This window comes from Aeromonas sp. QDB34, assembly GCF_027705405.1.
Classification (GTDB): domain Bacteria; phylum Pseudomonadota; class Gammaproteobacteria; order Enterobacterales; family Aeromonadaceae; genus Aeromonas; species Aeromonas hydrophila.
In genome coordinates this window covers 395160-451478 of sequence record NZ_JAPDBT010000001.1, presented here as the reverse complement: position 1 = coordinate 451478, position 56319 = coordinate 395160, and the positions used below count along the sequence as shown (strand labels likewise).

Genomic DNA, 56319 nt, shown 5'->3' with positions numbered 1-56319 from the left:
CGAACTGCTCTGGAAGCAACCGAGCGTCGATGGTTACCTGCAGTTGGTCGGTATCATGCAGAAGTTTGTGGATCAGGCGATCTCTGCCAACACCAACTATGATCCTGCCCGTTTCGAAGGCAACAAGGTACCGATGAAGCAGCTGCTGAAGGACTTGCTGACCGCCTACAAATACGGCCTCAAGACCCTCTACTATCACAACACCCGTGATGGTGCGGACGATGCCCAGACCGATCTGCAAGATGACGGTTGTGCCGGCGGCGCCTGCAAGATCTGATGAACCGGGCGGGAGCATGAAGCTCCCGCCCTCCTGTTTCCCCTTATTCAAGACATTCAAATCACCATGGCCTATTCAACGTTCTGCCAGACCCAAAACGACCAGCTCAAGGAGCCGATGTTTTTCGGCCAATCGGTCAACGTGGCCCGTTATGACCAGCAAAAACACGAAGTGTTCGAACGGCTGATCGAAAAGCAGCTCTCCTTCTTCTGGCGCCCGGAAGAGGTGGACGTCTCCCACGACCGCATCGACTTCCAGGCCCTGCCGCCCCATGAGCAGCACATCTTCATCTCCAACCTGAAGTACCAGACCCTGCTGGATTCCATCCAGGGTCGCAGCCCCAACGTGGCGCTGCTGCCGCTGGTCTCCATTCCGGAGCTGGAAACCTGGATCGAGACCTGGGCCTTCTCGGAGACCATCCACTCTCGCTCCTACACCCACATCATTCGCAACATCGTCAACACCCCCGCCCAGGTGTTCGACGACATCGTCACCAACGAACAGATCCTGAAGCGCGCCGGCTCCATCAGCCACTTCTACGACGATCTGATCGAGGCGACCGCGCTCTACAACCTGCACGGTGAAGGCACCCACCGGGTGGCCGGTCGTGACGTGACCATCACCTTGCGCGAGCTGAAAAAGAAACTCTATCTGTGCCTGATGAGCGTCAACGCGCTGGAAGCGATCCGCTTCTACGTCAGCTTCGCCTGCTCCTTTGCCTTCGCCGAGCGCGAGCTGATGGAGGGCAACGCCAAGATCATCAAGATGATCGCCCGCGACGAAGCGCTGCACCTGACCGGGACCCAGCACATGCTGAACCTGATGCGCAGCGGTCAGGACGACCCCGAGATGGCCGAGATTGCTGCCGAGTGCGAGCAGGCCTGCTTCGAGCTGTTCAAGGAAGCCGCCATCCAGGAGAAGGAGTGGGCCGAGTACCTGTTCCAGGACGGCTCCATGATCGGCCTGAACAAGGACATCCTCTGCCAGTACGTGGAGTACATCACCAACCTGCGCATGAATGCGGTGGGTCTGCAGCCAGCCTTTGCCGGCGCCAAGCAAAACCCGATCCCCTGGATCAACACCTGGCTGTCGTCCGACAACGTGCAGGTCGCCCCGCAGGAAGTGGAAGTGAGTTCCTACCTGGTGGGTCAGATCGACAGCGAAGTGAATGCCGAAGACCTGGGTGATTTCGAGCTGTGAGTGACGCCACCGGCACGCTGACCCCTGCCCCGCACGCGGCCCCCGCCCAGAGCGACGCAGGCGCGCCACGGGTGCATACCCAGGATGGCGTGCTGCACGCCCATCCCGGCGAGAGCGTGCTGGAGACCCTGGAGCGCCACGGTCATCACGTGGAGTTCCAGTGCCGCAGCGGCTATTGCGGCGCCTGCCGCACGCCGCTGCTGGCAGGCAAGGTGCACTATGCTGCCGTGCCGCTCGCCTTTGTCTCGCAGGGTGAGTGCCTGCCCTGCTGCTGCAAACCGGTGGGCGCCATCCGGCTGGACATCAAGAAGCGCTGAGACCCCTTCAGGTTCGCGTCAGCAAACAAAAAGCCGCCGGATTGCTCCGGCGGCTTTTTTACATCCATCTCTCTGCCTGGTGGGCGGGCGGCTGATGCGCCACCCGCCCCTACAGGGCCTTACAGCCAGGGCGCGGCGGTCGGCCCATGGTGCAGACCCAGCTTCCAGACCCGGCCGAAGTGCTTGTAATGCCCCGCCGCGACACCGGCCTTCTCGCCCATGCCGTGGTACAGATCGAGGTGACCCTTCTTCACCGCACCGCCCACATCCAGCGCGATCAACAGCCGCAGCTGGTGCTTGCCGGTCCAGTTGCCCTCTTTGTCCAGCAGCGGTACTTCCGCTAGGATTGGCGTGCCCATCGGCAGCAGGGTCTTGTCGGCAGCCACCGCCGCCATCGGCAGCAGCGGAATGCCGGCGGCCCCGATCACGTCGTTGGTGGGGCGACGTTCGAAGAAGACATAGGAGGGGTTCTGCTCCACCAGCTCCTTGACGCTCTCCTCCGGCTGACGGTTGGCCCACTCCTTGATGGCCTTCATGGACATCTGCTCCTTGGGCACTTCGCCACGATCGATCAGTACCCGGCCGATGCTGACATAACCGTGACCGTTCTTGCCGCTGTAACCCAGATATTGCAGCCGATCGTCGTCGCCATAGTGAACGAAGCCCGAGCCCTGCACGTCCATCAGGAAGTTGTCGATGAGGGATTTGCTGTAGCCCAGCTCCAGCCCGCGGTTGGCCAGGGCCCCCTGGTGGATCTGGGCCCGGCTCGGGCAGCGCCCGCCGCATTTTGGCATGGCATAGATGGGGTACTTGTACTTGGCATCCGGGCGGTGACGCACCTCCAGCACCGGTGAGTAGTAACCGGTGAACAGCACGTTGCCCATCCGATCCGAGCCGCCCAGCTGGGCCAGGCTGATGCCGTAACGGGTGATCTGAGCGGGATCGCCGCCATTGGCCACCCAGCGGGAGAGTTGATGGTAAAGCTCGCCGTAGCGACGGGTCATCTTGCCGGAGCGCTCCAGCACCAGCCGGCTCTGGGGGCCGAACTTGCTGTAATCGGCGCGCTGTCGGCTGTTGACCCGCTCCACTCGCACCAGATCGTCAGGCAGGGGACCGTCCAGATACTGCTTGCCCAGATTTTCCGGCACCTCGCAGTTGAGAAAACATCTGGCATCGGGTTTGTTTTTGGGCACCTGGGCTTGCTCAGAGTTGCCCGCACAACCGGCCAACCCCAGCACTGCGGCGGTCAGCCAGTAAGCGTGTTTATTCATATGTCCTCATATAACACCAAGGGTTATGTTCGGCGGGGAAGATGCCAAATTTGCAGGGGGAAAGCAAACGCCTTCAGGCCTGGGACGGCGGATTTCTCCAAAGGGGATCTTCTGGGTTATAACAAGGTAACAGGGTGTGAGAGGCCATGGATGGAACAGCTCGAAATCTTCCCGCTGCAGAGCCCCTGCATCGGGGTCTGCGAAGTAAACAACAAGGGCTACTGCAAGGGGTGCCTGCGCAGCCGCGAGGAGCGCTTCAACTGGCTCACCATGAGCCATGCCCAGCAGCAAGAGGTGATGCGCCTGTGCCGTGGTCGCAAGGCCCGGGTGGAAGCCGCCCGCCGCAAGGCGCTGGAGGGAGCCCAACCCGAGCAGCCGGAGCAACCGGGCTGGGATTTTTAAACCCAGCCCTTCTTCTATCCCTCTTTACCCCTCCCTTTGCGCCACCCGCACCAGCTCGCTGAACGCCACGAACAGGTGATAGAAGGTGCTGGCCGGGGCATGGCCGGCCAACGGCGCCCCCGTCACATCCACCTGATCTAGCCACTGACCCGGCAGGGCCGGCATCAGGTAATAGTCAAAGATCCGCCCCACAACCTCACCAATCCGGTGCGCAATCTCAGCCTCCCCTCGCCGCTCGTAGGCTGCCAGCAGCGCCTTGAGCTGCTCGGTCTGGCACCAGAGCCGGCTGGTCGCCCGATGGGGCCGCCCGTCATCGGTGAGCTCATCCAGCACCAGCCCGGTCGGCCCGTGGCCGTGAGCGGTGGCAAAGCGGGTCAGGATGGCGATCCCCTCGTCTATCTCGCGCTCACTCGGCCCACATTCCCACCCTTGCGCCAATGCCCGGTAACGGGCCAGCAGCCAGCACCACTCGTAGTGATGGCCCGGGTCGATCAGGTGCGAATCGGGATGGGTCGGGAGAAGCCGCTCATCGAAGAACTCCCGCAGCAAGGCGGGCTCCAGAAAACGCTGGCGAAACAGCTGATAGAGCCGATGGGCGCGCCCCTGCCAGCGCGGCTCATCAAAGCTCTCCGCCGCCACCAGCAGCGCTTCGAACAGATGCATATGGGGATTTTGACTGCGCAGCGCGCTTGGCGGAAAGCAGGAGTGAAACCCGCCATACACAGGATCGGCAAAGAGCAGTTCGATGGCCTGATAGCGCGACTCGGCCTGCTGCTGCCAACGCGGCTCGCCGCTCAAACGGTAGAGCCAGCACTCGGCCAGCAGGGCAAAGGCGTATTCGTAGCAGCACACCGCACCGTCGGCGGGCGAGCCATCTGCATTGAGGGAAAATAGCTGGTTGCCGGCGCCATCAGCAAAGCGCCTCATGCCAAACTTGGCGCAGCGCTCTGCCAGCTCGCCCCCCTCATACCAGCCGAGCAGGGCGGCGTGGCTGAACACATAGATCTGGCGGCTCTGCACCCGAAAGCGAATGGGCTGCCAGAGCGGCGCGCCTGCGCCATCCAGCCCTTCGGCAAACAGCCCCCGCTGCCAATCAAATCCGCTTGCTCCCCAGTGAGGTAGCGCCTCCTCCACCAGCCAGCATCGGCAGCGCTGCGCGGCCTCTCTTATCTCGTCATGCATCTCAGCACCTCTCCAGCCAACCCATCACCCAAGCCCATAAAAAGGGAGAGCCCTGCTCTCCCCTGTCTGTGCTCACCTCAACCCTTGAACGGCCTAGAACAGCCCGACGGCGACCCCGACAAAGGCCACGACCAGCAGCCCCAGCATGGCCTTGACCGGCGAGACATTGCGTCTGGCCATCAGATACCAGGTACCAAGCACCACCAGCAGCGGCATCAGTTTGGGAAAGATGCCGTCCAGCATGGCCTGCAGCTGGATGTTGACCCCATCGGAGGTGACAAAATCGAGCCCGGTGGAGAGATTGACGTAACTGGCCGCCACCCCGCCCATCACGAAGACCCCGAGCAGGGAGAGCGCCTCGCGCAGCTTGACCGACTCAGAGCTCACCAGCGCCTCCACCGAGCCGGTCCCCATCCGGTAGCCCTTCATGAACAGCATGTAGGAGCCGGTGATGACGATGGCGTTGAAGCTGATGATGTAAAAGAGCGGCCCCAGCACGCTGCCGCCGGCGGCCAGCGCCATGCCGATGCTGAGCAGAATGGGCACCAGCATGCCCGGGATCATGGAATCCCCGATCCCGGCGATGGGCCCCATCAACCCCACTTTCAGGGTGTTGATGGTCTCGCCATCGATCCGCTCGCCGTTGGCCCGCTTCTCCTCCAGCCCCACCGCCAACCCGTTGATGATGGCGCCAAGCTGAGGCTCGGTGTTGTAGAAGGAGGCGTGGCGTTTCATCGCCTCCGTCCGCTCCGCCTTGCCGGGATAGAGTTTTTTCAGCGCCGGCATCATGCCAAGGCAGAAGCCGAAGGATTCGAGCCGCTCGAAGCTCATGGAGGAGAGGTTGTACATCATCCAGGCGCGCCAGCAGGCACGCAGATCCTTGGGAGTGAGGGCCACCGGCGCCTTGTTCACCGGCTGGCCCGCTTGCAGCTGTGCGTCCATCAGAATTCATCCTCATCGTCGGTTTGGGTGGCAGCACGGGCAGCCGGTGCAGGGCGCGGCTCCGGCTTGTAGTTGTAGTGGATGAGTGCGAGCAGGGCGCCGATCATCACCAGCCCCACCATGTTGAGCTTGAGAAAGACGATGCCGACAAAGCCCACCAGGAAGTAGATCAGCATGCTGCTCTGCTTGATGATCTGCTTGAGCAGGATGGCGATGCCGACCGCCGGCAGTATGCCGCCTACCACCGTCATGGTGCGGATCACCAGCTCCGGCAGGCTGTTCATGAAACCTTCGATGTACTGGTTGCCAAAATAGACGGCGATGAAGGTGGGCACGAAGCGCAGCACGAAGTTGCTGGCCTGCGGGAAGATGGCGCTGTTGAGGTAGACCCCCTGCTCGTCCCCCTGCTCCAGCGCCACGTCGGCCCTGTGGTTCCAGTAGGAGTTGAGCACCATCATGAAGTTGAAGAGAATGGTGCCGGCGATGCCGATGGTGGCGGCAATGGCCACCGCCACCGACGGCTCCTTGCCCGACAGGATGCCCAGCGCAATCGCCGGAAAGGCGACGAAGTTGAGATCCGCCGGCATGGAACCACCCGGCGTCACCATGGCGATATAGACCGCCTGCACCGCCACCCCGATGAGGATCCCGGTCTGGATATCACCGAGGATGGCCCCCACCAGCATGCCCGAGACCAGCGGACGGGTGATGGTGTACCAGCCCCCGGTCAATCCCAGCAGCCAGGGGCTGCTGAGGGCACCGAGATAACAGAGTATCCCGATGAGTGTTGCTTCCAGAAACATGATGTCTGCTCCCTATTTCAGCTTTTTCTGGGCATCCGCCCAGCTGTAGTGGCTGGCATCCGGCACCAGCCGAAAGTCAATGTCGTGGCCAAGGCCGGCGAGGTAGTCAAAGGCGGCGATCTCCTGCGCCGTGACCGACTGGTTGGGGCCTATGGTGGTGGTCTGCTCGCGGGCACTCATGGGCCCGACGTTGATCTTGCCGTTGTGGTTCTCAAGGGAGATACCGGCGGCGCAGAGCCGCTGCAGGGTGACCGGCGACTTGCCGATCACGAAGTAGCGCTTGTCGCTCGCGATCACCTTGGGCAGCTTGGCAATCGCCGTCGCCACGTCGAACAGCCACACCCGGGTGTCCGGCACGGCACCGATCATCACCTGGGAGAGCAGCGGATCGGCCGCCACCTCGTCATCGATCGCGACGATGCCGTCGCAAGGCAGCTCCCTGGCCCAGCGCGTCACCAGCTGACCGTGGATCACCCGATCGTCAATGCGTACAAATGAAATGGCCATTTCGCTCTCCTAGAAGTTGTCGTCTTGCTGGTGCGCAACCGCCGGGGCCGCGATCACCATGGATTCCAGTGCCTGAACCAGCAACTGGCGGGCCGCCTCGTGCACATCCACGGCATCCAGCAGCTCGGCGCTCATCAGCAGCATGGGGAAGTTGACCCCGGTCACCACCGCCAGCGGCTGTGGCCATTCGGGGTCAAACGCGAAGCGGCACGCCACGTTGTAGGGGGTGCCGCACTCCATGTCGCACAGCACCAGCACCCCGTCAGTCCCCGCGCCATGGCGGCGCAGGGCCTGTTCAAACTCGGTGCGAAAGGCCTCGATCCCCCCCTCTTCGGTGAGGGAGACGGTCGCCACCGCGGGCAGCTCGCCGTAAACCATGCTGGCGCTGGCCAGCAGGGCCGGCGCCAGTGAACCATGGGTTGCGATAAGGATCCTCAGCATCTTGGTTACCCCCTCACATAGGCCTTGATGGTGGCGATGGTCGCCCCTTCACTCTCGCCGCTCGGGCGGATGCGATAACGCCCTACCGAGGCCGGGACGATGAAGGTCTCGGCGTAGTGCACCACAAACGGCGCGAACGCATGGTCGGGGCTCTCCACCGTCGCCTCCCGCCCCTCGATCAGATTGAGTACCTGCACGGTACCGCCGGTGTCGTGCTCCACCGGCACACTGAACCAGTGGCGACGGGTCTCGATGAATTCCCGCTCATGCAGTCCGGTGCGCTCCTCGCGCCAGCCCGGCCCCTCGGCAATGAGCTCGATGCGATTGACCAGGTGCTCGCGGGTCCAGTCGGTATCGCGCTCCCACTGGATCACCTTGCTGCCATGCACCAGATGGATGGGGCGCGGGATGCCGTCGAGCCCGACCCGGCCCCAGTCCCACAGCTTGAAGGTAAAGATGTAGGGGGTGGCGCTGATCTCGAGCACCATGGCCCCCTCTCCCGAGCAGTGGACGGTCCCGGCCGGGATCAGGAAGTGATCGTGTTTACGGGCCGGAAAACGGTTGATGAAGCGCTCGTCATCGAAGGGCTTCTCGCCGCGCTGGGCGGCGGCCAGATCCGCCAGCATCGCCTGCGGGTCGATGCCGGTGCGGGTGCCGAGGTAGACGCAAGAGTCCGGCTTGGCATCAAGCAGGTAGTAGCTCTCGTCCTGGGTGTAGTGCATGCCGAACTCCTGCTGGATGTATTCGGTCAGCGGATGCACCTGCAAACTGAGCGGCTGCCCCCCCACCGTGTCGAGAAAATCGAACCGGATCGGGAACTCGGCACCAAAGCGGGCATGTACCCGCTCCCCAAGCAAGGCGCAGGGCTCGCACAGCACCAGGTTTTGCGACGGGATCTCCACCCGCACCTCGCCAATGCGCAGGTAGAGGCTGTTCTCTTCCGGTACGCAATCAAAGCACCAGGCATAGTTGGGCTGGGCCGGGTCCAGATCGCACACCTGCTTCATCCACTGCCCGCCCCAGACCCCGGGGTCGAAGAAGGGCACCACCCGAAACGGCTGGCGCGCCGCCTGATGCAACCCCGCCAGCAGCGCCTGACCCGTCACCAGGGTCGGCTTGCCTCGAGTGTTGGTGTCGAGCAGGAAATCGATGATGGGCAGCTGGGCCAGTTTATGGCGGTCAAACACCCGCCACTCGATGAAGAAGGCGCGCTTGTAGCGGCGCAGTATGTCCTCCTCCTCGTTGCCGGCCCCCCAGTTACCCAGCTCCTTGCGCCGCAGTCGCTGCTGGATCTCCCAGCGGGCAAGATCGGCATAGACCCGCACATCCCCTCTCGCCACCAGCGAGGCGCCACTGCCCATCACCACCACCAGGCCACGGGTTATCTCTGCGACCTGCCGCTGCAGACTAGCCAGCGCGGCCGGGTCAAAAAACTCCACCATCTTGTGGGGGGCCAGCACGCCAAACACCCGGTCCTCGGTGATGAAGCGCTCCAGCATCGCCAGCACTTTTGATTCGGGCAGACGGGCCTGCTCCACCTCGATGAGCGTGTGGGGCCCGAACCTTGTCAGCAGCTGGCTACGCAGCTCGTCCTGATCCACGCCGTGATAGCAGTCGATCACCAGAACCACTTTCGCCCTGTTCTGCCCGTTCACTTTGGCCACCAGCTCATGGGCAATCGCGTCCCATCCCGCGCAGGCGGCGCCCTCATGGCCGGCGACCACCACTTCCGGGAATTTGTCGTAGTTGGAGACGTAACTCGAATGAATCATTGGCTTGCTCTCTCGTTGACACCTACGAAAGAGATAAATCGATTAACCTGTTAACCACAACCTGATAAACAAGATTAACCTCATAAAATGGTGTATTTGATCGCCAGAATGGGCGAGATATGTGATCATGACGGCAATTTCATCATGGCAAGTTAACAAACAAAGGTTAATCGATATACCTTTGAGGCCTACTTCCTGACAGGATCCATCCCATGAGCAATGTGACCGTTGCCGACATCGCCCGCCATCTGGGGGTGTCGACTGCCACCGTCTCCATGACCCTGCGCAACAAGGGGCGCATCTCCGAGCACACCCGCCAGCGGGTACTCAGGGCCATCGACGAGCTCGGCTATGTCTACAACCAGACCGCCGCCAACCTGCGCAACAAGAGCAGCAACCAGGTCGGTCTGTTGCTGCACGACATCACCAACCCCTTCTATGCGGAGATGACGGCGGGCCTCAGCCGGGAGATGGAGCATCACGATCTGATGCTGTTTCTGGCCAACAGCGAGGAATCGGCCACCCGGCAGCAGCAGTTCACCGACTCGCTGCAGCGCAACAACGCCGCCGGCATGGTGATCTGCGCCACCCAGACCACTCCCCGCAGCTTCTTCGAGAGCCTGCAACGCCGCCGCATGCCCACCATTCTGATCGTGCGGCCGGTGCCGGACGTGGCGATCGACTTCGTCGGCACCGACAACTTTCTGGGCTGCCAGCTGGCGACCGAACACCTGCTGAAGCTGGGCCACCGCCACATCGCCTTTGTCGGGGGCAACCCCGCCTCCATCAGTCGCTCCCAGCGCCTCGGCGGCTACATGAGCAAGTTGCTCGAACACGGCATCTCCCCAAGGCCGGAGTGGATCATCGGCTGCGGCGCCAGCCGGGTGGAAGGCACCCGCGCCATCACGGCGCTGCTGGAACAGCATCCCGAGGTGACGGCGGCGGTCTGCTATCAGGACGTGGTGGCGCTCGGCGCCATTCTGGCGCTGCGCAAGCTGGGGCGGGTCATCGGTCAGGACTTTGCACTGGTGGGCTTTGACGATCTGCCGGAAACCGCGCTGGTGGACCCGCCCCTCACCACCGTCTCGGTGGCGTCGCGGGAGATCGGCCGAAAAGCCGGCGAACTGCTGCTCGAGCGGATGGCCGGCAACGACGAACCGGCCAAGAGCATCATTCTGCCCCCCACCCTGGTGGTGCGCCAATCTTGCGGCAGCCCCTAGCGGGCCGCCGCATACGCTGTTTCAAGTGGCTTGTCCAGAGAAGTGACAATGCGGGGCGTGCCATCCTCCCCGGCCAGCACCCGCAGGCCAAAACCGCGCGATCCCAGCGCTTCGTAATCGTGGCCGGCGACGGCGGGCCAGACCGCCAGCGCCGAGAGCTGCGTCTCGCCGGTGTTGATGAGTCGATGGGCCACATGGCCAGGGATATGGTGAACGCTGCCGGCAAAGACCTGCTCCAGCCGGCAGACACCGGCCATATCCTGCAGCAGCAACAACCCCTGCCCGCACAACCCGAAGTAATATTCCGCCTGCTCGGCGCGCGCATGGAGATGACCGCGGGTCATGAAGAACTCCTGGCCAACCCGGCCCGCCGCCAGATAAGTGACCCCCATGTTGAGATCCCCCTCGCCGCCATGGCCGGGCAACATGGCGACCCGATAGAGCCGGGTATCAGGCGAAAGCGCCGCCTCGGCGTGCGGGTCAACAAAGAGGCCCTGCAGGTCGGCCAGGGTGGTGCTCTTTTCCACCAGTTCGGCGCCGCCGAGCTTGCCGGTCGCAAAATCGAGAATGGGGGGGGTCATGGGGATCATCATCTGCTCCTGGGGATCGGGTTATCGGCAGGCGCAGTGGCGCCCTTCGGGGTCCCACGCTAGAGGGTTAATCCATTAACCACAAGCCAGGTTGCCCTACCCTCGTCACTTTTTTGGACAATAAATGTGGGCAATAAAAAAGCGGCCCAAAGGCCGCTCTCTTGTATGGCGTGTTGCTGGTTAGCGGCTTATGCCGTGGCCAGTTTGGCCTGCTCTTCACCGCGCTTGAGCATGGCGTAGGAGACACCGGTCAGCAGCGAGCCTGCCGCAATCGCCACGATATACATCATGACGTTGCTGATGGCGTGCGGGATGAACAGCACGAACAGACCGCCGTGGGGCGCCATCAGCTCGCAACCGAACAGCATGGAGAGCGCACCGGTCAGGGCGCCGCCGACCATGCAGGCCGGGATGACCCGCATCGGATCCTTGGCGGCAAACGGGATGGCCCCCTCGGAGATGAAGCACAGACCCAGCACGAAGGAGGCTTTGCCTGCTTCCTGCTCCGCCTTGATGAACTTGGTGCGGGCCAGGAAGGTGGCGATCCCCATCCCCAGTGCCGGCACCATACCGGCGGCCATTACCGCTGCCATGGGGGCGTAGGTTTTGGAGGCCAGCAGGCCGACCCCGAAGGCGTAGGCTGCCTTGTTGACCGGGCCGCCCATGTCGAAGCACATCATGGCGCCGATGATGACACCCAGCAGCACGGCGTTGGCGGAGCCCATGTTGTTGAGGAAGGTGGTCATGGCATTTATGATGCCGGCCACCGGGCCACCCACGACGTAGATCATCACCAGGCCGGTAAACAGGCTGGCAAACAGCGGAATGATCAGGATCGGCTTGAGCGCTTCCAGGGTCACCGGCAGGCGCACCTTGTCGCTCAGGTACTTGGCACTGTAACCGGCCAGGAAACCGGCGACTATGCCACCGAGGAAACCGGCACCCAGCGAGCTTGCCAGCATGCCGCCGATCATGCCGGGGGCGAGGCCCGGACGGTCAGCGATGGAGTAGGCAATGTAACCGGCCAGTACTGGGATCATCAGGGCAAAGGCGGAGCCGCCACCGATCTTCATCAGGGCCGCGGCCAGGGTGCCTTCCACCTTGAACGCCTCGATCCCGAACACGAACGAGAGCGCGATGATAAGGCCGCCCGCCACCACCATGGGCAGCATGAAGGAGACCCCGGTCAGCAGGTGCTTGTAGGGGCCTGCCTTCTCTTCTTTCTTGGGTTGGCTGGCGCCGCTGTGGCGATAGGTTTTCGCCTCGGTCCAGGCCTTGTCGAGCTCGGCACGGGTTTTCTTGAGCGCCGCGCCCGTGCTGGTGCGATAGACCGGCTTGCCGTCGAAACGGGCCATGTCCACCTCGATGTCGGTGGCGAGGAACACCAGATCGGCGGATGCAATCTCCTCGGCAGTCAGGGCGTTCTGGGCACCGACCGAGCCTTGAGTCTCGACGCGGATCTGATGACCCAGCTGTTTGGCCATGGTCTCCAGCGCTTCTGCCGACATGAAGGTGTGGGCCACCCCGGTCGGGCAGGCGGTCACCGCCACGATGCGCTTGCCAGCGACGGCCGGTTTGGCGGCAGCATTGGCAACGGCGGAGGCGGCTTGATGGCGATAGACGCTGGCGCCGCTGGCGGCGGCTTCCAGCAAGGCGGCCGGATCCTGCAGGGCGAGATCCATGCTGCCCTGATAGACCCGCTTGCCGTCATAGGCGGCGAGATCCACCGGGGCGCTAGCAACGACCAGCACCAGGTCGGCGGCGGCAATCTGCTCCTTGCCCGGTACCTGGCGAGGCTGCACGCTGGAGCCGACGTCGAGGGTGAGCTCCCAGCCAGCCAGTTTGGCCTGCTGTTCTATCCGTTTTGCAGCGAGAAAGCTGGTGGCAATGCCCGCCGGGCAAGCCGTAACCAAGATTGCTTTCATTGGGCATCTCCTGAGTTTTCCATTGAGGGGGTATGACATTGAACCGGTGCCAGCGCATCCAGACGCTGTACGCGCACCTGTTCAAGCAAGGGGTTGAGCACACTGATATCGCTAAAACCGACCGCCACCTGGCTGACCGCCAGTGCCGAGACGGCGGTGCCCAGCCGCAGGGTCTGCTCCGGCGTCCAGCCAAGGCTGAGACCATGGGCGAGACCGGCCACCAGGGAATCGCCGGCACCCACCGTGCTGACCACCTGCATGCGCGGCGGAATCGCCTGCCAGACAGCATCCGGTGCAAACCAGATGAGGCCATCAGCACCGTTGGAGATCACCACGTTGGGGATCCCGCTTGCCTGTAGCGCGCGGGCACATTCGGCCTGCTCGCTCAAAGTCTTGATGGGGCGGCCCGCCCACTGGCTCAGCTCTTCCAGATTGGGTTTGACCAGGGTCGGCGCCGCCTTGATCCCTTCGCTTAACGCCGCGCCGCTGCAATCGAAGATCACCTGCTTGCCCTTGGCCTTGAGCAGGCGGATCAGATGGGCGCAGTAATCGGGGGCCACCCCTTTGGGCAGGCTGCCCGCCAGCACGAACCAGTCGGCACGCGCTGCCAGTTCGTCGATGGCCTGCTCCAGCGTGCTCACTTCCCCTTGATGGATGGTGAGCCCCGGCAGGTTGAGATCGGTGACCCGACCGGATTGCTCGGAGATCTTGACGTTGATGCGGGTGCTGCCCGCGACGCGCACGAAGTGATCGGCCAGAGCACGCTCGGTAAACAGGGAGACGAAGCTCTGCTGGTTATCGGCGCCAAGCCAGCCGGTGACGCCCACCTCGCGGCCCAAGTCCTTGAGCACCATGGCAACGTTGATCCCCTTGCCCGCCGCACGCAGGTTGGCCTCGCTCACCAGGTTCACCTCGCCCAGGCTCATCGCCTCGAGACGGGTGGTGAGATCAAGCGCCGGATTGAGGGTGATGGTCACTATGTCCATCAATGCGCCCCCTCGCCCAGACCGGCCGCAATGGCGGCGCCTATGCCCTTGAGCGCCGCTTCGGCATCCGGGCCTTCGACGCGAAACGCCAGACGGTGCCCGCACTTGACGCCAAGGCCAATCACCTTCATCAGGCTCTTGGCGGAGACCGCCTCGCCGCTGCCATCCAGATTCGCCACGCGAATATCGGATTCATACTCTTTGGCCACCTTGACCAGAATGGCGCCCGGACGGGCATGCAACCCATGAGGGTTGATGATGGTGAAGGTGTCGGACAGACCGCTGGCCGGCCCCGCTTGCAACATGGCCAGCCCCTCACCGCCTGCCAGCGTAGCCAGCTGACCGGCAGCCGCCAGTTTGGCCAGGTTGTCGAGCTGCGCCAGATGGCCGCTATCGGCGGCGCACAGCAGCAGCAGGGCGCTGACCGGTTGTTCCCCTGCGTTAAGTGCAGTGCTAGGCGTAGCCAGCACCCAGCCGGTCTGGGCTGCTTGTGCCCGCGCCAGCCAGATGCCCTCGCCCAGGTAGGCGGGTTCACTTGCCAACAGGGCGCTCACCATGGCGGCATCGCCCCAGCCGGCGGATTTGGCGCGGGCAGCGGCGCCCAGCAGCAGCTGGTCGCGATCGTCGGCCGGGAAGTCGGCCAGGGCCAGGAACTGCACCTCTTTGGCCGCCGTCGCACCGGTCAGGATATTGATGATGGTGTCGGCATCGGTGGCCACTTTCAATTGTGCTGCCGCCTGCTCATCACCCAGCACGTGGGTGAGCTGGCGCAAAATGCCCAGATGCTCGTCGGACTTGGCGGCGATGCCGATGGCGACGTAGGCGATCTGCCCCTCGTCCCACTCGATCCCCTGCGGGAACTGGGCCACCATGACGCCGGTGTTCTTCACCAGATGCCGGGTGTCGGTGGTGCCGTGGGGAATGGCGATGCCGCTGCCAAGATAGGTGGCGTGCTGCGCTTCACGGGCCAGCATGCCGTCTACATATCCCGCTTCCACCAGACCGGCTTCGGTCAGTTTGCCTGCCAACAGGGCAATGGCTTCGGCCTTGGTCGCCACCGACTGCCCCAGCAGGATCTGCTGTCGCGCCAACTTCAACATAGAGATTCTCCATCAGGTGCCGGGCGGCCTGGCCGTACCGGCTCATCAAACATAACCATTCGTACCACTCGCCTGCTGACAATAGACCGGATTGCATCCCTTCGCGGATCATACCCGATTTTTATGCTCGGACATCGATTGTCTGCTGACAAGCTGAATCGTTTCACTTACACTCAGACTGAATCGTTTCAGCGAATTGATCAAGTACCCACAAAGAGTGCTTTTCAATGATATGATCCCGCGCACACTTTTCGGTGCCCTCACCAGGCAGTGCCCGTGGGCCTTGCAACTCAAACAGAGCCAACATGATGAAACTGGATGAAATCGCCGCCCTCGCCGGTGTCTCGCGCACCACGGCCAGCTATGTGATCAATGGCAAGGCCGACCAATACCGCATCAGCCAGGCCACCCGCGACAAGGTGATGGCGGTGGTCACCGCCCACAACTACCAGCCGGACAGCCGCGCCGCCTCCCTGCGCGGTGGCCAGACCAAGACCCTGGGGTTCATCCTGCCCGACCTGGAGAACGCCAGTTACGCCAAGCTCGCCAAACGGCTGGAACAAGGGGCACGGGTACAGGGTTATCAGCTGCTGATCGTCTGCTCGGAAGATGACCCCGCCACCGAGAAGGAGCTGGCCGAGATGCTGGCCAGCCGCCACGTGGATGCATTGCTGGTGGCCAGTTGCCTGCCGCCCGAAGATCCCTTCTACCTCGGCCTGCAGACGCGCGGCATCCAGGTGCTCGCCATCGACCGGGCCATGGCGGCCGACAAGTTCGTCACCGTGGCCAGCGAAAACCAGAAGGCGAGCTGCGATCTCACCGCCTCCCTGCTCTCGCCGGCAATCAAGCACATCGCCCTGATCACCGCGCTGCCGGCGCTCACGATCAGCCGTGAACGCAAGGCAGGCTTCGAGCAGGCCGTCGCCAGCCACAGCACGGCTTGCCATCTGTGTGAAGGGGCCCACTTCTCCCGCGCCGAAGGCTACCGCCTGATCAAGACGCTGCATCAACAGCTCGGCCAGCTGCCCCAGGCACTGGTAGCCACCTCCTACATCCTGATGGAGGGGGTGCTCGACTATCTGCTGGAACAGGAGACCGACATGAGCCGGCTGGCCATGGCCACCTTCGGCGACGATCGCCTGCTCGATTTTCTCCCCTTCGGCATCAACTCCCTGCCCCAGCAGCACGATGCCCTCGCCAGCCAGGCGCTCGAGCTGGCCCTCAAGGCGATTGGCGGTGAATACCAGTGCGGGTTGCACTATGTGAGCCGTACCCTCAAACGCCGCCGCTAATACTCGCTGCATCGCGCGCCGCTGTGACCCGGTTTGCAGCGGCGCGTTTTTTCACCAGCCAAAGCGCACTACTGTCATCTTTTATTTCCACTTATTCTGTCCACCCAGTACAAAATCCGCCTTTACACGCTTGTATCCAACATTTTAATTCGCTAAGTTGGCAACCATCTTTTACAACCAGCGGATTTTTCGTAACGATGGGTTCACTCCGATATTGCTAGCCTCCGGTCTCGACCCCGGAGGCGCCTTGCCAACACCTCATATGCCTGCTGCGCACGGCGCAGTTTCTCGATTCGGATGGACACCATGAATACCAAAACCCTGGGATGTACCCTGTTGATTGCCGGCACCACCATAGGCGCCGGCATGCTGGCCCTGCCGCTGGCCTCCTCCTCCCTTGGCGGGCCCGCCACCCTGCTGCTGATGATCGGTCTCTGGGGCCTGATGGCCTTTACCGCCATGCTGCAGGTGGAAGCCAGCCTCAACACCGGCAAGTGGTACCTGCACCAGCTGGCGGATCACCTTCTCGGCCCCTGGGGCAAGCGCATTGCCTCCTTCTGCATCCTTATGCTGTTCTACTCGCTGGCCTCCGCCTACATCAGCGGCGGCAGCAGCCTGCTGGCCCAGGCACTGGCCGATGCCGGCCTGCCCCTCAGCCAGGAGCAGGCGGCCTGGGCCTTTACCCTGCTGTTTGGCGGCATGGTCTGTATCGGCACCAAACAGGTGGATTACCTCAACCGACTGATGTTCACCGTCAAGCTGGTGATCATGGTGGGCGTGCTGGCGCTGCTGCTGCCGCGTGCCGAGGGGCAACACCTGCTCTCCATGCCGCTCGATCAGGGCTTGTTGCTGGCAGGCCTGCCGGTCATCTTCACCTCGTTCGGTTTTCACGGCTCCATCCCGAGCGTGATGCTCTACCTGGGAGACTGCCCCAAGCAGCTGCGCCGGGTCTTCGTGTGGGGCTCCGCCCTGCCGCTCATCCTCTACGTGCTGTGGCAAATCGCCATCCTGGGGCTGCTCGGTCAGCAATCCCTGATCCAGACCGGCGGGGCGCTGGACAGCCTGCTGGCCAACGTCGGCAATCTGGTGAGCTGGCCCGCTTTCAACCAGGCGATGCACCTGTTCGCCGATCTGGCGCTGGCCACCTCCTTCCTCGGGGTGACGCTGGGACTGTTCGACTTCATGGCCAAGGTGACCCGTCGCAAGGACAACTGGCAGGGCCGCAGCCAGACCGGCCTCATCACCTTCGTGCCGCCGTTGCTGTTTGCCCTCTACTTCCCGCAAGGTTTCATCATGGCGCTCGGCTACGCCGCCATCGCGCTGGCGGTGCTGGCGGTGCTGCTGCCGGTGGCCCTGGTGTGGCAGAGCCGCAAGCAGGCCGAGGCGCACCACTACCGCGCCCCGGGCGGCGTGCTGGCCCTGGGCCTTGCCGGCGCCATGGGGGTGCTGATCGTCGGGGTGCAAATAAGCGTCAGCATGGGACTGCTGCCCGCGCTCTAAGCCAGAATCGGTATTGCATGCCCCGATAGCGAAAGCACAAAAGCCCCGCCAACCCAGTTGGCGGGGCTTTTTCTATGCCATCGGTATATGCCATCGATATAAAGGGGTCCGCCGGTGCGGTGCTCATCTCCTTGATGCATCAAACGTTCATATATGCACTATGTATCGACGCTCTGTATATGTGTGAACAGTTCTTGTACACTGATAACAGATCGTCTTTTTGGCAACAGAACACACGCTCAATCCAGCAAGGAGCCTGACATGGTCGCAACCGCACACGTGCAACGGCAAGATGGCGCCGCTGATCCCAGCAAGGCGCTGCCGGTGGTGTTTCGCATCCTGGACAAATGGCAGTGCAACACAGATGAACAGTTGCGACTGCTCGGCATCTCTTCGCGTTCAACCTTGAACAAGTACAAGGAGTCCCACGGCGGGATCAGACTGAGTGCGGATCTGCAGGAGCGAATGAGCTACCTGCTCAACATTCACAAGAGCCTGCGGGTGCTGTTCAGCGCGGACGAGAGCATCTATGGCTGGGTACGCAAGTCCAACAGCCACCCCTTCTTCGCCGGCCGCAGCGCCATGGAGGTGATGCAGGGTGGCCGCGTGGCCGATCTCTATGAGGTCGCTACCCGCCTGCACGCCTGGCGCGGAGGCATGGCCTGATGCAGACTCCCCCGCAGCGTGCATTCAAGGACGAGTCAGCCTACCGGATCATCCCGAGCCGCTACCCCACCATCTGCCTCTATGAGGATGTGGCCAACGCCGACGAACTGGAGGCGGTCTGGGCCATCGAGGCACTGACCAACGACAGGCTGAAGGAAAAGGCCGGCGAGCTGACGCGGGTGCCGAAAGCGGACTGGCTGGTGGGCTTGGCTGGTGGCAGCCATGTGATGGCCGCCTTCACCCACCTCAATCCGGAGGGGGCCCGCTTCACCACCGGCGATTTCGGCGGTTATTACTGCGCCCCCAGCCTCGACACCGCCATCAAGGAGACGGTCTACCACCAGGAGCGCGTCTTCGGTTACACCCGTGAACCTGCCCAGAAGGTGCAGATGCGGGTGATCCATGCCGAATTCAGCGCCAGCCTGGTCGACATTACCGGCGAAGCCTTTCTCGCCACACAGCTCTACCATGCGACCGACTACGGGTATTCCCAGGCCTTCGCTCGCGAGCAGAAAGCCCTGGATGTGGACGGCATCTGTTATCGCTCGGTGCGCCACAACGGCCACGACTGCTACCTGCTCTATCGCCCGCGCCTGGTCAGCCGCGTTCATCAGCCCCGCCATCTGGAGTACCACTGGAACGGCAGTGCCATCGCCAACGTGCTGCAAATCACCCTCTATGGCGAGTGACCGGCACTGCCGCCTCACTCGGCCGATTCCCGGATATAGAAAAGCCCGCCAGATTGGCGGGGCTTTTTACATCAACCGAGCGGGGAGCAGGCTCCCAGGCCGCTTACTGGTTGTGGGTAGCGCGACGGGGACGACGAGCCTGAGCCGGTTTGCCGGCGCCGCCTTCCGGACGCTGACCGCCCTGGGGCTTGGGCTTGCCACCGTTGCCGGAGCGGTTACCGCCGCCATTGCCACCGTTGGCAGAGCGACCGGCACCCTGACGCTGGCCTTGACCTTGCGGGCGCGGCGCACGGCGCTGCTCGCTCGGATCGCGCGGCTCTTTGCGCAGCGGCGCACCGATGCCACGGGCGATGTTGTCGAGGGTCTCGCGGGAGGCTTCAAAACCGGCCACCTGCTCGCACGGAATGTTCTGCTTGGTCAGCCGCTCGATAGCCTTGATAAGCTTGCCTTCATCGGCCGCAACCAGGGAGATGGCATGACCGGCAGCGCCAGCACGGCCGGTACGGCCGATACGGTGCACGTAATCTTCCGCCACGTTCGGCAGCTCGAAGTTGACTACCTGCGGCAGTTTGTCGATGTCCAGACCACGGGCGGCGATGTCGGTCGCCACCAGCACCTTGACGCTGCCATCCTTGAAACCGGCCAGGGCGCGGGTACGGGCACCCTGGCTCTTGTTACCGTGGATGGCGGCGGCGCTGACACCGTTCTTGTCGAGGGTCTCGGCAACGCGGTTGGCCATGTGCTTGGTACGGGTGAACACCAGCACCTGCTGCCAGTTGTTGCTGGTGACCAGGTGGCTCAGCAGGGCAATCTTGTTGGCCTTGTCACAGGGGTGTACCAGCTGCTCAATGCGCTCGGCGGTGCTATTGCGCGGGGTCACTTCGATCACCGCCGGGTTGTCCAGCAGGCCGGTGGCCAGCTCGCGGATCTCGTCGGCGAAGGTGGCGGAGAACAGCAGGTTCTGACGCTTCTTCGGCAGCAGGGCCAGGATGCGGCGGATGTCGCGGATAAAGCCCATGTCGAGCATGCGATCCGCTTCGTCCAGCACCAGGATTTCCACTTCGTCAAACTTGACGGCGTTCTGGTTGTAGAGATCCATCAGGCGGCCCGGGCAGGCCACCAGCACGTCCAGACCACGGCGGGTGGCCATCATCTGCGGGTTGATGCTGACGCCGCCAAATACCACGTGGCTGCGGATCGGCAGGTGTTTGCCGTAGTTGCGCACGCTCTCGCCCACCTGGGCGGCCAGCTCGCGGGTCGGGGTCAGCACCAGGGCACGAATGCGGTTCGGGGAAACCTTGCGCTTGCTTTCAGTCAGACGCTGCAGCATCGGCAGGGTAAAACCTGCGGTCTTGCCGGTCCCGGTCTGGGCGGCGGCCATCAGATCACGGCCAGCCAGTACCGCCGGGATCGCTTGTTGCTGAATGGGAGACGGGGTGTCGTAGCCTTGCTCGGCAACGGCACGCAACAAGGGTTCGGCCAGACCGAGGGAAGTAAAACTCATAGTTACCTGCTAGGGATAGGGGCGCCGACAATCCGGGATGGGGCTCCTCTGCTGAGCCGATGCCATCTCGCCAGACACGGGCCTGTTGAGAACACAACGATTTCCCCGGGGAGCAGAGCAAAGGGGAAAGAATAGGGGCGCAGTCTAACGGAGTTATTGAGGAGAAACGAGAAAAATGTGACGTTCCTCCCAGCATGTTTGCCAAAAGCAGGTCACCGTCCCGCCCGGAAAAGCCGCTCAAGAACTCATTCGAATCAGGCTATGCTTGATGCCAGATAACGGCGATACCGCCGTATCCGTCCTGTACAAGGAGGTTCAGGTTCATGCGTGTTCATCTTCTGTCGGCCGCCCCAGGCTGGCTCTTGCTCTCCCTGCTGGCGATTGGGCTCTCTCTGCCGCTGCAGGCCAAGCCCAGGCTGTCGGTGGCCTGGAGCCACTGGCCCCCGTTCAGTTACATCAATCCCCAGGGGACGCTGGATGGGCTGGACGTCACCCTGACCCGCCAGATCCTGAGCCAGGCGGGGCTGGAATCCCACTTTCGCAACCTGCCCTGGGCCAGGGCCATCCATCTGCTCGAGCAGCAACAGCTGGACGTGGCCATGGGGGCGCTCGATACGCCGGAGCGGCGCGCCTTTGCACGCTTCTCGGTGCCCTATCGGCGCAGTACCTTCGTGCTGCTGAGCAACAACCCCATCCCGGGCCAGCGTGATCCCTGGCTAGCGGTGTCAGACCTGCCGCAGCTTTGCCAGCAAAGCCAGCTGCGCCTTGGCAAGCTGCGCGGCACTCGCCCCATCCAGCTGATGGAAGCGTGCCCCGCCCTCAAGCAGGCGAGCGAATACAACGCCGATGACCGGCTGGTCGATCTGCTGCTGGCTCGCCGGCTGGACGGCGTCATCATGGAGTGGCAATACGCCCGCTACCGGCTGCAACAGCTGGGGGCCGACGGCTTTATCCGCTGCCAGCTGCTGCTCCATCACCAACCGGTCAGCCTGCTGTTTGCCAACTCAGCCGTCACCGATGCGCAGCTCGCCCGAGTCAATGAGGTGATTGCCGGCCTGCCTCCACCCGGCCGTGACGTGGCGCCGCCCCCCTGCCGTCTCGACAACCCGGCGGCTGAGCAGGTGGCCCCCGGCCAGTGATCAAGCGCGATGAATACCCATGAAAAAGGCGACCCTGAGGTCGCCTTTTGACTGTGACTGTGGCTGCACCACGCGATCAGCCGAGCGGTGGGCAGGCCGATCAGCGCAGTTGCGGGGTATGGGTCAGCACGCCCTGATTCTGGGCACGGTGGCGCAGCAGGTGATCCATCAGCACCAGTGCCAGCATCGCTTCGGCGATGGGCACGGCGCGGATGCCGACGCAAGGATCATGGCGCCCCTTGGTGATCATCTCGGTGGCCTCACCCTCGGTGGTGATGGTCTTGCCCGGTACCGTGATGCTGGAGGTGGGCTTGAGCGCCATACTCACCACGATATCCTGACCCGATGAGATGCCGCCCAGAATGCCGCCCGCATGGTTGCTGGCAAAGCCAGCCGGGGTCATCTCGTCGCGGTGCTCGGAGCCTTTTTGCTCCACCACCGCGAACCCGTCACCGATCTCCACCCCTTTCACCGCATTGATGCCCATCATGGCGTGGGCGATGTCGGCGTCGAGACGATCGAACACCGGCTCACCGAGGCCCACCGGCACATTGCTGGCGATGACCTGCACCTTGGCACCGATGCTGTTGCCCTCTTTCTTCAGGTCGCGCATGTATTGATCGAGCGCTTCCAACTTGCCCGCATCGGGGAAGAAGAAGGGATTCTGCTCGATCTGCGCCGCGTCGAAGGCTTCTGCCTTGATGGGGCCGAGCTGGGAGAGGAAACCGGTGATCTCGATGCCGTGCACCTGTTTCAGGTACTTCTTGGCAATGGCCCCCGCCGCCACCCGCATGGCGGTTTCACGGGCGGAGGAGCGACCGCCGCCGCGATAGTCCCGCTGGCCGTACTTTTGGTGATAGGTGTAATCGGCGTGGCCCGGACGGAACAAGTCCTTGATGTCGGAGTAGTCCTTGGAGCGCTGATCGGTGTTCTCGATCAAGAGCCCGATGGAGGTGCCGGTGGTCTTGCCCTCGAACACTCCGGAGAGGATCTTCACCTCGTCCGGCTCGCGGCGCGGCGTGGTGTAGCGGGAGGTGCCGGGCTTGCGCCGGTCCAGATCCCCCTGCAGATCCGTTTCGCTGATCTCCAGTCCCGGCGGGCAGCCGTCGACCACGGCGCCCAGCGCCAGGCCGTGACTCTCGCCGAAGGTCGTCACACGAAAGAGTTGGCCGAAACTGTTCCCTGCCATGAGTGCTCCTGCTTAGCTCTTGTAAATCGCGAAATAGTCCTGGTATTGCACCAGATCGGCACGGCTCATCACGAACACGCCGTGACCGCCGTTCTCGAACTCGACCCAGGTAAAGGGCACGTCCGGGAACTGGGCTTCCAGATGGATCATGCTGTTGCCCACCTCGACCACCAGCACGCCATCCTCTTTGAGGAAGTCGGCGGCATTGGCCAGCAGGCGTTTGGTGAGCTTGAGACCGTCGGAGCCGGAGGCCAGCGCCAGCTCGGGTTCGTGACGAAACTCGTCCGGCAGATCCGACATGTCTTCGGAATCCACGTAGGGCGGGTTGGAGACGATGAGATCGTACTTGTCGCCGACCGGCAGATCGCGGAACAGATCGGATCGGATCGGAATGACCTGCTGCTCCAGCCCGTGATCGTTGATGTTGCGCTCGGCCACGTTGAGGGCATCGACGCTGATGTCGATGGCATCCACTTCGGCTTGTGGGAACTCGTGAGCCATGATGATGGCGATGCAGCCGGAGCCGGTGCACAAGTCCATGATCCGGGTCGGTTCATGCTTGAGGAAGGGAGCGAAGCGGTTGGCCACCATCTCGGCGATGGGGGAACGGGGAATGAGCACCCGCTCGTCCACGTAGAACTCCCAACCGGCATACCAGGCCTTGTTGGTCAGGTAGGCGGCCGGTACCCGCTCCTGCACGCGGCGGATGATGAGCTCGGCGATGCGGTGCCGTTCGCTGGTGGTCAGACGGGAGTGGCGCATGCCCGGATCCACGTCCGGCGGCAGATGTAGCGCGGGCAGTACCAGCTGCACGGCTTCATCCCAGGCGTTGTCGGTACCATGTCCGTAGAAGATCCCGGCGTCGTTGAAACGACTCATGGCCCAGCGCAACATGTCCTGGATGGTGTGCATCTCGGCAACCACCTCATCGATAAATATCTTGTCCAAATCCACCTCCAAGTCGAGTAATATCCGGCCCGAGAATTCTATACAGCGAGCAAGACGAGTACCTGATGAAAAAAACGCCCTCACCGACAGACGAGGAAACCCAGCTGTTCCGCGATGCGATAAAAGGTACCCGGAAAATCAAGCAAGATACCATAAGGGCCGACCTGCGCCCGGTCAAGCAGAAACGCGAACTGCGTGAGAGCCGCGAAAAGCTTGGGGTTGACCACTATTTCAGCGATGAGTACCAGCCCCATCTCGAGGCCGATGGACCGACCCGTTACGTGCGCGAAGATGTGTCAAAATTCGAGCTGAAAAAGCTCAAGCGCGGCAGCTATCCGCCGGAGATCTACCTCGACCTGCACGGCATGAACCAGCAGCAGGCCAAACAGGAGCTGGCAGCCCTGCTGACCCTCTGCCAAAAAGAGAACATCCACGTCGCCTCCGTGATGCACGGCATCGGCAAACATATCCTCAAGCAGCGCATTCCGAGCTGGCTGGCCCAGCACCCCAATGTACAGGCGTTCCATCAGGCCCCCCGCGAGTGGGGCGGCGACAGCGCCATCCTGGTGCTGCTGGATATCGAGGAGTAACGCTCCCGCCTGCTGGCATGCTCTGACGCACGTGCAGAGCCGCATAAAAAAACCACCGCGACCTGGCGGTGGTTTTTTTATGGACGCAGGCGCCTCCCCTAGCCCGCCGCTTCCACATAACGCTTGAAGTTGTCGAGGATCCCCTGCCAGCCCGCCTGCTGCTGGGCCGGGGTGTGGCTCGTCTCGGCATCGAAGGTTTCCTGCACCCAGGTGCCGCCCGGTTCGCTCGCAAACTGCACATCCACCTCGCGCCCGTCATCCATCACGAACGAGAGGCGGGTCGGCGCCTCCACCCGGGTAAAGGTGCCGGTGAAATCAAAACCGGCGCTGCCATCCTTGGCGGCCATGTGATGACAGAAACGTCCGCCCACCACCAAGTCGACCCGGCTGCCGGTGGTGTGCCAGTCGCTGGAGGCCGCATTCCATCTGGCGATGCAGTCCGGATCGTTCCAGGCCCACCAGACGGCCTCTATCTCCTGCTCGATATGTGCCTCGATGCTGATCTTCATGACGCGCTCCGTGCTAGTTTGCTGTGGGATGACTGGCCATGCCGGCCAGCTCGCTTGCGGATGCCAGCAAGTAAAGCCCAATCAATGGCGTCGAGCCAGTCCATCTGGCGGGGCGCATTACCGCCAACCCAGTGGCAAGGCGTTCCTTCTGCCTGCGGGACAAGGATCAAAAACGGCCGCACTATACTGAATATCAATACGTTATTCGCCTTGGAGGTTGCATGTTCACACAGGGTTCCCATGCCGACATCAAGTCGTCTCTCGATGCCATCGGTGCCGCCGTTGCGGTGTTTTCCCTCGACGACGACGATCGCTTTACCCTGGTCTCCGCCAACGACACCTTTGCCCAGGCCTTCGAGCTGGACGTACTCGGCAGCATCGGCAAGCGCCTGAACGAAATGTTTCCCCGCTACATCACCGGCAGCATAGAGCAGCCGATGCACGAGTGCGTGAGCCAGCAGACGGGGCTCGAGAGCGAGCTGCCAATCGATACTCTGTCGCGCACCAGTTGGTGGCGCTTTGTCATCTCCCCCATCATTCCCGAGCAATCCCGCATCACCCGCATCATGGTCACCGCCATCGACATCACCGTCAAAAAGCAGCTGGAGGAGGCGCTCAAGATGAGCCGCAAGCGCTTCGAGGCGGTGGTCAACTCTGCCTACGACGGCATCATCAGCGTCAACAGCGAGTCGCGCATCGAACTTATCAACACCGCCGCCTGCGAGATGTTCGGGGTGGACGAAAGCTACCTCGGCAAACGGCTGGAGACCCTGCTGCCCCAGCGCTTTCGGGCCAACCACGACGGCTACTTCAAGGCCTTCAGCAACTCCCCCATCAACTCGCGCCCCATGCATGCCCGCGCCTCCGTGATGGGGCTGCGCCGCGACGGCAGCGAATTTCCGCTGGAGGTGACCATCGCCAAGATCAACCTGGGTCAGACCACCGAGATGACCGCCATCCTGCGGGATATCTCGGAGCGGGCCCGGCTGGTGGAGGAGCTCAAGGTGGCGGCCACCACGGATCCCCTCACCGGGATCGCCAACCGGCGCCGCTTCGACGAGCTGGTCAAGCTGGAGATGCAGCGCTGCCAGCGCTTCGGCCACACCATGAGCCTGCTGTTGATCGACATCGATCACTTCAAGCAGATCAACGACACCTATGGCCACCAGCAAGGGGATCAGGCCATTCTCAGCCTGGTCAGACGGGTCGCCAAACAGCTGCGGGAGGTGGACATGCTGGGCCGCTGGGGTGGCGAGGAGTTCATCGTGCTGCTGCCGGAAACCTCGCTGGAGCTGGCCTGGGCCAGTGCGGAGCGGATCCGCCTCGCCGTCGAGTCGCAGCTGCATCAGCTGGGCGCAGGCACCGAGGTGCCGCTCACCATCAGCATCGGCATCAGTGCCAGCCTGGGCCCGCAGGATACGGTAGAACGCATGGTGCGCCGGGCCGATACCGCCCTCTATCTGGCCAAGAAACAGGGACGCAACTGCTCAAGGAAGGCACTGCCAGACGCCCCCTGACAGGCAATACACACCAGGCCTGAGCAACGCTCAGCAGGCCTGGTGCTTCTGGCTCAATTCAAGGCCGCGACGCCATGTTCATTGCCCGGCCGGGCAAAGAGACCCAGTGGCCCGCCAGCATCGCCACATGCAAGCGACACCTCCAGCACGGCCCCGTTGGCCAGCTGCCACTCGAAGAAGTCGTCAAATCCCGCCACGGTCAGCGCCCGGATCACCTTGGCCACCACGCCGTGTGCCACCAGCAGCACCCGTTCCTGGCAGCCGCTCTGCACCAGTTCCGCCAGTCCCAGCCCGACCCGGGCAATGACTTCGTCCAGCGACTCGCCCCCAGGTGGCGCCTCGGCCCAGCGCCGGGTGATGTTGCGTGCCCACAGCGCAGGGTAACGCTCCCTCGCCTCTTGTTGGGTCAGTCCCTCGAACACCCCGACATGGCGCTCACGAAAAGCGGGGACGAGCGTCACCGGCAACCCCAGCTCGTCCGCCACCAGGTCCGCGCTTTGCCGTGCCCGCAGCAAAGGGGAGCTCAGCAGCCGCTGAAACGGAGCCTGCGCCAAGGCCAGCGCCCTTGCCTGCGATCTGATCTGGGCCACCCCAGTGTCGCTCAGACCGATATCCAGCGCCCCCTGATAGCGTTCCTCGGCATTGGCCGGGGTTTGCCCGTGGCGTATCACCACCAGTTGCATTGTCTGTTCCTTTGATTACGGCCGATGCTCGCGCGGCCTCGCCCCGTTCTCACGGCTTGGGCGCAAACTGCTCGAACACCTGCTGACCGGTCAGGGTCGGTGTCTCGTTTTTCAGCTCGTAGAAATCGGGCTTTTCATCGATGAAGATCTGGCTCGCCAGCTGGAAGGATTCGCTCTGAAACAGGCCGGCCGGCACTATGTACTCATCCGTCGGCAACAGGTGATAGAAAAGGTGGGTACCGCAGGTGGGGCAAAATCCTCGCTCCGCCCACTCCGAGGAGCGATAGGCCACCGGGGTGAGCCCGCGAAAGCGCACCTCTTTGCCACAGTGCACCGCAAACAGGGGGCCGCCCGACCAGCGCCGACAGGTGCTGCAGTGACACAGCCCCACCTCCTGGTGATCGCCGGCCAAGACCTCAATCCCGCCGCACAGACAATGTCCCTTCATCACTCCTCCTTGCGCCTTGTTGTCGCTTGCCGTCGCTGACGTGACCGCGCCATTGCAGCCACTGCCGGATCAGATGAGTACCATGTTGTATCCTCGTCGGCCACCGCCCCCATCACAAAACCGGCTGCTAGATGACTCACGAGGCCGGCAGCCAGCGCTCCTGCAATGCAATCCGATTACCTTCCGGGTCCTGAAACTCGGCCACCTTGATGCCCTCCCCAACCTGAGTTACCGGGTAGAGCAGCCGGGCCCCGGCCGCCTGGGCCGTCGCCATCACCCGCTCAATCTCGCTGACCGCGAGATAGATCCGCGTGCCGTCGATACTGGGCACATAGCTCTCCCCTTTGGCCAAGGCGCCGGAGCACCCCTCCACCCCTTCTGTCAGCGGGAACAGCGCCATCTCGTTGCCATCAATCTGGGTCAACTCGAACTCGATGCCAAACACACGGTGGTAAAACGCCGTGGCACGCGCCATATCCGTCACCGGGATTTCAAAATGCATGGCAATATTGAACATGAAGTTTCCTCCGATTTTCACTCATCGGCACAGTGATACCCCATTGCGGGGTAATGGCCAATGATTTTTAACCGTTGGATATGCCTGCTTCGATAAAGATGAATATCCTGGCGATGGGTACCTGACGAAAAAAAGAGGCAGCGTAATAACGGAACACAGTCTCCAATACAGGCCTTAACAAATACTATTCAATGGCACACGCTCCAGATTAAAACAGGGCCAGAGCGATATTTTTGACTGACTACGCCCCACCTCACCCATTGTTGCTGGATATTTTTATCACCGAGCACGCTTATACCCTGATAGAGATCCAGCACCGCACTCTATCCTGCAAAATTAGACACTGATTTTATTTCACAAGGCAGGATATCGAAAAGGGGGACAATATGTCCCCCGACTTGGCAAGAGAGGTATTATCCATTGCCGAGTTTATTGATTAAGCCGCTTTACGCTATTTCGCCGGCACCAGCACCCAGGGATCACCCTTGCCCGGTTCATTGCCCTGGGTCCACCACTTGGCCTGATAGATGGCACCCTTGTAGCTCACCTTGTTGCCCGCCGTATAGACCTTGCTGGCGCTCCAGGCGGCCACATCCCCCACGGGAGGATCGGTCGGGTCAACCGGCGCAGGATCCAGTTTGGCCACTACCCGCACCTTGGGCCAGTTGGCGTGTGAGCCGTAGAAGTTGGTCACGCACTTCTCGTAATCCCCCGGCACCAGTGCCGAGTAGGCGGTCTGGAACCCTACCAGCTCACATTCGAACGAGTAGCCGCCGGGCCGATCCGGATAGTATTTCCAGTTGCCGTCCCAGTTGGTGTAGAGCACGTCGGTGGCGCCGTTGAGGTTGAGGCTGCCATAGGGGGTCTGCTGCCAGCAGGTGTTCTTCTCGTCGGCCTTGACGGGGATCTGATAGTGCTCGGCGAGCCCTTCCCAGTAGCGGATGCGGTTGACCGGCTGGCCCTTGTTCTTGTTCTGCTCGCCGCACTCGATGCCGCCATTGATGACGTTGATGGTGGTACCAAAGCCGTAGCCGATGCCGGCGGCGATCTCGCGCTGGGAGGGCACCCAGGTGCGATCAATCACGTGCAGCATGGCGGGTTTGGGCGCCTGCGGGGTCAGGAAGAACCAGATGGCGGAGGCGAGGTTGAGCCAGGAGTCCGCCACCAACCCGGGGTTGCTCAGCAACACGGACGCATCGCCGTCAAACATCGCCTCGGAGAAGGCGCCGTAGTTGAAGTGATAGGAGAGCTGCTTGGCGCCGCGGCCGAAATAACCCTGGCCTGTGCTGCAGGGCCACTTCTTGTTCTGCCAGTCGTTCTGGCCGCAGCCGGTGGTGTAGCCGGTCTGCCCCTCCGACCAGCCCATCTCGCGCACGTGCACCAGCGCCTGCTGCCACTCCTCCAGCGCCAGCGGGTTGTCGGAGACATTCTCCTTGGCGATGTGACCGCCGGTCTCCTGAGCGAAATGGGCAAAGGCGGTGATGATGGATTTTTTGCAGATGGCATCGGCATCACGACCATCGGTATATTCGCCGCAAAAAGCCGGGAATTTACCGACCGCCCGTAAGAAGCGCTCATAGGTATATTCCGGTGCCGCCATCTGGGTTAAATAATCCCAATCCGATTCGGTGAATACCCGCTCGACCCGTTTGACGTTATCCGGATTGCTGGCCGCCCTTGGCTTGATGGCATCGACAATGGTATTGGAACGTGTCGCCAACGCCTTTGCCCAAATCCCGTACATGGGATTGGCCGTCTTGGTTTTTTCCACCGCTGTCAGATCCGGGGCGGCAATGACATATCCACCGGCATTTTGCGGATCGGGTTGAATATTCATGGCATAACTTGGCAATGCGCAGGCAGCCGCAACCAGCCAGGCACAATGTGTAGGCTTGAACATAACAGACAGTCCTTATGTCAGAATAACGTCGTGATAAGAGTCGCCTCGAGAATAATCCTCCCGGCCACTAAATTCACGATGAAAATTAAGAATATTGCCGGAACTGTGAGCCAATTCACTCTGCCGGTTGGCGAGCATAAAATGCATTGTGCAGCGACGTGATGACGAGCCTTTCGGTTATATGAAAATAAACCGAAAAAAAATGAGAAAAGAGCGGTCACGCCGCTCTTTCAACGACACGCTCCCATCAATGGGAAGCATCAAAGGGTAAACAGCACAATGCTGCATCAGGCCCCGCCGCGACGAGGCCAGCCGCTTATCCGTGCCGTGCTCGCACCGCGCGGATCAGGATATTGCGGGGGGTCATGGGCTTGTCGCAAAACTCCCCCACTTCCACCCGGTAGCCCTGCTCTTGCAGGAAGAGGGCGCGATCCAGCACCAGCCAGAGTTCCAGCGGACGACGAAACAGGTGACGCACCAGCTCCATGCGGGCGACATCGCCATAGCGCGCCTCCCCTTTTGCCAGAAACCCGGCGTAGTCGAGGCCGGCCGGCAACACCAGTCCCTTTCGTTCGGCGGCCCAGCCACAGAAATCCTCGAAGGTGCCGGTCAGCAGGCTCTTTTGCATGTTGGGCACCGGCAGATACTCATCCACCCCGCGCACCTGGCGCTGCAGGCAGTCAAAGGCCAGCCGCCAGGCCACCTCCTGCTCACGCAGGCGGGCGATGCGGGCGCCGCCGGTGACCGTCTCCTGCAGCGGCAACTTCAGATCGCTCTTGGCAAGCTGCAGCACACTGGCCTTGGCCGGGCCGGAGAGCGGCCGGTAGTGGCTGGTGCGGATCAGGTGATAACAACAGGGGGAGAGGGTCACCCCCTCGGCACCGCGCGCCGCCACCTGTTCAATCAGATGGGTGTGCAGCTCGCCGCAGGCGTGCAGCGCCATGGCGTGATGAGCCGGGGCGATCAGCTGGGCGGTCTCATCGGCGAAGGCATCGGCACAGACAAATGCCATCCGGGCACAGTCGCGAGCGGCCAGCTGGCGCCCCTCCTCGCACAGTGGAGCCTGCAGCTCCAGGCTCAGCACCTCGGCTTGACGGTGCAGGGAGACCAGCCGCCCCAGGTGCCCCTTGCCCGCACACCACTCCAGATAGGGGCCGCGGTGCGCGGGCAGACAGGCAGTGAAGGCTTCAATCTGGGCCTGCTTGCGCCCCGGCATGTACATCGCCATGGTCCGCTCGCACGGGATGGGCTCAGCCGTCAGGGTCGGCAGCGCGCTCAGGGCATGCAGCGCTGACCCCTGCGGGATCCAGGGGGCCAGCAGCTCGCACAGGGCAGGCATGTCGCCATCGAGCCGCTCAATCTCGGCCAGCGACAGGGCATTGAGCCGATCAGCCAGTGCCGGCGCCGCCTTGGCAAAGGCAAGGTCCAGGTGGTGGTAGGGTTGATATTGCCACCAGTGCCGGGCTTCGCTCAGCAGTCGATCCAGTTGTTGAAAACGTTGAGCCAGCACGCGCGCCCCTGTTCTGCCGTCAAAATGGAGGCTCATTCTAGCGATCCCGCGTCAAAAAGCACTCTCATCTATGCTGCGCCGTTATGGCAACCCCGCAGTCCTCCTGCGCCAACAGGTCCCTTTGATGCCTCCGCTGGCCGGCAGCAGGCCTGCGACCGGGCTTAGCCTGACAAAGAGCGGGGTTTTGTGGTATATTCCGCCCCTTCATTATCTTGGCCTGCCCATCGCGGGCCATTTTACCAACGTGAATGGAACCAAAACATGACCATCAATGCCATCCTGCAAGCGCGCGCGGGCGCCAAGTGTGAACTGTGCGGTGCCGAACAGGCGCTGACTGCCTTCGCGGTCCCCCACTCTCCGGCCAGCGATGATGATCACAGCGTTGCCCTGTGCGACACCTGCCGTGGCCAGCTGGAGCAGCCGGCAACCACAGTGGTCAACCACTGGCGTTGCCTGGGCGACAGCATGTGGAGCCAGGTACCTGCGGTACAGGTCATGGCGTGGCGCCAGCTGAAGAACCTCTCCGCTCAAGGCGAGGTCTGGGCCCAGGACATGCTGGACATGATGTACATGGAAGACGAGACCAAGGCCTGGGCCGAAGCGGGCATGGCCAGCGACGATGACGACAGCGTGCCCACCGTTGACTCCAACGGCGCCGTATTGGTCGAAGGTGACTCGGTGACCCTGATCAAGGATCTGGACGTCAAGGGCGCAGGCTTCACCGCCAAGCGCGGCACCCTGGTGAAGGGCATTCGCCTCACCAACAACCCGCTGCACATCGAAGGCAAGGTCAACGGCGTGCAGATCGTACTGGTCGCCGCCTACCTGAAAAAGGCCTGATCACCCTCAGCCCTGCTAGCAAGAGCGCCCCACGGGGCGCTTTTTTGTGCCTGCCGATAACACTACCTCCCCCCTGTTCTGGCTTAGGACCATCGCGACACAAGGCCCTACGCCGGCATGCTGCCTGCCGTTATTTTGAGCGAAAAGTTGGTGTCATCAGCGACCCTGTGGCACTCTGGCGTTTCATGGACTGACCTACCCCCCGACACCGCGAGTGTCATCACTGCAAAAGGAGCACGCCAGATGGCCAAAGTCAGCAAGAAAGAGATCAAGCAGAAGATTGCCGCCCGCCTTGAGAAAATTGCCAAGCACGAGAGCAAGATCAAGAAGCTGAAGAAAGCCCTGAAATAAGGGCCGGCAGAACAAAAAGACCGCCTGATGGCGGTTTTTTTGTGGCGATATCAGTCGCAAGTCACGTTCAAAGGCCATGCTTGCCATCCCCTGGCCAGTACCAATACCTCCTGCTCCAGCCACCGACCCTGCCTGATCAGATGCATGAGCGCCTCTGCCGGCGGATTGCCCTGCCCGACGGTCACCGAGGCTACGCACTAACCTTCTCGCCAAGAACCGTCGGCGCGTCACTGGCAAACTCGGGGCAAACGGCGCAAGCTGGTTGTCCATGCATGCCTCCCCGCTGCCGGGCGGGAGCAGGCCGGCGATACCTTCACAGGGGCTTTTCATGACGCAACCAACAGCACCGCAACCCGCCTCCTCCTGGCAGCTTGCCGACATTCGCGAGCTGACCCGGCTGTTCATTCAGGCCCTGCCTGCGACGATACAGCTCACCGAGGCCGTCCATCAGGCGGTATTGAGCGGCATGGACTTCAAGGGGCGGGAGGAAGGAAAGACGGCGGGGATCACCGGGCTGGTCTACAAGGGGGTATATGTCGCCGCCAGCACACTGGGCAGCGGCATCCATGCCCTGCTTGCCCGTCTGCCGCCAACCCCGCCTTTGCAGCAAATACCCGACACACCCAGCCGCGCCGCCCTGCTCGCCACTCTCAATGGCGTGATGGGGGACAAGCTGGTCGAGAGTCACAATGCCCTGGCCACCCCCATGACCTTGCGTTATCTCGGCAAGCCCTTGAGCTGGCCGGCCCTGCCGACGCAACTGCCCCCTCGCGGGCGGGTGCTGCTGATGGTACACGGGCTGTGCATGAACGATCTGCAGTGGCAGACCCGGCATCAGGATGCGCCGGTCAATCACGGGGAGACGCTGGCCAAGGCGCTGGGTTACCTGCCCATCTATGTGCGCTACAACTCGGGCCTCTCCATCGTGCAGAACGGTCACGCACTGGCCCGTCAGCTGGAACAACTGGCGACCCACTGGCCCGGCGGCCTTGGCGAGATCAGCGTGCTGGCCTACAGCATGGGCGGGCTGGTGATCCGCAGCGCCTGTCACAGCGCCGACCTGGCCGCCCAGACCTGGCCGGCCCACCTTAAAAATCTGCTGTTTCTCGGCACGCCCCATCATGGCGCACCGCTCGAATCCGCCGGCCACTGGCTGGAGCAACTGCTGCCCGCGACGGCCTACAGTGAGCCGTTCGTCAAGCTGGCACAGCTGCGCAGCGTCGGCATCAAGGATCTGCGCCACGGCCATGTGATGGACTCATCACCTGCCCGGAATCCCCCTTCTTCCCCCTTGGCCGATCCTCGCGCCCCCTTGCCCCTGCCAAGCGGAGTGCGCTGTTTTGCCATTGCGGCCACCACGGCGGCCAAACGCAGCGTGCTGGCAGATCGGTTGATTGGTGATGGTCTGGTGCCCCTGCGCAGTGCCCTTGGCCTGCATGACGAGGCACGCCACCAGCTGGCTTTTCTCCCCGCCCATACCATGATTGCCTATCGTACCAGCCACATGGCGCTGCTCGGTAGCCCGCTGGTGGCTCGTCAACTGCTGCACTGGCTACAGAGCGATCACCAGGAGCAGAGCCCGGCTGGGGAACATAACCCGCAATAGGCCAAAGCGGCCGGTTTGCCCCGATATAAAGTAAAAAACCGCCAGCCGGCGGTTTTTTTTCATTGTCTGGCAGTCACATCAGGCGGGCGCGGCCAAATACCCGGATTGAGCTGCCGGGTTCGGGGGAAATTTCGGCATGCAGGTGCGACGCCATCCCCATATCCTCCCCTTGAAAGAGATCGATGATGCCGCCGTGGGGCCAGTGCAGATCCCGCAGGTAACCGGCAAAGGCCGCGGTGGCGGCGCCGGTAGCGGGATCTTCATACACGCCACCATAGGCAAAGGGGTTGCGGGTATGAAACAGCTGCTCGCGGGCGGCATACGCCAGCAAGATGGTCACCAGCCCCGCTTGCTGCATCAGGGTCCGTCCCTCGGCCATCTGGTAGTGCATGGCCGCCAGGGCGGCGCGACTGTTGAGCGCCAGCACCAGATGATCGGCGCCGCCATGAATGAGGGCCGGCGGAATGCGAGGATCCAGGTCTGCCTGGGTATAACCAAACAGCGCCAGCGCGGCGCTCACCAATTCGGCCGGGGCTGGTTTGCTTCGGGTGGGGGGCGATTGCAGCGCCGCCTGCCACTCCCCTTCCCCATCCAGCCAGCTCGAGACCGAGATAGTGGCCTGATTGAGTTGCAGCTGATACTCGCCGGCGCCAACCCGGCGGGCCAGCGCCACCCCGAGGGCAATGGTGGCGTGCCCACAAAACGGCACCTCGGCGGCGGGAGAGAAATAGCGAACCCGCCACTGCCGCGGGCCGGCCTGCTCATCCATCAGCGTTGCGGGCGTGGGCAAGGGCGCGGCGAACGCTGTCTCCGAAAAGCCCACTTCGGCGGCGATGCGCTGCATCTCTTCGACACCGGGCAGCTGCTGCCCCAGCCAGACCCCGGCCGGATTGCCCCCCCTGGCACCGGTGGAGAAGGCGGCAATGCGCACCAACTCGGGTTTCCATTCACGCTCTGTCATCGCTCGCTCCTGACTGTCGCCGACATAATTGGCCTGCGCTTGCCGCGGGCCGCTTTCCATAAGATAGCGAGCCCGCTGCGGCCGGTAAATTAAATGGTGCGCGGGTGCCGCTTGGGCGCCGCAGATCCGGGCGACAGCAGCTACGTTTGATGCGTGTCTGTATAAGGTCCTGTTGTGGAGCACCCTATGTATTCTTACACCCTCACCTTCAAGGAGGAGGTCGACAAACTGACCGCCCCCGAACATGAAATCAGCCTGCACACTCCCGCCCAGGCTGGTGATTTCATCATCCTCTCCGATGGCAGCCGTCATCAGGTGATGTTTGTCACCCACCGCGCCCACTACAGCAGCCTCTATCTCGACAAGGGGGTTCGAGTGCCGCAGGGCTAGCGAAAGCCATCAGCCGTTGCAGATAACTGTCGCAGACAACAAAAGCGCGGCCCTTGGCCGCGCGTTGAACGTTCCGGGCAGATCAAGGGATATCAGAGCACCTTGATCACCGGCTGGTGCATGATGGCAACCTCGTTCTGATAGACCACCAACTCGCCCGGCGGCATGCCCCGCTCACCCAAAACGGTCACGGCGCACTCGTAGCGGTAAGGGCCGCTGGTGAATAGATAGGTGTGGTTGCCTCCCGTCCCCTCAACCCTGACGGTGCCATTGCTGAGCACCAGGTCCGGCTTGTCGCTGAGCGCCTTGCCCTTGGCCCAGGAGGCATAGCGATAACGGCTGTCCCCCAGCTCGTCGATGCGAATGGTAAATTTCTCGGTCTGCCACATCAGCGCGGGGCGCTGGTACTCCCGCAGACCGGGATAAAGATCGCTTTTCTGTTTGGCGACAAGCTCGGCCTTGCGTTTTGCAGCCTGCGCCGTCTGATGATTGATGCCAATCACCTTGCCATCAAAATCCAGCCACACCTCGCCACTGCCCAGCATGATGCCGCGCCAGCCCATGGCCTGCCAATCCTGCCCGACCCGGGAGCTGGCAATGCTGTTTAAAAGGGCGTCATCAAACACCTCGTCGAAGCGGGCCACCATCTCGGACGGATTCTTGATGACCGGGATGGGATACTCCTGCTTGAAGGGATACTTCATCTGACGGGCAAGGTCCTGTGGATCCCGCGCCTTGGCGGCATCGATCACCTTCTGTACCAGAGGGCGATACTCGGCGCCGAGCTGCGGCTCCTCGGCATAAGCTGGCGCCATGATCAGCAGCCAGCCCAGCAGCGACACCAGCACAAGCGACGCCCTGCTGCGCGCACGCCTTGACGACCGAGCGACGTTCCAGGAAACCTGCCACTGCATCTTGCTCATGCCACCTCCTCAATCAGCTTGGCCATCATATATTCATCGACATATGCACCATCGACCCTCATCGTATTGCGTTTGACCCCTTCCACCTCGAATCCGCAGGCGCGGTATAGCGCACAAGCCTGGGCATTGTGACACATGACGCTCAACTCCATACGGGTAAAGCCGTGCGCCCTGGCCCACGCCTCCAGCGCAGACATCATCTTTTTGCCAAAGCCCTGTCCAGTTGCAGAGAGTTGAATACCGATAACGCAATACAGTACATGTTTGTTGCGATTTGCCGGTTGACCGATGCCGACAATAAAACCAGCAATCTCGTCATGCTCCGACAGTACCAACATGACTCTGTTGTTTGCATCGACAAACGAGGCCAATATTTGAGCTTGCTCGATCTCTGTCGTGGTGCGCTCACCCGGCTCATAGAGCATAAAGGTTGTTTCATTGTCGAGTCTGTTCATCAAGGCCAGTAGGTTATCTGCATCCGATACCCGGACTTGTCTCACTTCCATCTATTTTCCCCTCCATGGGACTTTGTTTTTCCCGTTCAAATACGGCTACTGATCACGCTGGATCCGGCAACCAATATTCATAGAAATCTGTCTCGGCATGCTTGGGGTTTGGCCCCCGATATTGCCACCCGCAGCGCAGATAGAAACGCAACGCCCGCAGGTTGAGACGGCTGACCGACAACACCACTCGCCGGCAGCCAGCATGCCGCAAGGTGCGACCGATATATTGCAGCAGCAGATCGGCCATGCCTTGACCACGCGCCTGTGGCGTCAAATAGATCAGGTATATGTAGCCGGTTTCCGGTTCGGCTGAGACAGTGCAAAACTCCAGCTGCCCCACTATTTCGCCCCCCTGCCAGACATGCAGATAATGCCACTCCTGGCTGGTCAGCCTCGTCGCCATTCGCTCCCGATAGCCCGCCAGAAACTCGTCAAATCCGTCGTCTCGATGGAAGCTGCAAACATAGGCATCCCGGCGAGCCGCCACACAAACCCCATAGTCACGCGCTAGGTTTATTTTTTTGAATTCGAGGTGCATGCGCCATCCTGTTTCATTGGGCAGACAGGCTATGGGTCCAGACAGATATAAACAGTGAGCAATGGCATCAGTCGAATGACTCTTCAGCCTCTCTGATAGTGGAGGAGATCAGCTGTTCGAAGATTTCCATTTGTCCGGCAGGAATAAGCTGAGATTGCATCAATCTACGTTTTTCCGGACCAAAACACCGTTCGGCCACCCAGCCAATCAAATAAACCAGTGAGAGGCAGCCACCTGCCGTTGCAATATTTCCTTGCACGACCAGAGGAGCGTCCTGAACATCACCCCCCATCTCCAGCAACTGGGCTTTGGCTGCAGGGTTGGTTGTTAATTTCTTTCCCTGCAGCAAGCCCAGCTCATGCAATATGAATGAACCAGCACAAATTGAGCCAATCAGTTGTCGCTGCGGATCCAGCCGCAATGCGGACATGAACTCATCGTCTTGCAGCGCGGCAGGGATACCACGCTGCCCGCTGGTGATCAGCACCACATCCTGATCCTGTGCTTCCGCCACATATCCATCCGTCTTTACGTTGATACCCAGTGCAGAGCCATGCTCAGGCTTGGTTCCCAGTATTTTCACCGACCAGCTCTCTTTGCATCTCCCAAGCAGGTCATACATCAAGAAAAAATCCACATCGGTGAAATCATCAAATAAAACAATACCAACCTTGTACATGGCTACCCCACCCTCCTGTGCAGATAATCAAATGGATATGTAATGCGCCGCATGAAATATCACGTCATGTCGCCTTGAGGTGCTTTTTCACCTTCTTCAACGCCATCTTGCGCTTTAGCGGCGAGAGATAATCGATAAACACCTTGCCCTGCAGGTGATCGATCTCATGCTGCATCACGATGGCCAGAAAATCGCTACTCTTTACCGTGATAGGCACACCATGGCGATCCAGTGCCGACACCACCACCGAGCTGTAACGCTCAACATCGGCATAATAATCCGGCACGGACAGACACCCCTCTTGCCCAAACGCCGGTTCGGTGCCGCTTGTCACTTGCGGATTGATCAACACCAGCGGCTGATCCCGTTTTTCTGACAGGTCGATGATGACGATGGCCTCCTTGCGCCCCACTTGCGTGGCCGCCAGACCAATACCATTGTCGGTGGCATAGAGGGTCTCCAGCATGTCATCGATCAGGCCTTGCACGGCCGCAATATCCTCAACCGGTTCGGCTTTGGTGCCCAATCGCGGGTCGGGAACCGTTAAAATTTCTAGCATTGCCATGAGGGCTCTCCGTCAACCATTAGTACCTACAACTCTTCTCTCGTCACCGGCCGGGACAAGGAGACGAACGCCGGCTCTTCCGCCGCCACCTGATAACCGAGGCGCCGATAAAACTCTATCGCCCTCTGATTGGCGCTAAAGCTCGACAGGGTCACCCGGTGTCTCCCCTCAGATGCCGCTTCGCGATGCAGCCGGTCCATGACGGCCGAGCCAAGCTGTCGGCCCTGATAACGGGGGAAGATAATCAACAGATGAATGTGCAGCGCACCGTCGTATGGCTTGCAGCAGAGCAGGCCGACTCGCTCCCCCTCTGCCAGGATCCACGAAAACCAGTGCGGCTTATATTCGTTGGTCAACCGCTCGCGCTGAACGCCGTCATCCCAACCAAAGACCGCCTCAACATAGGGAAAAATCCCCTCCTTGACGGCCGCAAAGCGCTGTTCAAACTCACTTGTCGCTATCCCCGCCAGTTCGATCTCCATTCCCTCTCCTCGGCTTAACCACCTTGGCGGCCTGATGACCGCCTCTCGTCAGAGCGCCCACCCGCCATGGCAGTCATGTCGCTTGGCCCCAACATTGATTTTCATTTGGGTATCTTACCGGACAATCTGGAGATGAAAAGACGGCAGGCATAAACAGGCGGGACAAGAGCAATAAGCCCCCGTTCAACCTCTCGGTAGAGGATGCAGAGACGCAGACCAGGGGGGCCATGATGGGATGGGATGGGATAGCGCCTGGGGCGACATCGAAGCATGAGTGTCGGTGCATGAACAGAAATCGGGCCAACCTTGGGCCCGATGGGTTTAAGGGAGGCTCACCTCCTCCATAAAAATCAGCCGCAGCGGCTCTGCCAGCAGCGCCTCAGTCTCTGCGGCAAAAGCCTGGAAATAGTCCGTCTGGCAGTGACTGTCCAGCGCGGCCTGATTGACGAACGCCTCGCGCATGTAGAAGGTGCCCGGCTCGTCCTGCAATTCAAACAGCACGTAATCCAGGTTGCCCGGCTCACGCCGCGTCGGCGCAATGAGCTTGAGCAGCTCACGGCGCAGCGCCTCTCTCATGCCGGCGCGGGCTTTCAGCACGGCGATGGACACCCGTTTCTGTTCACTCATCTTGGTCTGCTCCATGTTCTCGAGGGTAAACAAAGGGGTCCCAATCCGGGCGCCACCTTTGCGTCGAGCAGCAGTGTAAGAGGAGCGGCCAGACGGAATATAGCCGGGCAGGATGGACACTCTGTTCAAGCCACTGAAGGAATCAGCGCCTAGAGCGCCTCTATCTTCACCTTGATAAGCCCGGCGCGGGGATTGCCGATGGCGCTGAAGGCCGCTTTGGAGAGATCGATGATGCGCCCGCGCGGGAAGTTGCCCCTGTCGTTGACCCTGACCACCACGCTCTTGCCGTTGGCGAGGTTGGTGACCCGCACCATGGCGCCGAAGGGCAGCTCCATGTGGGCGGCGGTGTTGGCGTGGCGCTGATAAGGCTCACCGCTGGCGGTGCGCTTGTTGTGGTAGCGGTCGGCGTAGTAGGAAGCGAGCCCTGTCTCGCTATAGCCGCGCCAGCTGCCGCCGTGGCTCTCGTCATAACGACTGCTGCAGGCCGCCAGCAGCATGGTGAGCGACAGCAGCAGCCCCTTTCGCAAAAATTGCCCCTTTTCAACCATGTGCCTTGTCCTTGCTCCCCTGCGGGGTTGTCGATGCTAATGAAGCGGTAGCGGGCATGAGCGAACCGGCGTGGTGCCGGCCAGCCACGGCCGCGCCGCTACTTTGCCACAGTTTCCAAACAAAACGGGAGGCCAAGCCTCCCGTTTTCATACCTCGTCCGTCAGCCTCTGTCAGGCGATGAGTTTGTCATCGGCGAAGCCGAAGCCGCGCAGACCCACCACATGCACGTGTTCGTGCTTGCCTTGCACCTTGCGGATGAGCTTGTAGGTGGTGCCCTTCTCGGGGCTGATGTTCTCGGGCGCGGCGATAAGCAGCTGCATATCCTGCCGCTCGCACAGCTCGAACAGGGTGGCGATGGATTTGCCATCCAGACGGGCCGCTTCGTCGAGGAACAACAGGCGGCACGGGGCGATGTCCTTGCCGCGCAGACGGCGGGACTCCTCTTCCCAGCTGATCAGCACCATCAGCAGGATGGCCTGACCGGTACCGATCGCCTCGCCGGTGGAGAGCGCACCGCTCTCGGCACGCAGCCAGCCATCGGCCCCGCGCTGCACCTCGATCTCCAGCTCCAGATAGTTGCGATAGTCGAGCAGCACGTCGCCCATCACCTGATAGCTGCGATCCCCCTGCTCCACTTGCGGGTTGAGACGCTGGAACAGCTTGGCCATCGCCTCCGAGAAGCTGAGCTCCTTGTCGGCGAACAGATCGTTGTGCATGGCGGTTTGATCGGCCAGCGCCGTCAGCAGACGGGTATGGGCCTCGCGGATATTGACGTTGAGGCGCACCCCCCGCACCAGACCGAAGGCGATGTTCTGCAAGCCCTGGTTCAGCACCCGGATACGGTTCTGCTCGCGGCGGATGATGTTGGTGATCTTGGCCGCCACCTCGTGGGAAGAGAGCGACAGATGGGTTTCCCGCTGCTTGAGCTCGTCAGCGAGACGGGCCAGCTCGATCTCCATCTCCTCGATCGCCTCTACCGGATCATCGGAGCGGATGATGTCGTTACGGATGCGATCTTTCAGGTAACGGTAGACCTGCACGTAGAAGGCGACCTTCTGCTCGGTGCTGCGGTTGCCCTCCGACAGTCGCAGCGCATCGCGCAGGGCCTCGTCGTGGGCCACCGCCACCCGCAGGGCGCCGAGGGCCTTGTCCGACATGGAGCGCAGCTCGTCGCTGTCAAGGTAGGCCAGCTCGCGCTTATTTAAACGCTTCTCGACGTCGGTCTCCCGCGCCAACCGCACTACCCGCGACCAGCTCGCCTTGTGGCCCACCAGGGATTTACGGGCGCTGTAGTAATCCTTCCCTTCCAGCTTGAGACGGCCGCCAAGGGATTCGATCTCGCGCTTGGTCACCTGCAACTGGGCCTCGGCACTGGTGCGACGGGAACGGGTGCGGATCAGCAGCTCTTCGATCTCTTTCTTGTGGGCGCGCGCCTTCTCTTCCATATCGTCAGAGAGGGTCAGCCCCATGGCTGCCAGCTCCTGCTCGAACTCGGTCAGGGTCTGGCGCTTGGCCTCGACACTGGAGTTAAGCGCAGTGCGCAGCTGCAATGCCTCGGTATGGCGCTGGGCAATCTGCTTGTGCTGCTCGCCAGCGGTACGGGCCGCCAGCTCGGCCGCCTTGAGCTTCTCTTTGAGTCGCTCGCTCATCTCGGAGGCCTTGCCCAGCAAGTCTTGCGCATCCTGATAGGCAAAGTGCGGCAGACGGGCCACCAGCTGATCGAGGGCGTAGCAACGGCGCTTCTGCTCGGCCAGCAAGTCGCTCACCTCATCGTAAGCCGCCTGCAGCGTGGCAAGATCCTGCGGATCCTGACGCAGCACCTGCACCATGGTTTCCAGTTTTTCCAGCGCCTTGCCGTGCTTGGCGATAAAGGCTTCGGCCTGTTTCAGGGCTTCAACGTCAGCGTGAGCCGCCTCAAGGCGGGCTGCCAGATCAGTCTCGGCAAACAGGTGGGCAAAGGGCAGCATCCCCTGCACCAGCTGGATATGGCGAGTCAGCTGGGCGGCGGCCGCTTTGGCCTCGGCCAGCTGCTTGTTGCACTCGGCGATGGTTTCTTGCAGCTTACGCTGCTCGTGCTGTTTGGCCTGCACTTCGGCTTCCGGATCGGGGCGGAAGGCGATATCCAGATGCTGGCCGATAAAGTCGCGGAAGTGGCCGTAGAGACGGTGGAACTTCTGCTGCTCGAAGGCGGCCTTGGCGTAACCCTCGATGAGGCCCTCGCGCTCAAGGTCGAGCTGCTCGATGCGTTTTTCCCGGGCGGCGCGACCAAACAGCGGCAACTCGGGGTAGCGGGAGAAGCGCACCTGACGCTTGCTGGTGCGCACCAGCACGGCGTCCCCCAGCTCGTCCGCTTCCACCAGATCCTCGTCAAAGGAGTCGGGATTGCCCTGAATGAGGTAGATATCTTCCGGGCAATCTTCCAGCTTTTTCAGCCGCTCGATGGCACCCTCAAGGTCGAGCACCACCAGGGCGCTGCGAGCCGGGCCGTAGAGCGCGGAGTAGTAAGGGGCATCGTCGATGGAGATGTCGTCATAGACATCGGAGAGCAGCACGCCCCCCACCTGCTCGGCGATGCGGGCCAGGCGCGGATCCGCCTCGCCAGCCCCCAGCTGCAGGTTGCGAATTTGCAGCTCCAGCGCCTGTTTCTGCGCCGCGATGCGGTTGCTCTCCTGTTCGAACTCGCGCTCCTTGTCGAGCACTGTCTGCATACCGGCCGAAAGCTCTTCGGCAGTGGCGAGCGGCAGACCGCTCTGCTCGCGCAGCTGCTCGAGCTTTTCAAAGGATTTCAGCCAGCGCGGCGCCAGCTTGGTCAGCTCCGCAATATCGCGACCCAGCTGGGTGCCCTGATGCTCGAGGCTGGCGCGGCGCTGGTTCACCTCCGCCTGCTGCTCGGAGAGCTCCTCCTGACGGGTGCGCTGGGCTTCGAGGAAGATCTCCAGCTCGTCCTGGCTCGCAATCAGCTGGCCGGAGGCCTGCTGCAGCTCGTCACGCAAGCGCAGCAGCGCCTGCTGACTTTCGCTCTCTTTCTCGAGGCGAGCCAGCGCGGCGCGCAACCCCTGCCCCTGGGCGATGCGGGCCTTGTCTTCGATATGACGCTTGAGCAGCGCCTGCGCGGTAGGCCAGGCGGCCTCGCGCACTGTCTCGGGGGCGATGCTCAAAAGCAGCGCCAGCGCCGCTTCATGCTCGGCCACCGCCGCCTTGGCCAGCGCCAGCTGTTGCTCGGCCCCCAGCACCCGGCTGGTAAGGCTCTGCTCGGCGCTGCGGAACTGATGCAGGGTGTCGCTCGCCTGTTCGGCGGTCAGCCCCGGCAGCTCGCACTGTTCGCGGGCAGCATCGAGGGCCTGCACCGCCTGACGGTACTGGATGGCGCGGGTCTGCTGGATATCGAGCGCCTGCTGGTAGTCGGCTAGCTGGGTCTTGAGGCTGTCTACCTCTGCCTGCGCCAGCTCCTTGCGCTCTTCCACCTCCAGCAACTGGCCGTGGATCTCCTCCACGATCGCCTGCTGCTGCTCCAGCTTGTCCATCAGCTCCGCCAGATCGGCGCGGTACATCTCGATCTTCTTCTGCAAGCTGACGGCGGCCATCACCTTGGCCAGATGCTCGGCGGCAGATTCCAGCTCGTCGGTCAGCAGTTTTTCGCGATTGGTGAGCTGCTCCACCTCGTCGGCCAGATAGATGGCGCGCTGCTTCTCCTCGGCCAGCAGGCGACGCTTGCCTGCCAGCTCCTGGCGGGCCTTGAGGGCCAGCTCGGAGAGACGGTTCTTCTCGGCGGCGTTGCGCACATAGTCGGCCGCCACATAGTGGGTGGTCTCGGTAATGAGGTTCTTGAACAGATCCCGCTGACCTTGCGTCTCCTTGATCGCCTCCAGGGTACGGCGGTTCTCGTAGATGGCCGCCTCCATGTCCTGGAACGCCTTGCGCACCCCGGAGTTCTCCGGCAGCAGGTATTCGCGCAGTGACCGGCTGATGGACGAAGAGATGCCGCCGTAGAGAGAGGCTTCGATCAGGCGATAGAACTTGCCGCGATCTTTTTGATCACGCAGCTTCTTCGGGGTGATGCCGAACTCGAACATGAAGTTGTGATAGTCGGTCACCGTATTGAACTTGGCGACTTTCAGCGCCCCCAGCTCGGCGGCGGCTCCTTTCAGATCGGCGAAGGCACGTACCCGGCCCTTGCCGTCATCGAGCTTCTCCAGCAGCAGATCGGTGGGTTGCAACTGCTCCGGCACATCCACCAGCGCGAACGGGGTGATGTTGACCTTGTTGTCACGGTTGGCCACCTGCTCCAGGTGAACGCCGACCCAGATCCGCTGCTCGCGGCTGTTCATCACTTCCAGCAGCGAATAGCAGTGGCCGCGCTGCAGCTTGCCGTAGAGCCCCTTGTCGCGGGACGCACTGCTGGAGCCCGCTTCCGTGGTATTACGGAAGTGAAGCAGCGACTGGTCGGGAATGAGCGCCGCGATAAAGGCCGCCATGGTAGTGGACTTGCCCGCACCGTTGCCGCCGGACAGGGTAGTGACCAGCTGGTCGAGATCGAAGGTGCGGGCGAAGAAGCCGTTCCAGTTGACCATGGTCAGGGATTTGAATTTGCCTCTCACGACTTTGCCTCCATCTGGGCCTTGGATTTAACGCTGCAGGTCATCTTCCACCTCCAGTTCAAGCTGCTCTTCATCGAGATCCGCCTCGATATCCTCAAACAGCGAGTCGCTGCTCGGCATCTCGTCGTCGTGGAAGATGGCTTCCCCTTCCTGGATCATCCGCAGCTGGACGGCGCGCGGATCTTCGTCAGAACGCACGTCCGCAGCAAAGCGGAACACCGATTCGTTGACCCGGAATTTGTCGCTGTTGCCAAGGGCGGTGATCATGCCCAAGCGACGCAGACGGCGCATGGAGGTACGGATCTTCTCCAAGAGCTTCTTCTTGTCCAGATCGGTGCCGCCAGAGCGGCTGTTGACCATCCGCAGCAGCTGCTTCTCGTCAGCCAGGCTCAGCACCTCTTCTTGCAGTTCGCCCATGGCGAACACCCCTTCCGAGGCGAGCCGATCCGGGCTCAGGTAGAGGTAACAGAGTACCTTGCCCACCAGCATGTCGAGCTCGGAGAGGACGGTGGTGCCGATGTCGGCGCTCGGGCGCGGGCGCAGATAGAAGAAGCCTTCCGGCGCCTTGATCAGTTCAACCTGATAGCGGCCGTAGAAGATCTCCAGCTCCTGGTGGTACTCCACCAGCGCCGAGTGCTGTTCGAACTCGTCGGCACTGATGTGGCGGCCGGAGCGCAAGGCGGTGTCAATGCGCGGAAACAAGGGGTTGGCAATCGCCTCTGCGAGCCGCAGCGGCAAGGGAAATTCAGTATTGATCAATGACATAGGCCTGAACCTTGGATCCAGCTTGGTTAATGGGTTTCCATGCGGGCTGACGATGCAGCTGGTGCTCGCCGCTGGCATGGCCCAGGCGCACGGCCTGGTCGATCAGAAGACGCGCCACGTCGAAGTGAGCATGGGCCGGGTAGTCCAGCAGGTATTCGCGCAGCACGTCGGCGAGATCCAGCTGCTGACCCTGCTCCGGGTAGCGAGCCAGGTAGCGCTCGATGCGCTCGGCCAGCTCCTGGTTGATGTCCACCATCTCCATGTACTCCATCTCGAGCGGCACCTCGCCGGTTACCTCCTCGTCATGGATGGCGATGGTCTCGTCGCGCAGCTCCAGCAGGCGCGGCTCTTCGGCCACCCGCAGCAACCAGTTGTGTTGCTCGAAATTGCGGATGGAGTCGCGCAGCCGCTGGCTGAAGGCGCGGTTCTTGTCCATGTCGATGGCGTTGCGGATGAACTTGTGGACGTGCCTGTCATAGCGGGCCCACAACTCGATGCACTGCTGGCCCCAGCTGGTGATGACATCCAGCCGCCCCTGCAGGGCGTGGGTCAGCTCCTCGACGTGGAACAGATCGTCGCGCCCCTGCGCCGCTTCCTGAATGTTGAGCAGCCCCGCCTGCAAGCGGTGGCCGGCAGCGTCCAGGGTATCCTGCAGCTCGCGCAGGGTCTGGCCGGTCTCGTGCAGCAGTTTTTCACAGCTGTGGATGGCATCGACCCAGTTCTGGGTCAGCAGGGCCGCGATCTCGTTTTTGACCTGATTCTGCTGCTCGTCCATGGCGCGCTGGGTCAGATCGATGCGCCCCAGCGTCTCTTCCAGCGAGAAGGTGAGCCGTGGCAGCACCTCGGCATCCCATTGCTCGCGGGTGTTGGTCTCGAGCGCCGCCTTGCGGGCGGTGTCGAGCTCGGCCGCCAGGTGTTCGAGCAGGATGGAGAGTTTGATGGAGTCAACCTGGCGCTGATCCATGAAGAAATCGACGATGCTCATGCCAAGGCGCGACAGGCGATAGAGGCTCTCCCCCGCCACCATGTCGGTGTTGAAGCGCGACAGCAGCTGCTGGCGAATGAGATCGTTGATGGCGTTGTTGGCGCGACCGGTGAGGGTCTCGTCCATCTGGCCGAAGGCGTTGCTGACGTAGCCAAAGGCATCGTGCAGCGCCGCTTCCGACAGATCCGATTCATCTTCGGACAGCGTCTTGATTGCAATCAGAAAGGCCAGCCGATCGGTGGGCAGGTTCAACGCCAACCCCTCCTGCCTGACCCATCCCACCATTTCGGGCAGGGTACGGGATGTACTCATCATGATGTTGTCATCTCGTTGTTGTATTGGGCGCAAAGCCTTGCGCGCGGCTACATCCGGTAGCATCAAAAAAAGGGACCTCAGCCGATGGGTTTTTGCGCCATCACGTGGATATAGCGCCCCAGGGAGATAAACGGCTCTTGCCGGCAATATTGCAGCTCCATGGCCAGCAGATCATCGAACTTTTCCCGCTGATCCTGCTTGTGGCGCATGTAGTCGTGGATCACCCGCACCCCGGTCTTGCCGATGATCTTGAGCCCGCCCCGGCCAATCCAGTCGTAGACCTGCTCCGGCAGCTGGGGATTGGTGGGGGTCAGCGCAGTCTGGCGCTTCTTGTTGAGCCCCTGGCGCACGTAGTCAAAATTGCCCACCACCAGGCTCTGGAACAGCAGACCGTGACGGTTGTAAAAAAGCAGCGACAGTATGCCCCCGGCATTGACGAAAGGGAACAGACCGAGCAAGGTCTGGCGCGGCTCGGCGAGCCACTCCAGCACCGCGTGACAGAGCACCAGATCGAAGGTGCCGGTCACGTGTGCTTTAAGATCCTGAATGGGGCAATGGATGAGACGAATTCTGTCTTCCAGCCCCTTCTCGGCGATCTGGCTGCGGGCCAGTGCCAGCATTTCCGCCGACAGATCGCACAGCTCCACCTGATGGCCCATGGCCGCCAGCTTCTGGGCGAAATAGCCAAAGCCGCCCCCCGCATCCAGGATGCGCAGCGGCCGGTTGCCAAGGCGGGCCAGGCAGGCTTCGATGTCGCTCCAGACCACTGTGGTGCGGATGCGCCCCTTGGTGGAGTCATAAATGTTGCGAGCGAACTTGTCGGCGCGCCCGTCAAAACTCTGATCTTGCTTCAAGACGAACTCAACTCTGTGGCCACGGGAAACGGGCCTGACGAAAAAGAGGATATTCTGTCACATCCCGAATTTGCTGAAAACTCAAGGCGCAGCTCCCTCCCCCAGGTGATGAAAAAAACATCGTTTAGCGCCCGCTTTGCCCCCGTTTCGCGCTTTTCGGGGTTGTGCGGGCAGGCATTACACAACCTGTGTGCCTTGATGGCGTCATGCCGCCTTGGGAAGAGGCGCCTATACAAGGGCGCCAAAATCCTTAATAATTTTTTAATGCATTGTTATATAAGGAATAACAAGTGGACGCCCTGTTTGACCTCAAAAAGTGGCTAGGCCAGCTGCTGATGCCGCTCCCCTTCTCCCTCAGCCTGCTGCTGCTGGCGCTCTTGCTGCTCTGGTTCACCCGTTTCCAAAAGAGCGGCAAGCTGCTGGCCACCCTCTCGCTGCTGCTGGTCACCCTGATGGGGATGCGACCGGTGAGCTACGAGCTGGCCCGCGGGCTGGAGCAGACCTTTCCCCCCTTCGAGACAAGCCAGCATCCCGACATCGAGGCCATCGTGGTGCTCGGCAACGGCCATGTCAGCGACCCGGCGGTGCCCGAGCGATCCTGGCAGAACAATATTGCGCTGGCCCGCACCCTCGAGGGGGTACGGCTGGCCCAGGCGTATCCGCAGGCTGAGCTGATTTTTTCAGGCTATGTATCGGGGGATCCCCTGTCGAACGCCGAGGTCAACGCCCGCATGGCGGTGAGCCTCGGCATTCCCCGCGCGCGGATGACGTTGTTTGAAAACAACAAAGACACCCACGACGAGGCGGTCAGCATCAGCGCCCACCTCCAGGGCAAGCGGGTGGCGCTGGTAAGCTCGGCAACCCATCTGCCGCGAGCCATGGCGCTCTATCAGGGTCAGGGACTGAACGCCGTGCCCGCCCCCACCGACTACACCGCCAAGCAGAGTCAGGTGGCGCAGCCCCTCTACAGCTACCTGCCAAAAGGGCGCTATCTGATGTATTCCGAGGCTGCCATTCACGAATGGATTGGGGTATGGTGGGCCCGTTTGCGAGGGCAGGTTAACGATTGAGCAATCGAGCCTTTCATTCCTGATTTGGATCAGGAAAGCGAAAAAAAATTACGTCATTTGCCGCCGGGTCAGCTATCTTGGGCTCGGTTCAATTCATATAATGTCGCGCAATCAAATGCCTAGGAGATATACAAGATGAGACAGCACCTGGTAATGGGTAACTGGAAACTGAACGGCACCAAAGCTTCCGTTGAAGCTCTGATCAAAGGACTGACCCCGGCTGCTGCCGCTCATCCTTCTGTGCAAGTCGCCGTCTGCCCGCCGGTTATCTTTTTGGGTCTGGTTGAGCAACTGACCGCCGGCAGCAAGATTGCCTACGGTGCCCAGAACGCCGACGTTCACGAGTCCGGCGCCTTCACCGGCGAGAACGCTCCGTCCATGCTCAAAGCCTTCGGTTGCACCTACTCCCTGGTCGGCCACAGCGAGCGTCGTACCCTGCACGCAGAGACCGATGAAGTGGTTGCTGCCAAGTACGAAGCCATCCAGAAAGGCGGCCTGATCCCCGTGCTGTGCATCGGTGAGACTCTGGCTCAGTTCGAAGCCGGCACCACCAACTCCGTGGTCGAAACCCAGCTCAAAGCCGTGATCGATCGTTGCGGTATCGCCTCCTTCAACAACGCCGTCGTGGCTTACGAGCCGGTATGGGCCATCGGTACCGGCAAGACTGCCACCCCGGAAATCGCTCAGGCCGTTCACGCTCACATCCGTCAGTACCTGGCCGGCTTCGACGCCGCCGTGGCTGCCAAGGTACAGATCCTGTACGGTGGTTCCGTCACCGGTGCCACCGCTGCCGACCTGTTCGGTCAGCCGGACATCGACGGTGGCCTGGTGGGTGGTGCGTCCCTGAAAGTGGACGACTTCTCCCAGATCATCGCTGGCGCGGCCAAGTAATCGGCTGCCATGGAGGGGGCGCTTGCCCCCTCCTGCATATCGCTTTTCCTATGGCCGCCGCCGCATCCCATAGGAAAGCCGATATAGTAAAAGTGGCTTGTCTCATTCAACCATTTCGTATTCGACAACTCAGATCCAGAGGCACTCATGACCAAACAAATCAAACGTATTGGTGTTTTGACCAGTGGTGGTGACGCACCGGGTATGAACGCAGCCATCCGCGCCGTGGTGCGCGCCGGTCTGCATCATGGCCTGGAAGTCTACGGCATCTATGATGGCTACCTCGGTCTGCACCAGGACCGTATCGTCAAGCTGGAGCGTCACAGCGTCTCCGACGTGGTCAACCGTGGTGGTACCTTCCTCGGCTCCGCCCGTTTCCCCGCCTTCAAAGATCCGAAAGTGCGCGCCGAAGCGATCGAAAATCTGAAAAAGCACGGCATCGACGCCCTGGTGGTGATCGGTGGTGACGGTTCCTACATGGGTGCCAAGAAGCTGACCGAAGAGGGTTTCCCCTGCATCGGCCTGCCGGGCACCATCGACAACGACATCGCCGGTACCGACTTCACCATCGGCTTTGATACCGCGCTGAACGTGGTGGTAGACGCCATCGACCGTCTGCGCGATACCTGCAGCTCCCACCACCGCATCTCCGTGGTCGAGATCATGGGCCGTCACTGCGGTGATCTGGCCATGTCCGCCGCCGTTGCCGGCGGTGCCGAGTACGTGATCGTGCCGGAAGTGGCGTTCGACAAGGACAAGCTGCTGCAACAGATCAAGGAAGGCGAAGCCAAGGGCAAGAAGCACGCCATCATCACCATCTGTGAGCACGTCACCGACGTGAACGCCCTGGCCAAGGACATCGAAGCCCTGACCGGCCGCGAAACCCGCGCCACCATCCTGGGCCACATCCAGCGTGGCGGTACCCCCACCGCGCGTGACCGCATCATGTCCAGCCGGATGGGCGCCTACGCCGTTGAGCAGCTGCTGGCCGGCCACGGTGGCCGCTGCGTCGGCATCCAGCGCAACGAGATGGTGCACCACGACATCATCGACTGCATCGAGAACCTCAAGCGCCCGTTCGATCAGGAGCTCTACGATCTCTCCACCACCCTGTTCTAAGCTCCGCTTTCAGGTTGCTGTGACAAAAGCCCTCCACTGGAGGGCTTTTTCATTGGACCTTTCTCGCCACGCCCGGTGCCATGACACCACCTCGTTGCAACTATCCCTGCGCCCCTCGCAGCGCTTCCTCTGTTTATCGCCTGCCTATCACACCCTTCTTCGGCTAGGGCTCCTTGACCCGTTAACCGATTCAACCAGCATTGCTTCGATTCAGGACCACAGCAACGCGGTACACGGCCCTCTGCAGTCCGGCTTCTGCCGAGAACAGCACCACCTCTCTGCACACTCTTCTTGCTCTGTCTTCTTGCTCTGTCCCTTGGCGTTGCCGACCGCAGATGTTCCATCGGGCAGCCAACATGCCAGGAAAAGATCCGAACAGAGACGAAAAGTGGGCCGACAGAGCACCATCAGCAGAGGGAATTTTGCAATAAAGACGGGAAGAGACATGTCAGAAGGTGGCGTCACGACAGGGAAAAACCGTTCGACTGCGACAAAAACATGTTGGAGACGGAAAATGGCGCTGACAGCAGCCCAAACCATGGCGAGGTCATCACTCCCCCCTAAAAACCGTCATTTTTTGCCGACATAATTTTAAAAAAACAAAAAAGCCTCATATAAAACCCCTCTCCAGCATCACAATGAAATTACCTAATGCATTGTTTTAATTGAAATAACTTAATAAGTCACGTCTCTGCACCGCAGGATATGACCATCAAGACGATAAAATGAGCTTAAAAATGCAAAAATGAAGCTTTCGATACGCACCAGACAGATTAAAGCCAATAAATGCAATCTACTATTGTTTTACCGCACAATTGTGGTATCTTGGTTCCATCAACAGTCAGCCAAGGGAGACAAAAATATGAAAGAGTTTGTGGTTACTGCAGTTTTTACTGTGTTTTTCACTCTGGTTGCCGTCTCTCTGCCGTCACTGTCACAACTTTGAGGCGGTTAGTTGCCCACTCAGCGATCCTTATGGGCAACGACAGGCATCGCCACGCTGGTTAATTCACCGCTTGATGTCATTTTTTGGTGGTTCATCGAAAACAGCGACCAATGCGGCCATTAGTACGACCAAGCGAACATAATTACAGCTGCCTGCCAGAGGTAGCCTGTCAACAGGGGGAGCCAGTGGCTCCCCCTGTTGCATTTGCGTCTGCGGGATTTACTCTTGCCCCCCTGCCCGTCACAATATCCGCTGGATTCGCCATGCAGGAATTACCATGACACAAGATGCGCTAAGCCATTGGCGTCGTGATCTTCATCGTCTGCCCGAAGCGGCCTGGTGTGAATTTCGTACCAGCTCCCTCATCGCCCACCACCTCAGTGAACTCGGTTTCTCCATCATGCTGGGCGACAAGCTGCTGGCCAGCAACCTCATCATGGGCCGCAACATCGACGTGCAGGCCCAGAAGGAGCGAGCCCTGCGCCAGGGAGCCCATCCGGACTGGCTGGGCAGGATCGAAGAGATAACGGGCGTGATGGGGCTGTGGGACAGCGGCCGTCCCGGCCCGACCCTGGCCTTTCGCTTCGACATCGATGCGGTGGAGGTCGAAGAGAGCCAGGATGAGCTGCATCCCCCCAGCCAGGAGGGGTGGCACTCGCGCAATGCCGGCTGGATGCACGCCTGCGCCCATGACGGTCATACCGCCATCGGGCTGGTACTGGCCGAGCGGATCGCCGCCCTCGCCGATCGGCTGAACGGCCGCATCAAGCTGTTCTTCCAGCCCGCCGAAGAGGGCTGTCGCGGCGGCAAGGCGCTGGCCGCCGGCGGTCAACTCGACGACGTGGATGCCCTGCTGGCGCTGCACATCGGCATTCATGCCAACAGCGGCGAGCTGGTGGTCAATCCCACCGAGTTTCTCTGCTCCACCAAATTCGACGTGGAGTTCATGGGGCGTGCCGCTCACGCGGGGCTTGAGCCCAACGCCGGCAGCAATGCGCTGGCGGCTGCCTGCATGGCCACCACCGCCATGCTCGGCATCGCCCGCCACCGCGATGGCATGACCCGCATCAACGTGGGCCAGCTCCATGGCGGCAGCGGCCGCAACGTGATCCCGGGTCACGCCCTGTTGCAGGGGGAGACCCGGGGCGCCACACCGGCCCTCAACGATTATATGTTCAGCCAGGTGCAGCAGATGGTGGAAGGGGCAGCCATGATGCAGGGCGCCACCTACCTCATCCGCAAGCAGGGTGAAGCCATCGGCATCGACAACAGTCCGGCCCTGCTCGAAGAGATCATCCCGCTCGCCCAGGCGCTCAAACTGGAAACCATCCATACCCGCCGTTTCGGCGCCAGCGAGGACGCGGGCTTTCTCATCGAACGAGTGCAGCGAAGCGGTGGCGAGGCGGCCTACCTGATCCTGGGAGCCAATCTGGCGGCGCCCCATCATCACCCGGAGTTCGACTTCGACGAGGCCGTGCTGGCCCCCGGCGTGGCACTGCTGGAGTCCTGGTTGCTGGCTCGACTCGGCCGCTAGCAAACAGCCGGATACAAGCAAGGCAGCCCGCGGGCTGCCTTGTTTTTTTCACCCCTTGCCTGGCAAGGGGCTGGTTGCATCTACTGTCCCAGCACGATGGCCGAGAGGTGGGCGAAGTGGTGGATCTCGTGGGTCGCCTCGCACGGACCATCCTGGCGAGCCGGGTTGTACCAGCAGGTTGCCAGCCCCTGCGCCGCGGCGCCGGCGATATCGGTCTTGGGGTTGTCCCCCACCATCAGCACCCGCGCCGGATCCGGGCGCTGCATCAACTCGAGGGCATGCTGGAAAATGGCCGCCGCCGGCTTGGTCACCTGTACCTCGTCCGAGATCACCAGCGGCTCGAACCACGCGTTCCAGCCCAGCTTGTCGAGGCGGCCGCGCTGCGGCAGGCTGAAACCGTTGGTGATGATCCCCATCTTCACCTTGCTCTTCAACGCCTGCAGGGTCTCCACCACCCCCTCCAGCGGCATGCTCAGGGCGATGATCTGCTGCAGGAAGGTATCGTTCATCGCCATCGGCGCCACGTCCACCTGTTCGGCAAAGAGCGAAAAACGGGTCTGCTGCAGGTGGGCGGCATCGATCTCGCCGGAGTTGTACTGCTGCCAGAGCCGGTGGTTGAGGGCATGGTACTCCGCCATCTTGGGCGGGGTCGGCGTCACGCCGTAAATGTGCAGCGTCTGTTCCAGCGCCTGGGCGACCGGGAAATCGAGCAGTGTTTCGTCCAGATCGAACAACACCCAGTCATAACTTGGTACTTTCACGGGATCCCTTACTGTTCTGGTTGATCAAATTCATTGCGCCGCCCCAGCGGGCCGGCCAGCAGATCCAGTGTCAATCTGACCCCGAATCCGGTCACCTCGCTGCTGACCACGCCATTGCCGCCCTTGTTGCGAAAACCGCTCAAATCGAGGTGCAGCCAGGGGGTCTGGGCGGGGACGAAGCGGCTGAGGAAGCGGGCCGCATCGATGTGATCCGGCGACGAGCCCGGCGCACACTGTAACAGATCGGCCCACTCGCTATCGAGGTTGTCGTCGTAGTCCTCATCCAGCGGGAAGGGCCAGATCCGCTCGCCGCTGCGCTGGCCAAGATTGATCAGCTCCCCCAGCCACTGGGGGCGGTTGGTGAAGGCGCCGCTGTAACGGCTGCCGAGCGCCCGCTTGCAGGCCCCAGTCAGGGTGGCGTAGTCGATCAGCAGATCCGGATTGTCCTGCACCGCCATGCAGAGGGTATCCGCCAGCACCATGCGCCCCTCGGCATCGGTGTCCACCACCTCGATGGTGGTGCCGTTGAGGGCGGTCACCACCTCCCCCGGTCGGTAGGCGAGCGGGCCTATGTGGTTCTCGGCGATGGCGAGCCAGCAGTGCACCTCATAGGGCAACCTGGCCCGACTGATGGCATGGAGCGTCCCCAGCGCCACCGCGCTGCCCCCCATGTCCAGGTGCATGCCATACATGCTGCCGGAGATCTTGAGGTTGTAGCCGCCCGAATCGTGGCAGATCCCCTTACCCACCAGTGCCAGCCGCCGCACCGCATTGGGTGGGCAGTAGCTCAGCTTGACCATGGCGGCCTGGTTGTCTTCCGAGCCGCGCGCCACCGCGATGAAGGCGCCGGCCCCCCGCTCGGCGAGTTGGGCCTGATCGTATTCATGCCACTGCCAGCCCTCGCTCTGGGCGAGCTGACGCACCCACTCCCGGTAGCTGCGGGCGGTCAGATCGGAGGCCGGCGACACCGCCAGATGGCGCGCCAGACCGTTGCCTTCCGCCTCGGCATAGATCCGCGCCAGATCCAGCACGCAATTGGGGGACACCGCAATCTGCTGGTAGCGCCAGGGATCTTCGCTGCGATGCTTGTGACTGGGCAGCGGCACGTTGGCGGCCAGCAAGGTGGCCAGCACCAGTTCTGCCAACAGCGTGGTATCAGCCTCGTCAAAGCCTTCCAGGTGCAACCCCAACCGCTCGATCTTGAGCCCGGCCAGCGGCGCAACCCAGCCGCGCACCTGCTTGTAGAGGGCATGATCGCGCGCGGGGTGTACCGGCAGGAAGATCAGCAGTTGCAGGGTATTGTGCAGCACCAGGCTGTAGGGCGCTTTTTGCCCCAGCGCGATCTGGGCGCCGACGGCGGCAAATTCGGGCAGGGCCAGCAGGCTTTCGCGGCGATCTTCGGCGCAGATCAGCAGATTGGCGGCCAGGGCGTTGGTGAGGACGGCAGCGAGGCCGGCGTCGTGAATGTCGATCTGCGGCGGCAGATAGGTAAATGGTTGCATCATTGGGCAAGGCCCTCATCCATGAAGAGATACCAGTGATGATACCCAACAAAGCGGGGTCACAGCCAGATTTGCACTTGAAAATCAATATCAAGCGTGAAGGCGACACAAAGCAGAACGACCGCGAAGGCGGCTGGATGACAAACTGTGAGATTGACGTAATAGAGATAGGAAGTTGGTTGCGGGGGCCGGATTTGAACCGACGACCTTCGGGTTATGAGCCCGACGAGCTACCGAGCTGCTCCACCCCGCGTCCGAATTGTACTGCCACCACAAGAGACAGAGCAGATGCCTCTTGCTGTCTTCGTCTCCACCGCAGGCGCTAGCGCTTGCCATGGATACAAATAGTTGGTTGCGGGGGCCGGATTTGAACCGACGACCTTCGGGTTATGAGCCCGACGAGCTACCGAGCTGCTCCACCCCGCG

At 61.7% G+C, this 56319-nt stretch carries 54 protein-coding genes and 2 tRNA genes (1 of these 56 cut by a window edge); 19 read left to right on the top strand and 37 right to left on the bottom strand.

Going from position 1 to position 56319, the window contains the following annotated elements; genetic code table 11:
- The 3 genes from nrdA to yfaE all read left to right on the top strand — a co-directional run.
- Window positions 1-277 carry the 3' portion of a class 1a ribonucleoside-diphosphate reductase subunit alpha gene (gene nrdA / locus OKC29_RS02055; RefSeq protein ID WP_162275682.1) on the top strand. Its footprint begins 1991 nt before the window's first position, so 277 of the gene's 2268 nt are visible here — the last part of the coding sequence; its start codon lies off the left edge, out of view; it ends in the stop codon at window positions 275-277.
- 66 nt (window positions 278-343) lie between these two features.
- Window positions 344-1477, top strand: coding sequence for a class Ia ribonucleoside-diphosphate reductase subunit beta (gene nrdB / locus OKC29_RS02050; protein WP_011706176.1), 1134 nt, complete (start codon window positions 344-346; stop codon window positions 1475-1477).
- Window positions 1474-1794, top strand: a complete 321-nt coding sequence (yfaE, locus tag OKC29_RS02045) for a class I ribonucleotide reductase maintenance protein YfaE (RefSeq protein WP_162275681.1) — start codon at window positions 1474-1476, stop codon at window positions 1792-1794. Before nrdB ends, yfaE begins: the two co-directional genes overlap by 4 nt.
- 119 nt (window positions 1795-1913) lie before the next feature.
- On the opposite strand, the gene mltA is transcribed toward yfaE, so the two are convergent.
- Window positions 1914-3065, bottom strand: coding sequence for a murein transglycosylase A (gene mltA, locus OKC29_RS02040; RefSeq protein ID WP_011706178.1), 1152 nt, complete (start codon window positions 3063-3065; stop codon window positions 1914-1916).
- A 150-nt stretch (window positions 3066-3215) separates the two neighbouring features.
- On the opposite strand from mltA, the gene OKC29_RS02035 reads away from it, so the two are divergent.
- Complete coding sequence (locus OKC29_RS02035) at window positions 3216-3467, top strand: DUF1289 domain-containing protein (RefSeq protein ID WP_024945260.1); 252 nt, start codon at window positions 3216-3218, stop codon at window positions 3465-3467.
- A gap of 24 nt (window positions 3468-3491) precedes the next feature.
- On the opposite strand, the gene OKC29_RS02030 is transcribed toward OKC29_RS02035, so the two are convergent.
- The 6 genes from OKC29_RS02030 to OKC29_RS02005 form a co-directional block, all read right to left on the bottom strand.
- On the bottom strand, window positions 3492-4649 hold the full coding sequence (locus OKC29_RS02030; protein WP_073350189.1) for an AGE family epimerase/isomerase: 1158 nt from the start codon (window positions 4647-4649) through the stop codon (window positions 3492-3494).
- Between the two features lie 93 nt (window positions 4650-4742).
- Complete coding sequence (locus tag OKC29_RS02025) at window positions 4743-5591, bottom strand: PTS system mannose/fructose/sorbose family transporter subunit IID (RefSeq protein ID WP_017410136.1); 849 nt, start codon at window positions 5589-5591, stop codon at window positions 4743-4745.
- Window positions 5591-6394 (bottom strand): PTS mannose/fructose/sorbose/N-acetylgalactosamine transporter subunit IIC, encoded by an 804-nt coding sequence (locus OKC29_RS02020; protein ID WP_011706182.1) that lies wholly within the window; start codon window positions 6392-6394, stop codon window positions 5591-5593. The genes OKC29_RS02025 and OKC29_RS02020 overlap by 1 nt, the downstream gene beginning before the upstream one ends.
- A gap of 12 nt (window positions 6395-6406) precedes the next feature.
- Entirely contained in the window at window positions 6407-6901 is a 495-nt protein-coding gene (locus OKC29_RS02015) for a PTS system mannose/fructose/N-acetylgalactosamine-transporter subunit IIB (RefSeq protein ID WP_016350649.1), read from the bottom strand.
- Between the two features lie 9 nt (window positions 6902-6910).
- Window positions 6911-7342: a PTS sugar transporter subunit IIA gene (locus OKC29_RS02010; protein WP_073350187.1), complete on the bottom strand. Its 432-nt coding sequence runs from the start codon at window positions 7340-7342 to the stop codon at window positions 6911-6913.
- Window positions 7343-7347: 5 nt separating this feature from the next.
- Window positions 7348-9114 carry a class I mannose-6-phosphate isomerase gene (locus tag OKC29_RS02005; protein ID WP_073350185.1) on the bottom strand — a complete coding sequence of 589 codons (1767 nt, stop codon included), beginning with the start codon at window positions 9112-9114 and terminating at the stop codon, window positions 7348-7350.
- Window positions 9115-9326: 212 nt separating this feature from the next.
- On the opposite strand from OKC29_RS02005, the gene OKC29_RS02000 reads away from it, so the two are divergent.
- The gene (locus OKC29_RS02000) at window positions 9327-10334 is read left to right on the top strand and encodes a LacI family DNA-binding transcriptional regulator (RefSeq protein ID WP_016350646.1); all 1008 of its coding nucleotides are present in this window, start codon (window positions 9327-9329) and stop codon (window positions 10332-10334) included.
- Here the strand turns inward: OKC29_RS02000 and OKC29_RS01995 are convergent.
- The 4 genes from OKC29_RS01995 to fruB all read right to left on the bottom strand — a co-directional run bounded on the left by OKC29_RS01995 (window position 10331) and on the right by fruB (window position 14935).
- Window positions 10331-10924, bottom strand: a complete 594-nt coding sequence (locus OKC29_RS01995; protein WP_073350183.1) for a glucose-6-phosphate isomerase family protein — start codon at window positions 10922-10924, stop codon at window positions 10331-10333. The genes OKC29_RS02000 and OKC29_RS01995 overlap by 4 nt on opposite strands.
- 188 nt (window positions 10925-11112) lie before the next feature.
- Window positions 11113-12849 (bottom strand): PTS fructose transporter subunit IIBC, encoded by a 1737-nt coding sequence (gene fruA, locus OKC29_RS01990; RefSeq protein WP_270668774.1) that lies wholly within the window; start codon window positions 12847-12849, stop codon window positions 11113-11115.
- Complete coding sequence (gene pfkB, locus OKC29_RS01985) at window positions 12846-13835, bottom strand: 1-phosphofructokinase (RefSeq protein ID WP_073350179.1); 990 nt, start codon at window positions 13833-13835, stop codon at window positions 12846-12848. The genes fruA and pfkB overlap by 4 nt, the downstream gene beginning before the upstream one ends.
- Window positions 13835-14935, bottom strand: a complete 1101-nt coding sequence (gene fruB / locus OKC29_RS01980; protein ID WP_073350177.1) for a fused PTS fructose transporter subunit IIA/HPr protein — start codon at window positions 14933-14935, stop codon at window positions 13835-13837. The genes pfkB and fruB overlap by 1 nt, the downstream gene beginning before the upstream one ends.
- A gap of 305 nt (window positions 14936-15240) precedes the next feature.
- On the opposite strand from fruB, the gene cra reads away from it, so the two are divergent.
- The 4 genes from cra (at window position 15241) to OKC29_RS01960 (ending at window position 19082) form a co-directional block, all read left to right on the top strand.
- Entirely contained in the window at window positions 15241-16227 is a 987-nt protein-coding gene (gene cra, locus OKC29_RS01975; RefSeq protein ID WP_017410145.1) for a catabolite repressor/activator, read from the top strand.
- 306 nt (window positions 16228-16533) lie between these two features.
- Entirely contained in the window at window positions 16534-17727 is a 1194-nt protein-coding gene (locus OKC29_RS01970) for an aromatic amino acid transport family protein (RefSeq protein ID WP_073350175.1), read from the top strand.
- A 261-nt stretch (window positions 17728-17988) separates the two neighbouring features.
- Entirely contained in the window at window positions 17989-18393 is a 405-nt protein-coding gene (locus OKC29_RS01965) for an antitoxin Xre-like helix-turn-helix domain-containing protein (protein WP_073350173.1), read from the top strand.
- Complete coding sequence (locus tag OKC29_RS01960) at window positions 18393-19082, top strand: RES family NAD+ phosphorylase (protein WP_073350171.1); 690 nt, start codon at window positions 18393-18395, stop codon at window positions 19080-19082. Before OKC29_RS01965 ends, OKC29_RS01960 begins: the two co-directional genes overlap by 1 nt.
- Window positions 19083-19185: 103 nt before the next feature.
- On the opposite strand, the gene OKC29_RS01955 is transcribed toward OKC29_RS01960, so the two are convergent.
- On the bottom strand, window positions 19186-20586 hold the full coding sequence (locus OKC29_RS01955) for a DEAD/DEAH box helicase (RefSeq protein ID WP_024945273.1): 1401 nt from the start codon (window positions 20584-20586) through the stop codon (window positions 19186-19188).
- Window positions 20587-20909: 323 nt separating this feature from the next.
- Between OKC29_RS01955 and OKC29_RS01950 the strand changes: the two genes are divergently transcribed.
- On the top strand, window positions 20910-21725 hold the full coding sequence (locus tag OKC29_RS01950) for a substrate-binding periplasmic protein (protein ID WP_073350169.1): 816 nt from the start codon (window positions 20910-20912) through the stop codon (window positions 21723-21725).
- Window positions 21726-21825: 100 nt separating this feature from the next.
- Here the strand turns inward: OKC29_RS01950 and aroC are convergent, their stop codons facing one another.
- Together aroC and prmB are read right to left on the bottom strand one after the other, a co-directional pair.
- Complete coding sequence (gene aroC, locus OKC29_RS01945; RefSeq protein ID WP_073350167.1) at window positions 21826-22914, bottom strand: chorismate synthase; 1089 nt, start codon at window positions 22912-22914, stop codon at window positions 21826-21828.
- A gap of 12 nt (window positions 22915-22926) precedes the next feature.
- A complete protein-coding gene (prmB, locus tag OKC29_RS01940; RefSeq protein ID WP_024945276.1) occupies window positions 22927-23862 on the bottom strand; it encodes a 50S ribosomal protein L3 N(5)-glutamine methyltransferase in 936 nt (311 codons plus the stop codon).
- A gap of 65 nt (window positions 23863-23927) precedes the next feature.
- Between prmB and smrB the strand changes: the two genes are divergently transcribed.
- On the top strand, window positions 23928-24452 hold the full coding sequence (smrB, locus tag OKC29_RS01935; RefSeq protein WP_011706199.1) for an endonuclease SmrB: 525 nt from the start codon (window positions 23928-23930) through the stop codon (window positions 24450-24452).
- 98 nt (window positions 24453-24550) lie between these two features.
- On the opposite strand, the gene OKC29_RS01930 is transcribed toward smrB, so the two are convergent.
- The gene (locus tag OKC29_RS01930) at window positions 24551-24961 is read right to left on the bottom strand and encodes an SRPBCC family protein (RefSeq protein ID WP_011706200.1); all 411 of its coding nucleotides are present in this window, start codon (window positions 24959-24961) and stop codon (window positions 24551-24553) included.
- A gap of 221 nt (window positions 24962-25182) precedes the next feature.
- Between OKC29_RS01930 and OKC29_RS01925 the strand changes: the two genes are divergently transcribed.
- Window positions 25183-26478: a sensor domain-containing diguanylate cyclase gene (locus tag OKC29_RS01925; RefSeq protein ID WP_073350165.1), complete on the top strand. Its 1296-nt coding sequence runs from the start codon at window positions 25183-25185 to the stop codon at window positions 26476-26478.
- Window positions 26479-26531: 53 nt separating this feature from the next.
- Here the strand turns inward: OKC29_RS01925 and OKC29_RS01920 are convergent, their stop codons facing one another.
- The 5 genes from OKC29_RS01920 to OKC29_RS01900 form a co-directional block, all read right to left on the bottom strand.
- Window positions 26532-27161 (bottom strand): histidine phosphatase family protein, encoded by a 630-nt coding sequence (locus OKC29_RS01920; protein WP_073350163.1) that lies wholly within the window; start codon window positions 27159-27161, stop codon window positions 26532-26534.
- Window positions 27162-27210: 49 nt separating this feature from the next.
- Window positions 27211-27609, bottom strand: a complete 399-nt coding sequence (locus OKC29_RS01915) for a GFA family protein (RefSeq protein WP_044799931.1) — start codon at window positions 27607-27609, stop codon at window positions 27211-27213.
- Window positions 27610-27745: 136 nt separating this feature from the next.
- Window positions 27746-28126, bottom strand: coding sequence for a VOC family protein (locus OKC29_RS01910; RefSeq protein WP_073350161.1), 381 nt, complete (start codon window positions 28124-28126; stop codon window positions 27746-27748).
- A 451-nt stretch (window positions 28127-28577) separates the two neighbouring features.
- Window positions 28578-30026: a chitinase gene (locus OKC29_RS01905; RefSeq protein ID WP_073350159.1), complete on the bottom strand. Its 1449-nt coding sequence runs from the start codon at window positions 30024-30026 to the stop codon at window positions 28578-28580.
- 316 nt (window positions 30027-30342) lie between these two features.
- Window positions 30343-31572 carry a methyltransferase gene (locus OKC29_RS01900; RefSeq protein ID WP_073350157.1) on the bottom strand — a complete coding sequence of 410 codons (1230 nt, stop codon included), beginning with the start codon at window positions 31570-31572 and terminating at the stop codon, window positions 30343-30345.
- A gap of 225 nt (window positions 31573-31797) precedes the next feature.
- Between OKC29_RS01900 and OKC29_RS01895 the strand changes: the two genes are divergently transcribed.
- The gene (locus tag OKC29_RS01895) at window positions 31798-32376 is read left to right on the top strand and encodes a PhnA domain-containing protein (RefSeq protein ID WP_043163706.1); all 579 of its coding nucleotides are present in this window, start codon (window positions 31798-31800) and stop codon (window positions 32374-32376) included.
- Window positions 32377-33055: 679 nt separating this feature from the next.
- Complete coding sequence (locus tag OKC29_RS01890) at window positions 33056-34333, top strand: lipase family alpha/beta hydrolase (RefSeq protein WP_073350155.1); 1278 nt, start codon at window positions 33056-33058, stop codon at window positions 34331-34333.
- Between the two features lie 73 nt (window positions 34334-34406).
- Here OKC29_RS01890 and OKC29_RS01885 read toward each other — a convergent pair whose 3' ends face one another.
- Window positions 34407-35294, bottom strand: coding sequence for a PhzF family phenazine biosynthesis protein (locus OKC29_RS01885; protein ID WP_073350154.1), 888 nt, complete (start codon window positions 35292-35294; stop codon window positions 34407-34409).
- 186 nt (window positions 35295-35480) lie between these two features.
- Between OKC29_RS01885 and OKC29_RS01880 the strand changes: the two genes are divergently transcribed.
- A complete protein-coding gene (locus tag OKC29_RS01880) occupies window positions 35481-35684 on the top strand; it encodes a hypothetical protein (RefSeq protein ID WP_024946319.1) in 204 nt (67 codons plus the stop codon).
- A gap of 92 nt (window positions 35685-35776) precedes the next feature.
- Here the strand turns inward: OKC29_RS01880 and OKC29_RS01875 are convergent, their stop codons facing one another.
- From OKC29_RS01875 to cmoM, 12 genes are all read right to left on the bottom strand, one after another.
- The gene (locus OKC29_RS01875; protein ID WP_073350153.1) at window positions 35777-36607 is read right to left on the bottom strand and encodes a hypothetical protein; all 831 of its coding nucleotides are present in this window, start codon (window positions 36605-36607) and stop codon (window positions 35777-35779) included.
- Window positions 36604-37113: a GNAT family N-acetyltransferase gene (locus OKC29_RS01870; protein WP_073350152.1), complete on the bottom strand. Its 510-nt coding sequence runs from the start codon at window positions 37111-37113 to the stop codon at window positions 36604-36606. The genes OKC29_RS01875 and OKC29_RS01870 overlap by 4 nt, the downstream gene beginning before the upstream one ends.
- A 52-nt stretch (window positions 37114-37165) precedes the next feature.
- A complete protein-coding gene (locus tag OKC29_RS01865) occupies window positions 37166-37651 on the bottom strand; it encodes a GNAT family N-acetyltransferase (RefSeq protein ID WP_073350150.1) in 486 nt (161 codons plus the stop codon).
- A 67-nt stretch (window positions 37652-37718) separates the two neighbouring features.
- Complete coding sequence (locus tag OKC29_RS01860) at window positions 37719-38330, bottom strand: DJ-1/PfpI family protein (RefSeq protein ID WP_073350148.1); 612 nt, start codon at window positions 38328-38330, stop codon at window positions 37719-37721.
- Between the two features lie 64 nt (window positions 38331-38394).
- The gene (gene def / locus OKC29_RS01855) at window positions 38395-38895 is read right to left on the bottom strand and encodes a peptide deformylase (protein ID WP_029303106.1); all 501 of its coding nucleotides are present in this window, start codon (window positions 38893-38895) and stop codon (window positions 38395-38397) included.
- Between the two features lie 26 nt (window positions 38896-38921).
- A complete protein-coding gene (locus OKC29_RS01850) occupies window positions 38922-39377 on the bottom strand; it encodes a GNAT family N-acetyltransferase (protein WP_073350146.1) in 456 nt (151 codons plus the stop codon).
- Window positions 39378-39698: 321 nt separating this feature from the next.
- Window positions 39699-40019 carry a putative quinol monooxygenase gene (locus tag OKC29_RS01845; RefSeq protein WP_073352437.1) on the bottom strand — a complete coding sequence of 107 codons (321 nt, stop codon included), beginning with the start codon at window positions 40017-40019 and terminating at the stop codon, window positions 39699-39701.
- 134 nt (window positions 40020-40153) lie between these two features.
- Entirely contained in the window at window positions 40154-40552 is a 399-nt protein-coding gene (locus tag OKC29_RS01840) for a septal ring lytic transglycosylase RlpA family protein (RefSeq protein WP_162275680.1), read from the bottom strand.
- 171 nt (window positions 40553-40723) lie between these two features.
- Window positions 40724-45151: a chromosome partition protein MukB gene (mukB, locus tag OKC29_RS01835; RefSeq protein ID WP_073350144.1), complete on the bottom strand. Its 4428-nt coding sequence runs from the start codon at window positions 45149-45151 to the stop codon at window positions 40724-40726.
- 27 nt (window positions 45152-45178) lie between these two features.
- The gene (mukE, locus tag OKC29_RS01830; RefSeq protein WP_011706220.1) at window positions 45179-45916 is read right to left on the bottom strand and encodes a chromosome partition protein MukE; all 738 of its coding nucleotides are present in this window, start codon (window positions 45914-45916) and stop codon (window positions 45179-45181) included.
- Window positions 45897-47216 (bottom strand): chromosome partition protein MukF, encoded by a 1320-nt coding sequence (gene mukF / locus OKC29_RS01825; protein ID WP_073350142.1) that lies wholly within the window; start codon window positions 47214-47216, stop codon window positions 45897-45899. Before mukF ends, mukE begins: the two co-directional genes overlap by 20 nt.
- Window positions 47217-47293: 77 nt before the next feature.
- Complete coding sequence (gene cmoM / locus OKC29_RS01820; RefSeq protein ID WP_039215017.1) at window positions 47294-48070, bottom strand: tRNA uridine 5-oxyacetic acid(34) methyltransferase CmoM; 777 nt, start codon at window positions 48068-48070, stop codon at window positions 47294-47296.
- A gap of 299 nt (window positions 48071-48369) precedes the next feature.
- Here cmoM and elyC point away from each other — a divergent pair, with 299 nt between their 5' ends.
- From elyC to OKC29_RS01800, 4 genes are all read left to right on the top strand, one after another.
- Window positions 48370-49140, top strand: coding sequence for an envelope biogenesis factor ElyC (elyC, locus tag OKC29_RS01815; protein WP_162275820.1), 771 nt, complete (start codon window positions 48370-48372; stop codon window positions 49138-49140).
- A 135-nt stretch (window positions 49141-49275) separates the two neighbouring features.
- Window positions 49276-50031, top strand: a complete 756-nt coding sequence (gene tpiA, locus OKC29_RS01810) for a triose-phosphate isomerase (RefSeq protein ID WP_073350137.1) — start codon at window positions 49276-49278, stop codon at window positions 50029-50031.
- A 147-nt stretch (window positions 50032-50178) separates the two neighbouring features.
- Entirely contained in the window at window positions 50179-51150 is a 972-nt protein-coding gene (gene pfkA, locus OKC29_RS01805; RefSeq protein WP_011706225.1) for a 6-phosphofructokinase, read from the top strand.
- Window positions 51151-52373: 1223 nt separating this feature from the next.
- On the top strand, window positions 52374-53630 hold the full coding sequence (locus OKC29_RS01800) for a M20 family metallo-hydrolase (protein WP_043122694.1): 1257 nt from the start codon (window positions 52374-52376) through the stop codon (window positions 53628-53630).
- Between the two features lie 80 nt (window positions 53631-53710).
- Here the strand turns inward: OKC29_RS01800 and yjjG are convergent, their stop codons facing one another.
- The 4 genes from yjjG to OKC29_RS01780 form a co-directional block, all read right to left on the bottom strand.
- Window positions 53711-54391 (bottom strand): pyrimidine 5'-nucleotidase, encoded by a 681-nt coding sequence (gene yjjG, locus OKC29_RS01795; protein WP_011706227.1) that lies wholly within the window; start codon window positions 54389-54391, stop codon window positions 53711-53713.
- A gap of 8 nt (window positions 54392-54399) precedes the next feature.
- The gene (locus OKC29_RS01790) at window positions 54400-55896 is read right to left on the bottom strand and encodes a M17 family metallopeptidase (protein ID WP_073350135.1); all 1497 of its coding nucleotides are present in this window, start codon (window positions 55894-55896) and stop codon (window positions 54400-54402) included.
- Between the two features lie 173 nt (window positions 55897-56069).
- Window positions 56070-56146 (bottom strand) — tRNA-Met (locus OKC29_RS01785).
- Window positions 56147-56242: 96 nt separating this feature from the next.
- A tRNA-Met gene (locus OKC29_RS01780) sits at window positions 56243-56319 on the bottom strand.

Excerpts from the sequence above, each read along its gene's own strand:
- nrdB (WP_011706176.1), top strand. The coding sequence starts at position 344 with ATGGCCTATTCAACGTTCTGCCAGACCCAAAACGACCAGCTCAAGGAG.
- OKC29_RS02015 (WP_016350649.1), bottom strand. The coding sequence starts at position 6,901 with ATGGCCATTTCATTTGTACGCATTGACGATCGGGTGATCCACGGTCAG.
- tpiA (WP_073350137.1), top strand. The coding sequence starts at position 49,276 with ATGAGACAGCACCTGGTAATGGGTAACTGGAAACTGAACGGCACCAAA.
- OKC29_RS01865 (WP_073350150.1), bottom strand. The coding sequence starts at position 37,651 with ATGCACCTCGAATTCAAAAAAATAAACCTAGCGCGTGACTATGGGGTT.
- OKC29_RS02025 (WP_017410136.1), bottom strand. The coding sequence starts at position 5,591 with ATGGACGCACAGCTGCAAGCGGGCCAGCCGGTGAACAAGGCGCCGGTG.
- OKC29_RS02030 (WP_073350189.1), bottom strand. The coding sequence starts at position 4,649 with ATGCATGACGAGATAAGAGAGGCCGCGCAGCGCTGCCGATGCTGGCTG.
- OKC29_RS01930 (WP_011706200.1), bottom strand. The coding sequence starts at position 24,961 with ATGAAGATCAGCATCGAGGCACATATCGAGCAGGAGATAGAGGCCGTC.
- OKC29_RS01995 (WP_073350183.1), bottom strand. The coding sequence starts at position 10,924 with ATGATCCCCATGACCCCCCCCATTCTCGATTTTGCGACCGGCAAGCTC.
- OKC29_RS01845 (WP_073352437.1), bottom strand. The coding sequence starts at position 40,019 with ATGGAGCAGACCAAGATGAGTGAACAGAAACGGGTGTCCATCGCCGTG.
- OKC29_RS01890 (WP_073350155.1), top strand. The coding sequence starts at position 33,056 with ATGACGCAACCAACAGCACCGCAACCCGCCTCCTCCTGGCAGCTTGCC.
- pfkA (WP_011706225.1), top strand. The coding sequence starts at position 50,179 with ATGACCAAACAAATCAAACGTATTGGTGTTTTGACCAGTGGTGGTGAC.
- OKC29_RS01915 (WP_044799931.1), bottom strand. The coding sequence starts at position 27,609 with ATGAAGGGACATTGTCTGTGCGGCGGGATTGAGGTCTTGGCCGGCGAT.
- OKC29_RS01870 (WP_073350152.1), bottom strand. The coding sequence starts at position 37,113 with ATGGAAGTGAGACAAGTCCGGGTATCGGATGCAGATAACCTACTGGCC.
- OKC29_RS01905 (WP_073350159.1), bottom strand. The coding sequence starts at position 30,026 with ATGTTCAAGCCTACACATTGTGCCTGGCTGGTTGCGGCTGCCTGCGCA.
- OKC29_RS01950 (WP_073350169.1), top strand. The coding sequence starts at position 20,910 with ATGCGTGTTCATCTTCTGTCGGCCGCCCCAGGCTGGCTCTTGCTCTCC.
- OKC29_RS01860 (WP_073350148.1), bottom strand. The coding sequence starts at position 38,330 with ATGTACAAGGTTGGTATTGTTTTATTTGATGATTTCACCGATGTGGAT.
- OKC29_RS02035 (WP_024945260.1), top strand. The coding sequence starts at position 3,216 with ATGGAACAGCTCGAAATCTTCCCGCTGCAGAGCCCCTGCATCGGGGTC.
- mukE (WP_011706220.1), bottom strand. The coding sequence starts at position 45,916 with ATGTCATTGATCAATACTGAATTTCCCTTGCCGCTGCGGCTCGCAGAG.
- OKC29_RS02000 (WP_016350646.1), top strand. The coding sequence starts at position 9,327 with ATGAGCAATGTGACCGTTGCCGACATCGCCCGCCATCTGGGGGTGTCG.
- smrB (WP_011706199.1), top strand. The coding sequence starts at position 23,928 with ATGAAAAAAACGCCCTCACCGACAGACGAGGAAACCCAGCTGTTCCGC.
- fruB (WP_073350177.1), bottom strand. The coding sequence starts at position 14,935 with ATGTTGAAGTTGGCGCGACAGCAGATCCTGCTGGGGCAGTCGGTGGCG.
- OKC29_RS01800 (WP_043122694.1), top strand. The coding sequence starts at position 52,374 with ATGACACAAGATGCGCTAAGCCATTGGCGTCGTGATCTTCATCGTCTG.
- OKC29_RS01900 (WP_073350157.1), bottom strand. The coding sequence starts at position 31,572 with ATGAGCCTCCATTTTGACGGCAGAACAGGGGCGCGCGTGCTGGCTCAA.
- OKC29_RS01895 (WP_043163706.1), top strand. The coding sequence starts at position 31,798 with ATGACCATCAATGCCATCCTGCAAGCGCGCGCGGGCGCCAAGTGTGAA.
- OKC29_RS01850 (WP_073350146.1), bottom strand. The coding sequence starts at position 39,377 with ATGGAGATCGAACTGGCGGGGATAGCGACAAGTGAGTTTGAACAGCGC.
- OKC29_RS01960 (WP_073350171.1), top strand. The coding sequence starts at position 18,393 with ATGCAGACTCCCCCGCAGCGTGCATTCAAGGACGAGTCAGCCTACCGG.
- OKC29_RS01925 (WP_073350165.1), top strand. The coding sequence starts at position 25,183 with ATGTTCACACAGGGTTCCCATGCCGACATCAAGTCGTCTCTCGATGCC.
- OKC29_RS01965 (WP_073350173.1), top strand. The coding sequence starts at position 17,989 with ATGGTCGCAACCGCACACGTGCAACGGCAAGATGGCGCCGCTGATCCC.
- OKC29_RS02020 (WP_011706182.1), bottom strand. The coding sequence starts at position 6,394 with ATGTTTCTGGAAGCAACACTCATCGGGATACTCTGTTATCTCGGTGCC.
- mltA (WP_011706178.1), bottom strand. The coding sequence starts at position 3,065 with ATGAATAAACACGCTTACTGGCTGACCGCCGCAGTGCTGGGGTTGGCC.
- OKC29_RS01970 (WP_073350175.1), top strand. The coding sequence starts at position 16,534 with ATGAATACCAAAACCCTGGGATGTACCCTGTTGATTGCCGGCACCACC.
- OKC29_RS01875 (WP_073350153.1), bottom strand. The coding sequence starts at position 36,607 with ATGAGCAAGATGCAGTGGCAGGTTTCCTGGAACGTCGCTCGGTCGTCA.
- mukF (WP_073350142.1), bottom strand. The coding sequence starts at position 47,216 with ATGATGAGTACATCCCGTACCCTGCCCGAAATGGTGGGATGGGTCAGG.
- def (WP_029303106.1), bottom strand. The coding sequence starts at position 38,895 with ATGGCAATGCTAGAAATTTTAACGGTTCCCGACCCGCGATTGGGCACC.
- OKC29_RS02010 (WP_073350187.1), bottom strand. The coding sequence starts at position 7,342 with ATGCTGAGGATCCTTATCGCAACCCATGGTTCACTGGCGCCGGCCCTG.
- aroC (WP_073350167.1), bottom strand. The coding sequence starts at position 22,914 with ATGGCAGGGAACAGTTTCGGCCAACTCTTTCGTGTGACGACCTTCGGC.
- OKC29_RS01880 (WP_024946319.1), top strand. The coding sequence starts at position 35,481 with ATGTATTCTTACACCCTCACCTTCAAGGAGGAGGTCGACAAACTGACC.
- OKC29_RS01910 (WP_073350161.1), bottom strand. The coding sequence starts at position 28,126 with ATGTTCAATATTGCCATGCATTTTGAAATCCCGGTGACGGATATGGCG.
- OKC29_RS01955 (WP_024945273.1), bottom strand. The coding sequence starts at position 20,586 with ATGAGTTTTACTTCCCTCGGTCTGGCCGAACCCTTGTTGCGTGCCGTT.
- OKC29_RS01920 (WP_073350163.1), bottom strand. The coding sequence starts at position 27,161 with ATGCAACTGGTGGTGATACGCCACGGGCAAACCCCGGCCAATGCCGAG.
- fruA (WP_270668774.1), bottom strand. The coding sequence starts at position 12,849 with ATGAAAGCAATCTTGGTTACGGCTTGCCCGGCGGGCATTGCCACCAGC.
- pfkB (WP_073350179.1), bottom strand. The coding sequence starts at position 13,835 with ATGGACATAGTGACCATCACCCTCAATCCGGCGCTTGATCTCACCACC.
- cra (WP_017410145.1), top strand. The coding sequence starts at position 15,241 with ATGATGAAACTGGATGAAATCGCCGCCCTCGCCGGTGTCTCGCGCACC.
- OKC29_RS01840 (WP_162275680.1), bottom strand. The coding sequence starts at position 40,552 with ATGGTTGAAAAGGGGCAATTTTTGCGAAAGGGGCTGCTGCTGTCGCTC.
- OKC29_RS02005 (WP_073350185.1), bottom strand. The coding sequence starts at position 9,114 with ATGATTCATTCGAGTTACGTCTCCAACTACGACAAATTCCCGGAAGTG.
- OKC29_RS01885 (WP_073350154.1), bottom strand. The coding sequence starts at position 35,294 with ATGACAGAGCGTGAATGGAAACCCGAGTTGGTGCGCATTGCCGCCTTC.
- OKC29_RS01790 (WP_073350135.1), bottom strand. The coding sequence starts at position 55,896 with ATGATGCAACCATTTACCTATCTGCCGCCGCAGATCGACATTCACGAC.